The sequence below is a fragment of the Nocardioides sp. Soil774 genome, assembly GCF_001428125.1.
In the GTDB taxonomy this organism is placed as follows: Bacteria; Actinomycetota; Actinomycetes; order Propionibacteriales; family Nocardioidaceae; genus Nocardioides.
The window spans coordinates 782,453-838,336 of the sequence record NZ_LMSM01000006.1; the positions used below are offsets into that span (position 1 = coordinate 782,453).

Here is a 55,884-nt window from a genome sequence, read left to right on the forward strand (position 1 = left end):
AACCAGCTCCAGCTCGACCCGGCCGCTTTCCTCTGCGGCTTCGTGGGCCAGGTCGAGCGCTCGGGCCAGGTGTGTGACCAGATCACCAAGCTGCTCGACCGGCCCCGCGCCGGCGCGCTCGGACGTACGTCGACACTGCCGGCGCAGGACGTGTTCGACCCCAGCCTCGGCGGACTCGTGGAGGTGGAGCGATGAGGCGCACCAAGGCCCTCGCGACGGGCGTGCTCGCTGTCCTGGCCCTGTCGGCCTGCGACGCGAGCGTCTACTCCCTGCCGCTTCCCGGGGGACCGGACACCGGCGACAACCCGATGACGATCAAGGTCGAGTTCGCCGACGTGCTCGACCTCGTGCCTCAGTCGACGGTCAAGGTCAACGACATCAGCGTCGGCAAGGTGACCGACATCGACCTCGAGGGCTACCAGGCGCTCGTCACGATGGAGGTCCGCCGCGACGTCGACCTGCCCGGCAACGCTGTCGCCGAGCTGCGACAGACCAGCCTGCTCGGGGAGAAGTTCGTCGAGCTGAGCGCGCCCGACGAGGGCGCGATCGCCGACCGACTCGAGGACGGCGAGACCATCCCCATCGAGCGGGCCGGGCGCAACCCCGAGGTCGAGGAGGTGCTCGGCGCGCTGAGCCTGCTCCTCAACGGCGGCGGCGTGGCCCAGCTCAAGACGATCACCCAGGAGCTCAACCTCGCCCTCGACGGTCGGGAGGACTCGGCGAAGTCCGTGCTGCGCAACCTGCGGGTCTTCACCGGCCAGCTCGACGAGAACAAGGCCGACATCGTCGACGCGATCGAGTCGCTCAACCGGCTCGCCGTGGCTGCCGAGAAGCAGCTGCCCACGATCGACAAGGCGCTCGAGGAGCTGCCCAGCGCGCTGGACTCCATCGACCGCCAGCGTGACGACCTCGTGGAGATGCTCACCGCGCTCAACGACCTCTCCGACGTGGCCGTCGACGTGATCGCGCAGTCCAAGGACGCCACCATCACCTCGCTGAAGCGGCTCAACCCCGTGCTCACCCAGCTCGCGGCCTCGGGCGACGACTTCACCAACGCCTTCAACGTCTTCCTGACCTACCCCTTCGTCGACGAGGTCGTCGGACGCGACCCGCAGGTCGCGCGCAACCTGCACATGGGCGACTACACCAACCTGTCGATCACCCTCGACGTCGACCTCACCTCGGTCCCCACGACGATCCCCACGACCCTGCCGACCGAGGCGTGCATCCCGCTCAGCCAGTTGCCCCAGGACGGACCGCTGCCCGACAGCAGCCGGCTGTGCCAGGACGCGCTCGACGCGATCAACGACTGCCTCGCGGGCCTGCGCAAGGGTGACGTCACGGCCTGCCTGGGCCTGCCCGGCTCGGTGATCGCGGCGGTGTGCCAGCAGGCCCCGGTGCCCGGGCTGTGCGGGGCGTCCGGCACCCCGACCCTGCCGCTGCCGACCCCCACGCTCCCGACCGCGCCGGTCCCCAGCCTGCCCACGATCAGCCTGCCCGGCCTGCCCCGCCCAGCGGCGTACGACGACCCGCCCGACCCACGGCGCGGGCCCACCCTGGGGCAGCTGTCGGAGATCTACGACCCGGCCCTCGTCAGCCTGCTCGTGCCCGCGATGGTGGTGGAGCGATGATCACCCGCCGGACCAAGGTGCAGCTGCTCGTCTTCGCGCTCATCACGCTGCTCGGCGTGAGCTTCGTCGGCGCCCGCTATGCCCGCCTCGACCGCCTGCTCGTCGACCAGAGCTACACCGTGGTCGCCCACTTCGCCGACTCAGGAGGTGCGTTCCAGGGTGCGGAGGTGTCCTACCGCGGCGTCCGCGTGGGGCAGGTGAGCGAGCTGGTGCTCACCGACGACGGCGTCGACCTGGTGCTCGACATCGACGACGACTTCGACGACATCCCCGCCGACGCGCACGCGCTCGTGGGCAACCGCTCGGCGGTCGGCGAGCAGTACGTCGAGCTGCAACCGCAGAGCGACAAGGGCCCGTTCCTGGCCGACGGCTCCCAGATCGCGCAGGACCGCACCGCCACCCCGATCGCCACCGACACGCTCCTCACGCACCTCGACGAGACGGTCCGCAGCGTCGACCAGGACGACCTGCGCACGGTCACCTCCGAGCTCGGCCTGGCGTTCAACGGGTCGGGGCAGGACCTGCAGACCATCCTCGACAGCAGCAACGAGTTCATCACTGCCGCCGAGCAGAACTTCGACGTCACCGTCGACCTGATCCGCGACAGCAACACCGTCCTCAACGGGCAGATCGACTCCGAGAGGGCCTTCCGTCGCTTCGCCCGCGACCTGTCGAGCTTCAGCACCACGGTCGCGGCCCACGACAAGGACCTGCGCACCCTGATCGACGACGGGTCGCTCGGCGCCAACGAGCTGCGCACCTTCCTCGAGGACAACGAGGTCGAGCTCGGCGACCTCATCAACAACCTGGTGACCACCGGCGAGATCGTGGTCAAGCACCTCGACGGCATCGAGCAGCTGCTGGTGATCTACCCCTACGTCGTCGAGGGCGGTTTCACCGTCGTGTCCAAGTCGCCGGGCACCGGGCTCTACGACGCCCACTTCGGCATGGTGCTCACCGACAACCCCAAGGTGTGCCTGCAGGGCTACGAGGGCACCGACCGTCGCTCGCCGCTCGACGGCAGCAACCGTGCGATGAACGAGGACGCGCGCTGCACCGCGCCCGCCTCGCAGACCAACGCCCGCGGCGCGCAGAACATCCAGGCCCCCCGCGCGGCCACCGGGTGGGGCCAGCCCGACTTCGCCTACGACCCGGAGACGGGCTCGCTGACCTCCGACCCCGACGAGATCGCGCGTGTCCTGGGCCCGCGGGCCGCCACGCCGCGCACACTGGGCGAGGACTCGTGGAAGTGGCTCTACCTCGAGCCGCTGCTCGCCGGGGGCGTGACCTCCGGTGACCGCCTTCGTTGACCTGAGCAGGACCCCGGGAGGGGGTCCGCACGTTCCAGGGAGGGAACCATGTCCGTGCTGACCGAAGCCGTGCGCGGCGACGTCGAGCGGCCGCCCGCCGACGGCCCCGTCGCACCGCGGCGAGGCCCCCGGTGGCGCTGGGTCGTGGCGGGGCTGCTCGCCGCCGTCTCGCTCGCCTGCGTCGCCCTGATGGTGTGGATGACCCTCGACGGCCGCGACGCCGCCGACGGCGGCCTGAGCCTGCCCGACGAGCGCGAGCAGGTCATGGGCCTGACCAGCCAGTTCGTGAAGCGGCTGGGCACCTACAGTCCCGACATGGTCGACGACTCCGGCCAGATGCCCGACTACCGCGAGCAGGTGCGCGAGGTGATCACGCCCAAGTTCGCCGCGGACTTCGACAAGGAGGTCTCGGCGGCCGAGCAGCTGGTCGCCCAGGGCGGCATCACCCGATCCGCCGACGTCTTCGCCACCGCCGTGTCCACGATCGACGACGACTCCGCGCGGGTCCTCGTGGCCGGCGCGTTCACCGACAGCTACGAGCAGGGCAAGGGCGAGAAGGCGAGGGTCGTCGACCAGGAGCCGCTGCCCTTCCGCTTCACCGTCGACCTGGTGAAGATCGACGGCGAGTGGCTCGTCGACGACTTCTCGCCGGTGAGCTCGCAGGACGAGACGCCCGGCGCGGGCACCGACGCGGGGGAGGGGAGCACGCCGTGAGCGACTCGCCCACCTGGTACGACCTGCTCGACGTCCCCCGTCACGCCTCGGCCGACTCCGTGCGGGCGGCCTGGAAGCAGCAGATCGCCGACCTCGAGCCCGGCGACCGGCGTTTCGACGCGCTCAACCGCGCGGCCAAGGTGCTGCTCGACCCCGGTGCGCGGGCGGCGTACGACGCCGCGCTGGCGCCCGAGGAGCCGGAGGACCTGCCGCCGGTCGAGGGGGGCGCCCCGACCGGCGGACCGGACTCGACCAGCGGATCGCGAGGAGTGCCGTCGTGGCTCCTGGCCGGCCTCGGCGTCGTCGCGGCCGTGCTGCTGGCGGCCACGACCTGGATGTGGACCGGGCGTGACGACGGCGCCGGCGACCGGGCGGCACGTGATGCCCAGGTGGCGGCCGAGCGGGCGGTCGTGCCGGTGCTGTCCTACGACTACGAGCACCTCGACGCCGACCGGGCGGCAGCGACCGCGCTGATGACGGGGCACTACAAGTCGGAGTACGACAAGCTCTTCGCGGTGCTCCAGGACAACGCACCCCGGACCCGGACGAAGGTGAGCGCGTCGGTGATCGCCTCCGGGGTCGTGCGCGCCAGCGACGACCGGGTCCAGGTGCTGGTGTTCGTGGACCGGCCGACGACCAACAAGCTGAGCGCCGACCCGGTGGTCTACAAGGACCAGGTGACGCTCTCGATGCAGCGCGTCGACGACCAGTGGCTGGTCGACGACCTCATCACCTCACCCGTCCAGGGGTGACCCCTGGGGGTGTGCCCGGCGCGCCCTGCTTGACCCGGGGCGCTGCGGCGTTCACACTCATGGCCAACGCGTGGAGCTCTCCCGCCAGGACCTGGCCGGGACTTGACCCCGCGTTTGAGGCGTGTGTCGAAGTGCGCTATCGTGGGTCCTTGCGCCTGCCCTCAGATGCCCGACACCTTCCGGACGGTTGTTGTGGTGGTCGGCCGGCGCCGAGATCACTTGATCATTTGTGAGGACACCTCTTGGCCGCGCGCAGCACCGCTGGTAACCACCGTCGCACCTCTTTCGCAAAGATCACCGAACCTCTCGAGGTTCCCCCCCTCATCTCGCTCCAGACGAGCAGCTTCGACTGGCTGGTCGGCGGAGAGCGTTGGGAGGAGGAGGTGGCTGCCCGCAGGGCCGCCGGTGAGGACGTCTCCGAGAAGACCGGTCTGCAGGAGATCTTCGAGGAGATCTCCCCGATCGAGGACTTCTCCGAGACGATGATGCTCTCCTTCGACAACCCCGTCTTCCTCGACGAGAAGTACACAGAGGAGGAGTGCAAGGAGAAGGACTTCACCTACTCCCGCCCGCTCTACGTCTCGGCCGAGTTCATGAACCACGAGACCGGTGAGATCAAGGGCCAGACGGTCTTCATGGGCGACTTCCCCATGATGACCAAGAAGGGCACCTTCATCATCAACGGCACTGAGCGTGTCGTGGTCTCGCAGCTGGTGCGCTCGCCCGGTGTCTACTTCGAGTCGACCCCGGACAAGACCTCCGACAAGGACATCTTCACCGCCAAGCTCATCCCGAGCCGTGGCGCGTGGCTGGAGTTCGAGATCGACAAGCGCGACCTGGTCGGCGTGCGCCTGGACCGCAAGCGCAAGCAGAACGTCACCGTGCTGCTCAAGGCGCTCGGCTGGACCACCGAGCAGATCCGCGAGGAGTTCGGCCAGTACGAGTCGATGATGCTGACCCTCGAGAAGGACAGCGTCCGCTACGAGGTCGTCCACGAGGAGCTGCAGAAGAAGGCGCGGGGCGAGGCCCCGACCGCCGAGCAGGTCAACGACGAGGTCACCCGGCTCGCGCTGCTCGACATCTACCGCAAGCTGCGCCCCGGCGAGCCGCCGACGGCCGAGGCCGCGCAGACGCTGCTCAACAACTACTACTTCAACCCCAAGCGCTACGACCTGGCGAAGGTCGGCCGCTACAAGATCAACAAGAAGCTCGGCCTGCACGAGGCCTTCGACCAGCAGACGCTGACCATCGACGACGTCGTGGCCGCGATCCGCTACGTCGTGCAGCTGCACGCTGCCGGCATCCAGGTGGAGTCGCCCGACCTGGTCGACGCCGAGGGCAACGTCGTCGAGGGTCCCGACGGTGCTCCCGTCAAGGTCCAGGCCGACGACATCGACCACTTCGGCAACCGTCGCATGCGCACGGTCGGCGAGCTCATCCAGAACCAGCTCCGCACGGGCCTGGCCCGCATGGAGCGCGTGGTCCGCGAGCGGATGACGACCCAGGACGTCGAGGCCATCACGCCGCAGTCCCTGATCAACATCCGCCCCGTGGTCGCGGCGCTGAAGGAGTTCTTCGGCACCTCGCAGCTGAGCCAGTTCATGGACCAGACCAACCCGATCGCCGGCCTGACGCACAAGCGTCGCCTGTCGGCCCTCGGTCCCGGTGGTCTGTCCCGTGACCGCGCCGGCATGGAGGTCCGTGACGTCCACCCGTCGCACTACGGCCGCATGTGCCCGATCGAGACCCCGGAAGGCCCGAACATCGGCCTGATCGGCTCGCTCGCCTCCTACGGACGCATCAACCCGTTCGGCTTCGTCGAGACGCCCTACCGCAAGGTGGAGGCCGGTGTGGTCACCGACCAGATCGACTACCTCACCGCCGACGACGAGGACCGCTACGTCATCGCGCAGGCCAACGCGCCGCTCGACGCCAAGATGCGCTTCGTCGAGGAGCGCGTCCTGGTCCGCCAGAAGCACGGCGAGGTCGACGCGATCCTGCGTGACGAGGTCGACTACATGGACGTCTCGCCGCGCCAGATGGTGTCGGTCGCGACGGCCCTGATCCCCTTCCTCGAGCACGACGACGCCAACCGTGCGCTCATGGGCGCCAACATGCAGCGCCAGGCCGTCCCGCTGATCACCAGCGACAGCCCGCTGGTCGGCACCGGCATGGAGTACCGCGCCGCCGTCGACGCCGGCGACGTGGTCGTGGCCGACAACGCCGGTGTGGTGAAGGAGGTGTCCGCCGACGCCATCGAGACGATGAACGACGACGGCACCTACCAGACCTACCGCCTGGCCAAGTTCCGTCGCTCCAACCAGGGCACCTGCATCAACCAGCGCCCGCTGGTGAAGGCCGGTGACCGTCTCGAGGTCGGCACGCCGATCGCCGACGGTCCCTGCACCGACGACGCCGAGATGGCGCTGGGCACCAACCTGCTCGTCGCCTTCATGCCGTGGCAGGGCCACAACTACGAGGACGCGATCATCCTCAGCCAGCGCCTGGTGCAGGAGGACGTCCTCACCTCGATCCACATCGAGGAGCACGAGGTCGACGCCCGCGACACCAAGCTCGGCCCCGAGGAGATCACGCGGGACATCCCGAACATCTCCGAGGAGGGCCTGGCCGACCTCGACGAGCGCGGCATCATCCGCATCGGCGCCGAGGTCACCACCGGTGACATCCTGGTCGGCAAGGTCACGCCCAAGGGCGAGACCGAGCTCACCCCCGAGGAGCGCCTGCTCCGCGCGATCTTCGGCGAGAAGGCGCGCGAGGTGCGCGACACCTCGATGAAGGTGCCGCACGGCGAGTCCGGCACGGTCATCGGCGTGCGCGTCTTCGACCGCGAGGACGGCGACGACCTGCCCCCGGGCGTCAACCAGCTCGTCCGCGTCTACGTCGCCCAGAAGCGCAAGATCTCGGTCGGCGACAAGCTCGCCGGTCGTCACGGCAACAAGGGCGTCATCGCCAAGATCCTGCCTGTCGAGGACATGCCGTTCATGGAGGACGGCACGCCGGTCGACGTCGTGCTCAACCCGCTGGGTGTGCCGCGTCGTATGAACATCGGCCAGATCCTCGAGCTGCACCTGGGCTGGCTGGCCAAGCAGGGCTGGGACCTCAACCTGTCGGGCGAGAAGGGCGAGTCGGACTGGAAGAAGCGCCTCATCTCGATCGGCGCCGACAAGGCCGACCCCAACACCAAGGTCGCGACCCCGGTGTTCGACGGTGCGCGCGAGGACGAGATCACCGGCCTGCTGGGCTCGACCCTGCCCAACCGTGACGGTGAGCGGATGGTCAAGGAGGACGGCAAGGCCGCCCTCTTCGACGGTCGCTCGGGTGAGCCGTTCCCGGAGCCGGTGGCCGTGGGCTACATGTACATCCTCAAGCTCCACCACCTCGTCGACGACAAGATCCACGCTCGCTCGACCGGCCCCTACTCGATGATCACGCAGCAGCCCCTGGGCGGAAAGGCCCAGTTCGGCGGCCAGCGGTTCGGCGAGATGGAGGTCTGGGCGATGGAGGCCTACGGCGCTGCCTACGCCCTCCAGGAGCTGCTCACGATCAAGTCCGACGACGTGCCTGGTCGCGTGAAGGTCTACGAGGCGATCGTCAAGGGCGAGAACATCCCCGACTCCGGCATCCCCGAGTCGTTCAAGGTGCTCGTCAAGGAGATGCAGTCCCTCTGCCTCAACGTCGAGGTGCTGTCGCAGGACGGCAGCGCCATCTCGCTCAAGGACGCCGAGGAAGACGTCTTCCGTGCGGCCGAGGAGCTCGGCATCGACCTGTCGCGGCGCGAGCCCAGCAGCGTCGAAGAAGTCTGAGGTCGAGTCCCGGGCGGCCCGCCGCCGCCCGGGACCCCTCAGTCACCAGCCACCTGACTCAAACAGCAATCAAAGGAACACATCTTGCTGGACGTGAACTTCTTCGAGCAGATCCAGATCGGCCTGGCCACCGCGGACGACATCCGCACCTGGAGCCACGGCGAGGTCAAGAAGCCGGAGACCATCAACTACCGCACGCTCAAGCCCGAGCGTGACGGCCTCTTCTGCGAGAAGATCTTCGGTCCCACCCGGGACTGGGAGTGCTACTGCGGCAAGTACAAGCGCGTGCGCTTCAAGGGCATCATCTGCGAGCGCTGCGGCGTCGAGGTCACCCGCTCCAAGGTGCGTCGTGAGCGCATGGGCCACATCGAGCTCGCCGCGCCCGTGACCCACATCTGGTACTTCAAGGGCGTCCCGTCGCGCCTGGGCTACCTGCTCGACCTGGCCCCGAAGGACCTCGAGAAGGTCATCTACTTCGCCGCCTACATGATCACCTCGGTCGACGAGGACGCGCGCCACCGCGACTCCGAGTCGCTGGAGAACAAGGTCAGCCTGGAGCGCGAGCGCCTCGAGAAGCGTCGCGACACCTCGGTCGACGACCGCGCGAAGAAGCTCGAGGAGGACCTCGCCACCCTCGAGGCCGAGGGCGCCAAGGCCGACGCCAAGCGCAAGGTGCGCGACGGTGCCGACCGCGAGATGAACCAGCTCCGTGACCGTGCCAACCGCGAGATCGCGCGGCTGGAAGAGGTCTGGGACACGTTCAAGAACCTCAAGGTGCAGGACCTGCTCGGCGACGAGCTGCTCTACCGCGAGATGAAGAACTGGTTCGGCAAGTACTTCGAGGGCCACATGGGCGCCACGGCGATCCAGAAGCGCCTCCAGGACTTCGACATCGAGGCCGAGGTCGTGTCGCTGCGCGACACGATCGCCAACGGCAAGGGCCAGCGCAAGGTCCGCGCCCTCAAGCGCCTCAAGGTCGTCGACGCCTTCCGCAAGACCGGCAACCAGCCCATCGGCATGGTGCTCGACGCCGTCCCGGTGATCCCGCCGGACCTGCGTCCGATGGTCCAGCTCGACGGTGGCCGCTTCGCCACCTCCGACCTCAACGACCTCTACCGCCGCGTCATCAACCGCAACAACCGTCTCAAGCGGCTGCTCGACCTCGGCGCGCCCGAGATCATCGTCAACAACGAGAAGCGGATGCTGCAGGAGGCCGTCGACAGCCTCTTCGACAACGGTCGTCGCGGTCGTCCGGTGACCGGCCCGGGCAACCGGCCGCTCAAGTCGCTGTCCGACATGCTCAAGGGCAAGCAGGGGCGCTTCCGCCAGAACCTGCTCGGCAAGCGCGTGGACTACTCGGGCCGTTCGGTCATCGTGTCGGGTCCGCAGCTCAAGCTGCACCAGTGCGGCCTGCCCAAGCAGATGGCTCTCGAGCTCTTCAAGCCGTTCGTGATGAAGCGCCTGGTCGACCTGTCGCACGCGCAGAACATCAAGTCCGCCAAGCGGATGGTCGAGCGTGCGCGTCCGGTCGTGTGGGACGTCCTGGAAGAGGTCATCACCGAGCACCCCGTGCTGCTCAACCGTGCGCCCACCCTGCACCGCCTCGGCATCCAGGCCTTCGAGCCGCAGCTCATCGAGGGCAAGGCCATCCAGATCCACCCGCTCGTCTGCGGCGCGTTCAACGCCGACTTCGACGGTGACCAGATGGCCGTGCACCTCCCGCTGTCCGCGGAGGCGCAGGCCGAGGCCCGCATCCTGATGCTGTCGACCAACAACATCCTCAAGCCGTCGGACGGCCGTCCGGTGACCATGCCCTCGCAGGACATGATCATCGGCCTGTTCTGGCTCACCGCCGACCGTGACGGCGAGCGTGGCGAGGGTCGCGTGTTCTCGACCCCGGCCGAGGCGATCATGGCCTACGACCGTGGCGAGATCGGCATGCAGAGCAAGATCAGGATCCGCCTCGACGACATCGTCCCGCCGCTCGACCTCGAGCTCGGTGCCGACTGGGAGGAGCGGACCGCGATCCTGCTCGACACCACCCTGGGTCGCGTCCACTTCAACGACACGCTCCCGGCGGACTACCCGTTCGTCAACGAGGAGGTCGGCAAGAAGCGCCTCGGCGCGATCGTCAACGACCTGGCCGAGCGCTACACCAAGGTGCAGGTCGCTGCCTCGCTCGACGCCCTCAAGGACGCCGGCTTCCACTGGGCCACGCGCTCGGGTGTGACCGTCTCGATCGACGACGTCACCACGCCCGACAGCAAGGTCGAGATCCTGGGCCGCTACGAGGCGCAGGCCGAGAAGGTCCAGAAGAACTACGAGCGCGGTGTGATGACCGACGACGAGCGTCGTCAGGAGCTCATCGAGCTGTGGACCCAGGCTGCTGCCGAGGTCGGTCGTGCGATGGAGACCAACTTCGACCGCAAGAACCCGATCTACATGATGGTCGACTCGGGTGCGTCCGGAAACATGAACCAGATCCGCCAGGTCGCGGCCATGCGTGGCCTCGTGGCCAACCCGAAGGGCGAGATCATCCCGCGCCCGATCAAGGCCAACTTCCGTGAGGGCCTGTCGGTGCTCGAGTACTTCATCTCGACCCACGGTGCCCGCAAGGGCCTGGCCGACACCGCGCTGCGCACCGCCGACTCGGGCTACCTGACCCGTCGTCTGGTGGACGTCTCGCAGGACGTCATCATCCGTGAGGACGACTGCGGCACCGAGCGTGGCCTGCCCAAGCGGATCGACGACGAGCACGTGGAGACCTCGGCCTACGCCCGGGCCTCCGCCGTCGAGATCACCCACCCGGAGACCGGCGAGGTCCTCGCCGCCGCCGGTGAGGACCTGGGCGACGTCAAGATCGGCGAGCTCGTGGCGGCCGGCATCAGCGAGGTCAAGGTCCGCTCGGTCCTGACCTGCGACGCCCGCACCGGCACCTGCGCCAAGTGCTACGGCCGCTCGCTGGCCACCGGCCAGCTGGTCGACATCGGTGAGGCGGTCGGCATCATCGCCGCGCAGTCCATCGGTGAGCCCGGCACGCAGCTGACGATGCGCACCTTCCACACCGGTGGTGTGGCCTCGGCCGACGACATCACGCAGGGTCTGCCCCGTGTGGTCGAGCTCTTCGAGGCCCGCTCGCCCAAGGGTCGTACGCCGATCTCGGAGTCGGCCGGTCGCGTGAAGATCGAGGAGACCGACAAGGCCCGCATGGTCGTGGTCACCCCCGACGACGGCTCGGAGCCCCAGGAGATCCCGGTCTCCAAGCGCTCGCGCCTCAACGTCGAGGACGGCCAGCACATCGAGGTCGGTCACCACATCACGTCCGGTACGCCGGACCCGCAGGACGTGCTGCGCATCCTCGGTGTCCGCAAGGCCCAGGAGCACCTCGTGGACGAGGTCCAGGAGGTCTACCGGTCCCAGGGCGTGTCGATCCACGACAAGCACATCGAGATCATCATCCGGCAGATGCTGCGCCGCGTGACGGTCATCGAGTCCGGTGACACCAACCTGCTCCCGTCCGACCTGGTCGACCGGGTGCGGTTCGAGGAGGAGAACCGTCGCGTGGTCTCCGAGGGCGGCAAGCCGGCCTCGGGTCGCCCGGTGCTCATGGGCATCACGAAGGCCTCGCTCGCGACCGAGTCGTGGCTCTCGGCGGCCTCCTTCCAGGAGACCACCCGCGTGCTCACCGACGCCGCGATCAACGGCCGCTCCGACAGCCTGCGTGGTCTGAAGGAGAACGTGATCATCGGCAAGCTCATCCCGGCCGGCACCGGCCTGGAGCGTTACCGCAACATCCGGGTGGAGCCCACCGAGGAGGCGCGCGCCGCGGCCTACTCGGTCACCGGCTACGACTCCTACGACTACGACTTCGGTCCGTCGTCGCAGGCCGTCGCGCTCGACGACTTCGACTTCGGTTCCTACCAGAACTGATCGCGGTCCCACCGGGCCCCGGTCTCCCCTCGCGGGAGGCCGGGGCCCGGTCGCATTTCCTTGGCTCGCGTCGTGTCCCGGCGCAGACTTGGACCATGGTCCGATCCGCCTGGCACCGCACGCTCCTGGCCCTGCTCGGCGTCTGCGCCGTCGCGTTGGTGGGGACCCTGCACCAGGGCGTCGCGGCCGCACCCGCGCGGTCCGCGTCGGTGCCGGAGTGCCGCAACGCCGACCTGCACGCCGACTATCGCCCTCGTGACGCGGCCGCAGGCCACCGCTACGGCGTGGTCCGGCTGCGCAACACCAGCGACCGGTCCTGCGTGGTCCAGGGCTACGGCGGGCTGTCCTACGTCGGTGGTGGTGACGGCACGCAGGTCGGCGCAGCAGCCGACCGCGAGGTGCGCCCGGTGCGGCGGGTGGTGCTGGCGCCGGGGGACCGGGCGCGGAGCACGGTCGCCGAGACGTCCGCAGCGAGCTATCCCCGTTCGGTCTGCCGACCGACCCCCGTCGACGGGTTCCGGGTCTACGCCCCCGACGCGACGCGCTCCCAGCTCGTCGTCCATCCCACCACCGGGTGCCGCAACGCTGCGGTGCACCTGCTCTCGCACACGCCCTACCGCGCCCTGCGATGAGGGGAGGGTGGGGACGCTCTGGAAGAATCTGGGCGTGACCACCGCCTCCTCACGCCCCACCTCGCGCCCCGCCTCCACCGACGTCCTCGTCGTCGGTGCCGGCCCGTCGGGGTCCGCCGCGGCTGCCTGGGCAGCGCGCGCCGGCCTCGACGTCGTCCTGGTCGACGCCGCGACCTTCCCGCGCGACAAGACGTGCGGCGACGGGCTGACGCCGCGAGCGATCGGCGAGATGCAGAAGCTGGGCCTGGAGCCCTGGCTGCGCGCCCACACCGTCAACCACGGCCTGCGCGCGCACGGCTTCGGCCAGACGCTGCTGCTGCCCTGGCCGGGTGGGTCCCTGCCCGACTGGGGGTCGGCCGTGGCGCGCACCGAGCTCGACGACCACCTGCGCACGGTGGCCATCGACAGCGGGGCCCACGCGATCGACGGCGCCCGCGCGGTCGGCGTACGCCGTGAGGGGGAGCGGGTCGCGGCCGTCGAGCTGCGCGACGCCGAGGGCACCTTCGAGATCGCCTGCCGGTGGCTCGTGGTGGCCGACGGCGTGCGCTCGCCGCTCGGCAAGCTGCTGGGACGCGAGTGGCACCGCGACACCGTGTACGCCGTGGCGGGCCGCTCCTACGTCGACTCCGACTTCTCCGACGACCCGTGGATCAGCTCGCACCTCGAGCTGCGCGACGACCAGGGCGAGATCGTCCCCGGCTACGGCTGGATCTTCCCGCTCGGCGACGGCACGGTGAACCTCGGCGCCGGCACGCTGGCCACGAGCCGGCGCCCGGCCGAGGTGGCGATCAAGCCCCTGATGCAGACCTACGCCGACACCATCGGCAAGGACTTCGGGCTGTCCGGCGAGCTGCGCTCGCCCACCTCGGCGCTGCTGCCGATGGGTGGGGCGGTCAGCAACGTGGCCGGGCCCAACTGGGCACTCATCGGCGACGCGGCCGCCTGCGTCAACCCGCTCAACGGTGAGGGCATCGACTACGGCCTCGAGACCGGCCGCCTGGTCGCCGAGCACATCGCCTCGGGCACCGGGCTGGGCGAGGCGTGGCGTGCGACGCTCGTGGAGCACTACGGAGAGTCGTTCTCGATCGCGCGACGCCTGGCGGGCATCGCCACGCAGCCGCGCGTGGTCGCCGCGCTCGGCCCGGCGGGCATGCGCTCGGACTGGCTGATGACCCTGGCGCTGCGGTGGATGGGCAACCTCGTCGACGACGCCGACCGCGACCGCGCCGCGCGCGTGTGGCGGTGGGCCGGACGGCGCTCGATGGCCCGCGACGCCCGACCGCCCTTCTCGTGACCCGCCGCGACCGCGCCGCGGGGCCGATCCGCTCACCCCGCGGCACCGAACGACGGGCATGAGCGAGCACGTCTACCGCGCCACCAACGTGCTGGGGCGCGGGGTGCTGGGCCTGCTCGGCATCCGCACGACCTGGACCGGCATCGAGCACCTGCCGCGCAGCGGGCCGGCGCTGCTGGCCGCGACGCACGTGAGCTACCCCGACTTCCTGATGATCGGGCGCGCGGCCGCCGAGCGTGAGCGCTACGTGCGCTTCATGTGCCGCCACGACGTGTGGCACCTGCCGGTCGTGCGCACGGCCATGGACCGCATGCAGCACGTGCCGGTCGACCGGGAGGCACCGGCCGGCGCCTACCTCAGGGCGCGACGGCTGCTGCGCGCCGGCGAGGCGGTCGGTGCGTTCCCCGAGGCCGGGATCTCCTACTCCTACACCGTCCGCTCCCTCATGCGCGGCGTGGCCAGCCTGGCCCGCGAGACCGGCGCGCCCGTGGTGCCGGTGGCGCTGTGGGGCTCGCAGCGCGTGTGGTCGGTGGGGGTGCCGGACGAGCGCGGCCGCGAGCCGCGGCCCAGCCTGGCGCGCGGGCGGCGCATCGACGTCGACTTCGGCGAGCCGTTGACGATCGGCGCTGGCGACGACCTGACCGAGTGGACCTGCCGCCTCGGTGAGGTGCTCACCGCGCAGCTCGAGAGGCTGCAGGGGCTGACCCACCACCTCCCGGGCGAGGGTGAGCACGCGCCGTGGCACCCGGCCCACCTCGGCGGGCACGCGCCCACCCGGGCCGAGGCGGCCCACCTCGACGTCGTGCCCCGCTCGGCCGTCAGCCCGACGTGGGGGCCGTGCTCCTAGCCGCCTCGCGGCGCTCGCGGTGGGCGTCGCGGCGCTTCTCCAGCGTGCCGAGCGGGTTGGTCAGGGGCTCCAGCACGCGGCGTACGGGCGGGCTGGCGAGGAGCAGCGCGAGCGCGACCGCGCCGATGACCGTGACCACCAGCCCGAGGATCGGGTGGGCGGCGGTGAAGTCGGGCCACCCCAGGGCGAGGAACGTCTTGATGACGAAGCCGTGGAAGAGGTAGATCACCATCGTCGCGGTGCCCATCGTGGTGAACCAGCCGAGCGAGCGACGCGGGATCAGCGACATCGCCGCGAAGGCGCCCAGCAGGCCGACCATCATCACCGTGAGACGGGTCTGGAAGACGATCTCGTTGTCGATCGGGATGTCGGCGTAGCCCGTGTCGTACCAGAGCAGCGCGGTCTCGGCCCAGGTGTCGGTGTAGACCGCCATCACGCCGATGCCGACCAGCGCGGGCACTGCCGCGACCCGCACCCACACGTCGTCGAGGTGCGCGAGGTGACGCGGCTTGAGGTGCAGGCCCAGCACGAAGAACGGCAGCAGGCCCAGGAAGCGGGGGATCATCAGGGTGTCGTCGTTCCAGAGCCCGCCGAGCAGGCTGACGATCACCGAGAGCGGCAGGAAGAGCCAGTGGCGCTTGAGGATCGGCGTCACCAGCCGCCACATCAGCAGCACGATGAGGTACCACATGGTCCAGTGGGGGATGAGCCAGATCGGGCCCTCCACGCCCTCGTGGGCGACCTCGCGGCGGAAGTAGAACAGGGCCGGCTCGAAGAGCAGGTAGGGGATCGCCAGCGTGTAGAACAGGCTCTTCAGCCGGCGCCGGTCCCACTCGAACGACTTGGAGAGATAACCGCTGACGAAGACGAACGCCGGGATGTGCCACAGGTAGATGAAGTCGTAGACCCAGTGGCTGCCCGCGCTGGCCTCGACCAGCCCGATGGCGTGGCCGATCACGACGAGCGTGACCAGCACCATCTTGACGTTGTCGAGCCACGGGTCTCGGGACGCGGGGGACACGGCGCTAAACGTACTTCACTAGGTTGGGGCCATGGCATCCCTGCCGAGGCGACAGCGGGTGGCGGCGTACGCCGTCATCCTCCGCGAGCGCGCCGGCGTGGTCGAGGTCCTGCTGTGCCGGCTCGCGCCGCGGGTCTCGCGCGCGGAGATGTGGACCCTGCCCGGCGGCGGTGTCGACCACGGGGAGGACCCGCGCGCGGCCCTGGTGCGTGAGATCGAGGAGGAGACCGGCCTGACGGCGACCGTCGGGGAGACGGCCCACGTCTACAGCGCCCACATGCCGCGCGCGCCCCGTGACGGCCTGCTCGTCGACGCGCACGCGATCCGGATCGTCTACGACGCCTGGGTGTCCCCGGACGCCCCCGAGCCGCGGGTCGTCGAGGTCGACGGGTCCACCGTCGACGCGGCCTGGCACCGGCTCGCCGACGTCGACGGCGGCCTCGTCCCCGTGGCCGCCCACGTCCGCGACGCCCTCGCCGACCACCGCCCGCACCGCCTGCAGCGCGTCGCGGCGTACGCGCTCGTGCAGCGCGGCTCCGGGGTGCTGCTGACCCGGCTGTCGGCCCGCGCCGCGCACCCCGGCGCGTGGACGCTGCCCGGCGGAGGTGTCGACCACGGCGAGCGCCCGGCCGCCGCGCTGGCGCGCGAGGTGGAGGAGGAGTGCGGCCTGACGTGCGCGGTCGGCGAGCTGCTCGACGTGCACGACACCCACTTCTCCGGGCACGCGCCGTCGGGTCGCATCGAGGACTACCACGGCATCCACCTGCTCTTCTCGGCCTCGGTCGGCGACGGTGAGCCGCGGGTGCTGGAGGTCGACGGCACCACTGACGAGGTCGCCTGGGTCGACCGTGCCGACATCGCGTCGGGCCGGGTGCCGGTGCTCGACGTCGTCACGCACGCGCTGGCTCTCGGCGGGCGAGGACCCGCACCTAGGATGGAGCCATGAATCCCCGTCAGCGCCGACTCGTCATCCCGGTCGCGCTGGGGGCCCTCATCCTCATCGTCGTCCTCGCCGCGGTCCTGTGAGCGGCGAGCCGCGCGACGCCGAGGAGTGGGTGCGGCTTCGGGGCGCGGTGCTCGACGCCGACCGGCTGGTGCGGGCGCTCGCCAGCGGCCGGCGCAAGGGCCAGTCGGCTCCCGTCGTCGACGGTCGCGAGGTGCGACGCGTCGAGGCCCGCGTCGTCGACCTGCGCGCCGGACGCCACCTGCAGGTGACGTCGTACGACGCCACGCAGGCGCGCACCACCAACCACCTCCTCGGTGACGACGCCGCGGCCGCTGTCGATGCCCTCCTCGCGCAGCCCTTCGCCAACTGGCACGTCGACACCACCGGCGAGACCCTCCAGCTGCGGGTCACCAAGAAGGGCGTGCCGATGCTCCACGCCTCCGCCCGTGACGGGGAGGTCGAGGTCTCGCGCGAGCACGACCGGGCCAAGGCCCGGCTGCTGGCCGAGGACGACCCGGTGCTCGTGGCCCTCGGCATCAGCGACGCCCAGGGCCGGGTGAAGCCCACGCGCCAGGCGAAGTACCGCCAGGTGGAGGAGTTCGTGCGGCTGCTCGCCGCCAGCCTCGACGAGGCGCTCGCCCAGGGACACCTGCGCACGCCGACCGTCGACGACCCGCTGCGCATCGTCGACCTCGGCTGCGGCAACGCCTACCTCACCTTCGCTGCCCACCGCTTCCTCACCGCGCCCGTCGCCGAGGGCGGCCGGGGGCTGCCGGTGCGGATGACCGGCGTCGACGTCAAGCAGCAGTCGGCCGACCACAACGCGCAGGTGGCGGCGTCCCTGGGCATCGACGCCGACTTCGTCGTCGGCTCGATCGCCGACGCCGCGCTCGAGCGCGCGCCCGACGTGGTGCTCGCCCTCCACGCCTGCGACACCGCCACCGACGACGCCCTCGCGCGCGCCGTGGGCTGGGGTGCGGCGCTGGTGCTCGCCGCGCCGTGCTGCCACCACGACATCGCCGCCCAGCTGCGCACCGCGCCGGCTCCGGCGCCCTACTCGATGCTCACCCGTCACGGCATCCTGCGCGAGCGCTTCGCCGACACCCTCACCGACGCGCTGCGCGCCTCCCTGCTGCGGCGCGAGGGCTACCGCGTCGACGTGGTGGAGTTCGTGGAGAGCGCACACACCCCGCGCAACACGCTCCTGCGGGCCGTGCGCACCGGCACCGCCGCCGACGACCCGGCCCGTGACTACGACGACCTCATCGACGCGTGGGGCGTACGTCCCCGCCTCGGCGAGCTGCTGCAGCCGGGGCGCTGAGCCTTGCGGGCACGTCGGTGGGGACTCGCAGCGGTGATCGCGCTGCCGTTCCTGCTCGGCGCCGCGGCCGACCGGCCCGACGGATCCGGCACGGCGTTCGCCCTCACCGATCCCGACATCGTCGAGTCGAGCGGGCTGGCCGTGGTCGACGGGCTGGTGGTCACCACCAACGACTCGGGTGACTCCGGTCGTGTCTTCGTCGTGGACCCACGCACCGGTGGCACGGTCGGCGTGACGAGCTGGGCCGCCGACCCCGAGGACGTGGAGGCGCTCGCTCCCGCGGGGCCGGGCCACGTCTGGGTCGCGGACACCGGGGACAACCGCCGGGCCCGCACGGGCGTGCAGGTGCTGCGCGTCCCGGTCGGCCGGGGGGACCGGACGGTGACGCCGGAGGTCTTCGACCTCGTCTACCCCGACGGTGCCCGCGACGCCGAGGCGCTGCTGGTCCACCCGGTCACCGGGCAGCTGTTCGTCGTCACCAAGGGCGTCTTCGCCGGCACGGTGTACGCCGCCCCCGCCCCGCTGCGCGCCGACCGGCCCGACCGCCTCGTGGAGGTGGGCGTCGCGCCGGGCATCGTCACCGACGCCACGTTCCTGCCGGGCGGCGGCGCCGCGGTGCTGCGCACCTACTCCCAGGCGCACCTCGTGGCCTACCCGTCGTGGCAGGACGTCGCCGCCTGGGACCTGCCGTCGCAGGACCAGGGGGAGGGCATCGCCCTGGACGGGCGCCGGCTGCTGCTCAGCACCGAAGGAGCCCGCTCGCGGGTGCTCGCGGTCGACCTCCCGCCGCTGGCCGGCGCGAGCGACCTGCGCTCACCGGCGTGGACGGCCCTGCGCTGGCTCGCGACCGCCCGCGGCGTGCCGCTCCCCGCTGGGTGAGGAGGTCGCGCAGCGACCGTCACGAGACCCTTCAGGCGAGAGCCGCGTCGAGCGCGGCCTGGACGTGCAGCGTCGTGCAGGGGAAGACCGGGAGCTCGACGTCGGCCTGCTTGACCAGCAGCTCGAGCTCGGTGCAGCCGAGCAGCACGCCACCGGCGCCGGCGTCCCACAGCTCCTCGATGACCTGCACCACCCGGCTGCGCGTGCGCGGCAGCACCACGCCGTGCACGAGCTCCTCGTAGATCGCGTCGTTGAGGAAGTCGTGGTGGGCGGCGTCGGGCACGATCACCGACAGGCCGTGCTGGGCGAGCCGGTCGACGAAGAAGGACTCCGACATCGCGACCTTGGTGCCGATGAGGCCGACCGTCTCGACACCCGAGGCCTTCACGGCCTCCGCGACGACGTCGCCGAGGTGGAGCAGCGGGATGTCGACCGCCTCCTGCACCTGGTCGGCGACCTTGTGGAAGGTCGTGGTGCACAGCAGCAGGAAGTCGGCCCCGGCCCGCTCGACGGCGCGCGCGGCGTCGGCCAGCAGCGCGCCGACCTGGTCCCAGCGCTCGTCGTCCTCGAGGTGGGTCACCTCGGCGAAGTCGACCGTGGTCAGCGCCAGCCTGGGCGACGACAGGCCGCCCAGCCGCTCCCGCATCCCGAGGTTGAGGTCGCGGTAGTAGACCGCGCTGCTCTCCCAGCTCATGCCGCCCACGAGTCCGATGGTCTTCACGCGCGGCAGTCTTCCACGTCTCAGCCGCGGTGCACCTTGTGTGCCGCTGCTTGGGCGCGGGGCTTGATCACGAGCTCGTCGATGTCGACGTGGGAGGGCCGGGTCGCGACCCAGGAGATGGCGTCGGCGACGTCCTCGGCGAGCAACGGCGCCTCGACGCCGGCGTACACCGCGTCGGCCTTCTCCTGGTCGCCGCCGAAGCGCTTGAGGGAGAACTCGTCGGTGCGCACCATGCCCGGCGCCACCTCGCAGACGCGGATCGGCTCGCCGTTGAGCTCGAGGCGCAGGGTCTCCGAGACCACCTTCACCCCGTGCTTGGCCGCGGTGTAGCCGCCGCCGCCCTCGTAGGCCCAGCGCCCGGCGGTCGAGCCGACGTTGACGATGACGCCGTCGCCGCTCGCACGCAGCGCGGGCAGCAGGGCGCGGGTCACGCGCACCAGGCCGAGCACGTTGACGTCGTACATCCAGCGCCACGCGTCGAGGTCGGCGCCGTCGACGCGGTCGGTGCCGATGGCCCCGCCGGCGTTGTTGACCAGCACGTGGCACTCCGGGACCGCGGCGGCGAGCGCCTCGACCGAGGCGTCGTCGGTGATGTCGCAGGTGACGGCCACGCCGCCGATCTCGGCGGCCAGCTCCTCGATCCGGTCGCTGCGCCGCGCCGCGCACACGACGCGGAAGCCCTGCGCGGCGAGGGCGCGGGCGGTCGCAGCGCCGATGCCGCTGGAGGCGCCGGTGACGACGGCGGTGCGGGGCTGGGTCTGGTCGGTGTCCATGCGACCATCCTGCCAAGATGGCCCGATGATCATCGCGGCGGCCGACGGTTCGGCACTCGGCAACCCCGGTCCGGCAGGGTGGGCGTGGTACGTCGACGACACCTGCTGGGCCTCCGGCGGCTGGCCCCACGGCACCAACAACATGGGCGAGCTGATGGCCGTCCTCGACCTCCTCCAGCAGACCGCGCACCTCGACGAGGAGCTGCACGTCTACTGCGACAGCAAGTACGTCATCGACTCGATCACCAAGTGGATGAAGGGCTGGAAGCGCAAGGGCTGGAAGAAGAGCGACGGCAAGCCGGTGATGAACGTCGAGCTGATGAAGGCGCTCGACGAGGCGATGCAGGGCCGTCGCGTGGTCTTCGAGTGGGTCAAGGGCCACGCCGGCCACGAGCTCAACGAGGCCGCCGACAAGCGCGCCAACGCCGCAGCCGTGGCCTACCGCGACGGCCGCGTGCCTGAGGCCGGCCCCGGCTTCGCGCACAGCACGACCGCCCACCCGGCCGCGCGAGTGGGCCAGGTCGAGGAGGAGCCCGACCTGTTCTCCGGTCTGCTCGACGAGCCCGAGCAGCGCGAGGAGGACCTCGTGGTCGAGCTCGAGCGCTCCCTGCTGCGCGACGACGTACGCTCCGACCCGGCCGCGGTGGCCGCACTGCTGCACCCGGACTGGAGCGAGATCGGGCAGTCCGGACGGCTCTGGAGCCGCGCCGACGTCCTCGAGGACATCGGTCCGATCCCGGCGGTGCGCGTCGAGGTGCTCTCGTCCGAGCGCGTGGCCGACGACGCGATCCTGCTGCTGTGGCGCGCGGTGTCGCAGGAGCGCTCGACCCTGCGCAGCACCCTGTGGGTGCGCACCGGGGGCCGCTGGCAGGCGCGCTTCCACCAGGGCACCACCGAGCCGTGACCCACGCGGCGCCGACGCCGGTCTGGCACACTCACCGGATGCTTCCCGCCAAGCTCGCCGCGCCCCTGGCCCTCGCCGGGGGCGTGCTCTGGATCCTGCACGCGGTGATCGGCGGGGGCGACGACCCCGTCGCGTCCGTCCTCCACCTCGTCGGCCTGGCCTGCGTCCTCGCCGCTGCCGGCCTCTTCGGCTCCGGGCTCGTGAAGAGCGACGCCGTCGGGATGCGGGTCGTCGTGGGCCTGGCGTCCGCGCTGCTGGCGCTCTCGCTCGTCGAGGCGTTCCGTCCCCACGACAGTGAGTGGTACGACGGCTTGTGGGGCGTGGTCGTGGCGCTCCTCGGCGGGGCCGCCCTGCTCCGTCGCCGCGCGCACGGCCGGCCGGCCGCGGGGGCGCACTCGCGCTGAATCCGCCCCGTCCCGGGAATCCCCGGGCCGCACCCGTGGTTGCACCGGAGGTGCCCGCGACCGGGTACGGCACGAACGGGGTCGGGACGAGCCTCACGAGGAGGAGACAGCGTGGGCCAGCGCGTGGCGATGATCAGCCTGCACACCTCACCCCTGGACCAGCCGGGCACGGGTGACGCGGGCGGGATGAACGTCTACGTCATCGAGCTCTCGCGGCGCCTCGCCGCCCAGGGGATCGACGTCGACGTCTTCACCCGGGCCACCTCCTCCGCGCTGCCCCAGGTGGTCGAGGCCGCCGACGGCGTCCTCGTGCGCCACGTCGCGGCCGGCCCCTTCGAGGGGCTCACCAAGGGCGAGCTGCCCGGCCAGCTGTGCACCTTCGCTCGCGAGGTGCTGCGCACCGAGGCGATGCAGCCGCTCGGCCACTACGACGCCGTGCACTCGCACTACTGGCTCTCCGGCCAGGTCGGCGCGCTCGCCCGCGACCGGTGGAACGTGCCGCTCGTGCACTCCATGCACACCATGGCCAAGGTCAAGAACGCCGCGCTCGCCGAGGGCGACAGCCCCGAGCCGTTGTCGCGCCTGATCGGGGAGGAGCAGGTGGTCGAGGCGGCCGACCTGCTCGTCGCCAACACCGACACCGAGGCCCGCCAGCTCATCGACCTCTACGACGCCCACCCCGGCGCGGTGGAGGTCATCCACCCCGGCGTCGACCTCTCGGTCTTCGCCCCCCGCGGCCGGGCTGAGGCCCGCCGCGAGCTCGGGCTGCCCGAGGACGCCGTGGTCCTGCTGTTCGCCGGGCGCATCCAGCCCCTCAAGGCGCCCGACGTGCTGCTGCGCGCGGTCGGCGTGCTGCTCGAGCAGGACCCGTCGCTGCGCCACCGGCTCGTCGTGCCCGTCGTCGGCGGCCCGTCGGGCTCGGGCCTCGAGCACCCGACCGCGCTGGCCGACCTGGCCGCAGACCTCGGCATCGACGACGTCGTGCGGTTCGTCCCGCCGGTGACCCAGCGCGAGCTCGCGGTGTGGTCGTCGGCGGCCACGGCGGTCGCGGTGCCGTCCTACAACGAGTCGTTCGGCCTGGTGGCCGTCGAGGCGCAGGCGACCGGCACGCCGGTGGTCGCAGCCGCGGTCGGCGGCCTCACCACCGTCGTGCGCGACGGCGTCAGCGGCCTGCTCGTCGACACCCACGAGCCGCGCGACTGGGCCGCGAGCCTGCGCCGGCTCATCGACGACCCCGCGCTGGTCGAGCGCCTCGGCCGGGGAGCCGTCGCGCACGCCCAGGAGTTCTCCTGGGATCACACGGCCGAGCGCACCCTGGCGGCGTACGAGCGGGCGGGGAGCCGCATGCGTGCTGAGATGGCGTCATGAACGCCGCCGCGAGTGCCGTCGAGACCGTCCGCAGCTATCTCGCCGCCAACGACATCGAGCACGAGGAGCGCACCCGTGAGGGCGTGGAGGGGGCCAGCTTCTCCCTGACGCTGCCGGGGGAGAAGAAGCTGCAGACGCCGGTGCGCCTCGACGTCGGCGCGCACGCGCTGGGGGTGCACGCCTTCGTGTGCCGCAACCCCGACGAGAACCACCACCGGGTCTACCGCTGGCTGCTCGAGCGCAACCTCAAGATGTACGCCGTCTCCTTCGCGGTCGACCGCACCGGCGACATCTATCTCGAGGCGCGGCTGCCGCTCGCCGCGGTCGAGCCCGACGAGCTCGACCGCATCCTGGGCTCGGTGCTCGCCAACGCCGACGAGTCGTTCAACGCGATCCTCGAGCTCGGCTTCGCCTCCTCCATCCGCAAGGAGTGGGAGTGGCGCATCTTGCGGGGCGAGTCGACCCGCAACCTCGAAGCCTTCCGCGGGTGGCTCGAGGCCTGAGCCTGCTCGGACGCCGCTATCGAGCGCCCACCACCGCGCGGCCGGACAGGAGGCCGATCTCGGCATTGGCAGACGCACCACAGAGAGCACCGGCAGACCAGTGCGTTCGACCGTGCAAGGACGACACCGTCTGAGCTGCGCACCATCCTTGCTCGCACACCGTGCACGGACGGTCGTCGAGTCCAGCGCCTAGACCACCCGCGGCTTGCGCCGCGTCATCAGCACGCCGACGATCGCCAGCGCGCCGCCCACGAAGGTGAGCGAGGGCGGCACCTCGTCGATGGTCAGCCACGCCACCAGGGTGGCGATCCCGGGCACCAGGAACGTCGTGAGCGACAGCTTGCCCGCGTCGGTGTGGGTGAGGGCGTAGGCCCACGTCGTGAACGCCACCGCGGTCGGCAGCACGCCGAGGTAGACGATCCACCACAGCTCCGAGCCGCCGTCGGCGACGATGGAGGGCAGGTCGCCGGCGAAGGGCAGGCAGGTCACCGCGCCCAGGAGGAACGACACGAAGACCACCTGCACCGACGGGATGCGGCGCAGGAGCACCTTCTGGGTCAGCACGCCGACGGCGTACATCGCGGCTGCGACCAGCACCAGGAGCACGCCCACCAGGCTCGCGTCGGCGTCGGACGAGGAGCCGCGCGCGATGACCGCGACGCCGGCGAAGCCGACCACCATCCCGGCCAGCAGCCAGCCGTGCAGCCGCTCGCCGAACAGCGGCACCGCGAGCAGAGCCACGATGATCGGCCCGATCTGGATGATCATCGCCGCGGTGCCGGCGTCGACGTGCCGCTCACCGGCGTTGAGCGCGAGGTTGTAGACGCCGAACCAGCCGACCCCGCCGAGCGCCAGCAGCGCCCACTCGCGACGGTCGGGGCGCACCCAGCCGCGGCGCAGCACCAGCGGGAGCACCACGAGCGCGGCCACCAGGAGCCGGCCGGCCCCGATCGCACCCGGGCTCACGTCGTGCGCCACGTGGCGGATCACGACGAAGGCCGAGGCCCACATCACGAGCGTGACGGCACCGGCGGCGACCGGCAGCCAGGGCGCGGGCGTCGTGGTCGCGTCCGGCGGGGTGGCGGTCGTCTGTGTTGTCACGACCCAAGGCTAGGGACGGTCATGACAAGAGGCCAGCGCATTTCGGACGGCGTACGCCGACATCCCGCCGACCGAACCTCAGAGATCGAGCTTGTAGCCCAGCCCGCGGACCGTGACGAGGTACTTCGGCTCGCCGGGGTCGGGCTCGAGCTTGGCGCGCAGGCGCTTCACGTGGACGTCGAGGGTCTTGGTGTCGCCGACGTAGTCGGAGCCCCAGACGCGGTCGATCAGCTGGCCGCGGGTGAGCACCCGGCCGGGGTTGCGCAGGAACATCTCGAGCAGCTCGAACTCCTTGAGCGGCAGCCTCTGCTCGGACCCGTCGACGGTCACGACGTGGCGCTCGACGTCCATGCGGACCGGGCCGGCCTCCAGGGTGTCGGGCATCAGCTCGGGCTCCTGGCCGCGCCGCAGGACGGCGCGGATGCGGGCGACGAGCTCGCGGGGGGAGTAGGGCTTGGTGACGTAGTCGTCGGCGCCGAGCTCGAGCCCGACGACCTTGTCGACCTCGTCGTCCTTGGCGCTGACCATGATCACCGGCACCGAGGAGGTCTGGCGGATCTGGCGGCACACCTCGGTGCCGGGGATGCCGGGGAGCATCAGGTCGAGGAGCACGATGTCGGGGCCGAAGCGGTCGAACTCGGTGAGGGCGGCGTTGCCGTCGGCGGCGATCGCCACCTCGTAGCCCTCCTTGCGGAGCATGTAGGCGAGCGCGTCGCTGTAGCTCTCTTCGTCCTCGACGACGAGTACCCGGGTCATGCGGGGTCCCTCCGGTGGTGGCTGGCAGTGGTGGTTGCGGGCGTGCTTGCAGTGGTGGCGGCTGGCGTGGGGGACGAGGAGCGCTCGGGGGCGACGACCTCGACCGGGGGAGTGGTGCGGCCGGACGACTGCGACGGCTCGGCGTTGCGGGGCAGGGTCAGGGTGAACGTCGAGCCCTGCCCCTCGACCGACCACACCGAGATGTCGCCGCCGTGGGTGGCGGCGACGTGCTTGACGATGGACAGCCCGAGGCCGGTGCCGCCGGTGGAGCGGTGCCGGGCCGGGTCGACGCGGTAGAAGCGCTCGAAGATGCGGTCGATGTCCTCGGCCGGGATGCCGATGCCCTGGTCGACCACCGAGATCTGCACCTTCTCGCCCTCGGACCGGGTGGTGACCACGACCCGGGAGCCGCTGTTGGAGTAGGCGACGGCGTTAGCCACGAGGTTGCTGATGGCGGCCCCGATCTGCTCCTGGGAGCCGAAGACCTGCAGCCCGTGCTGGCCGCGGGACTCCACGGCGATCTCCTTCGCGGCGGCCTCCGTCGCGCTGGTGTCGACCGCCGTGGCCACCGCCGCGTCGAGGTCCACCATCACGGGCATCTCGAGCGGGTCGTGGCCCTGGAGGCGGGAGAGCTCGATGATCTGCTGCACCAGCTTGGCGAGGCGGTCGCTCTCGGTCAGCATCCGGTTGGCGAAGCGCTGCACGGCCTCGGGGTCGTCGGAGGCGTCGGTCACGGCCTCGGCCAGCAGCCGGATCGCACCGACCGGGGTCTTGAGCTCGTGGCTGACGTTGGCCACGAAGTCGCGGCGCACCGCCTCCACCCGCTTCTCGCGCGTCCGGTCCTCCACGAGCGCCAGCACGAGGCGCGCACCGAGCGGGGCCACGCGGGCGGTGAGGGTGCGGGTGAAGCCGCCGTCGGCCGCGGGGAGGTCGATGTCGTTCTCGCGGATCTGCCCGTCGCGGCGCACCTGGGCGATGATCTCGAGCAGCTCGGGCACCAGGACGGTGTTGCCGCGCACCAGCCCGAAGGCGTACGCCGGCGCAGACGCCTTGAGCACGTGGTCGGACTCGTCGACGACCACCGCGCTCGAGCGCAGGATGCTGAGCACCGCGGCCACGCCGGCCTGCACGACCGGCTCCTCGACCTGCGGCAGCGTGTGGCGCTGGCGGTCGCTGATGTGCCACGCGAGCACCGCACCGCCTGCCATGATGGCCCCGACGATCGCGGCCAGACCAGCCTGCATCGTCGGATCCACGCTCACATCGTACGCATCGTGCACCCGCTCGACGCCGTGCCGGACGGCGGGCGCCGAGTGTTCACACGCCGTTCATCGAGCACGCACGACTGTTCGCTTTGTCTGCCTAGGGTGGGACCATGCGTGAGGCTTTCCATGACCAGCTCGACGGCATCTTCGCCGACCTCTCCGACATCTGCGGCCAGGTCGAGGTGGCGGTGCGCGAGGCGACCAAGGCCCTGATGACCGGTGACGTCCACACCGCGGACGCGGTGATCAGCGGCGACAAGGCGATCGACGCCGCCCGCGAGCGCGTCGACGACACGGCCTTCCAGCTGCTGTCGCTGCAGCAGCCCGTCGCCGGCGACCTGCGGATGATCGTCTCCGCGCTGCGGATGGTGAGCGAGCTCGAGCGGATGGGCGACCTGTCGGTCCACGTCGCGAAGATCGCGCGGCTGCGGGTCCCGTCGGTGGCGGTGCCCGAGGAGCTGCGGCCCACGATGGAGCGGATGGCCGAGACGGCCGAGGACATGGTGCGGCGCGTGCGCGGGATCATCGTCGACCGCGACGTCGACGCCGCGATCGAGCTCGGTCGCGACGACGAGGTGATGGACCAGCTGCGCCGCCGCAGCTTCACCGAGCTGCTCTCGACCGACTGGAAGCACGGCGTCGAGGCCGCGGTCGACATCGCCCTGCTGGGGCGCTACTACGAGCGCATCGCCGACCACTCGGTGTCGGTGGCCAACCGGGTGGTCTTCGTGGTCACCGGCGAGCGCCCCGCGCGCGACTGACGTACGCCACGCAGGCGGTACGCCGCTCAGCGACCCTGGTTGGCGACGGCCGCGGCAGCGGCGGCGGCGGCCTCGGGGTCGAGGTACTCCCCGCCGGCGACGGTGGGACGCAGGTCGTCGTCGAGGCAGTAGAGCAGCGGCATGCCGGTCGGGATGTTGAGCGCGGCGATGTCCTCGTCGCTGATCTGGTCGAGATGCTTGACCAGCGCGCGCAGGCTGTTGCCGTGGGCCGCGACCAGCACCGTCTTCCCGCCGCGGAGGTCGGGCACGATCTCGGCCTCCCAGTAGGGCAGGAAACGGGCGATGACGTCCTTGAGGCACTCGGTGCGCGGCAGCTCGTCGCCGAGGTCGGCGTAGCGCGGGTCGCCGGCCTGGGAGAACTCGTCGGAGTCGTCGAGCGGCGGCGGGGGCGTGTCGAAGGAGCGGCGCCAGAGCATGAACTGCCCCTCGCCGTACTCCTCGAGGGTCTGCTTCTTGTCCTTGCCCTGCAGCGCGCCGTAGTGGCGCTCGTTGAGGCGCCAGCTGCGCTTCACCGGGATCCAGTGGCGGTCCGCGGCGTCGAGGGCGAGCGCGGCGGTGTTGATCGCGCGGCGCTGCAGCGAGGTGTGCACGACGTCGGGGAGCACGCCCGACTCGCGCAGCAGGCGGCCGCCGTGGACGGCTTCTCCCTCGCCCTTCTCGGTGAGGGCCACGTCGACCCACCCGGTGAAGAGGTTCTTGGCGTTCCACTCGCTCTCGCCGTGGCGGAGCAGGACGAGGGTGTAGGTCATGACGCGTCGAGCCCTTCCCAGTAGCCGCTGTCGTTGGAGACCACGGGGACGTTGAGCATGACCCGGTCGCCGTTGCCGAAGTCGATCGTGAGGGGGAGCACCTGCCCGGCGGCGAAGTCGCCGGTCAGCACGATGTCGGTCGCGGGCTCGGCGAGGTTGACCAGGCCGCCGGCGGGGATGGTGACGGGCTCGAAGTCCGACACCTCGACCGTGACGCCGTCGTCGCCGGACACGGCGGTGAAGGTCTGCTCGTCCTCGCTGTCGTTGTTGGACAGCGAGGCCACGAACGTGCCCGACCCCTCGGCGGCCGAGACGACCACCGCGTTGAGGACGTCGACGTCGGCGTCACGGTTCTCGGCGGCGCTGTTGACGGCGTACTCGCGGTCGGTCGCGTAGTCGAAGCCGCAGGAGGAGAGGGGAGCGGCGAGCGCGACGACCGCGGCGGCGGTCACGAGGGATCGGAGCTGCATGGCGCACAGCCTAGCGTCGGCTCAGGTCAGGCCGACGGTGCGTCCTGCGATCAGGATGCCGACCACGACGGCGGCGGTGCACACGCCCGCGAGGAGCAGCAGCCGGGGGGTGCCGGTGCGCAGCGCGAGCAGCATCGGGAGTGACCTCTCGCCCTCCTCGTGGTCGTCCACCAGGCCGGGCAGCGCGAGCAGCAGGTGCACCCCCAGCCCGAGGGCGCCGGCGAGGGCGACCATCACGGGCGTGGGCGGCGCCGTGGCCCCCACGCCGTTCCAGCCGCCGTAGGCGAGGAACGCCGGGTAGAGCGCGAAGCCCACCACCCACGGCACGAACGACAGCACCCGCGCGTGCAGGAAGTGATCGCCGATCGCCGCGACGAGCAGGATCGCGAGGTACGTCGCCCCGGCGCGGCGGCCGTTGGCCACGGCGAGCGGCACGACGAGCAGCACGGCGCACGTCAGCGCGAACCAGACGGTGCCCGGCTCGAGGCGGCCGGTGGCGAGGGGCTTGTCGGGCCGTCGGCGCCGGTCGCGCTCGCGGTCGGTGAGGTCGTCGGCCCAGCCCAGGACCGACTGCCCGACCAGCACCGTGGCCGCGACCAGCGCGACCTCGCGCAGCGGCCGCCCGGCCACTGCGGCCGCGCCGGCGAGGGCCACCGAGGTCGCCACCGCCCGGCGTGGGTGGGCTGCCCGCACGAGGAGCAGCGCAGGCGTCAGCGACAGGTCCCCGGGCATGCGCCGAAGTATGGCCCAGGACCGCCGCCAGAGGCAGGCGCACCACAAGAACCGCTGATCTGTCAAGCCCGGAAGTGGCCTCTGACCTGCGGAAACGCGGCAGGAGCACGTTCGAACCCGTGTTAGAATGCTCACCTAGGAAGGGGAACCGAACATATGACTTTCACCGTTGGCGAAACGGTCGTCTATCCCAATCACGGGGCCGCAGTGATCGAGGACATCGAGATGCGGACGATCAAGGGGGAGGACCGCCAGTACCTCGTCCTCCGGATCGTCGCACAGCAGGACCTGGTCGTTCGCGTGCCGGCTTGCAACCTCGACCTCGTCGGCGTCCGTGACGTCGTCGACAAGGAGGGCCTGGACCGCGTGTTCGACGTGCTGCGTGCCGCGCACGTCGAGGAGCCGACCAACTGGTCGCGTCGCTACAAGGCCAACCTCGAGAAGCTGCACTCCGGTGACGTGATGAAGGTGTCGGAGGTCGTGCGCGACCTGTGGCGCCGCGAGCGTGACCGCGGGCTGTCGGCCGGCGAGAAGCGGATGCTGGCCAAGGCGCGCCAGATCCTGGTCTCCGAGCTCGCGCTCGCGGAGAAGACCAACGAGGACAAGGCAGAGGCCATGCTCGACGAGGTGCTCGCCTCCTGAGCAGCACCGAGCCCGACCGAGGCCCCTGGGACGACGTTCCCAGGGGCCTCGGTCTCGTCCTGGACGAGGACCGGGGCTCGCTGCCCTACGCCCTCGTCCACGGCGAGGCGCTCGTGGCCTGTGCTGCCTGGGCCGTCGGGGAGGCCGGGATCGACCTGGTCGACGCCAGCGTCCCGTGGGCGGGCATCGCCGAGGCGGGCGAGGACCTCGTGCTGCACGACTCGCTCTGCCCGATGACGCCACCGGCCTTCATCGCCGAGTGCCTCGAGCTGGCCCGCAGCACCGGGCGGGCCGTGGTCGGCACCCGACCCGTCACCGACACGATCAAGGTCGTCGACGACGGCCGGCTGGGTCCGACGCTCGACCGCGACGCCCTCGTGGCGATCGCCTCGCCCCTGGTGCTGCCGGCGTCGCTCGTCGCCGCGCTGCCCGTCCGTCCGGCCACCGACCTGGCCCGTGCCGTCGCCGACCTGGCGGCGTCGGGTCACGACGTGGAGACGCTGCTCGCGCCCCCCGAGGCGCGACGGGTGTCGTCGACCGACGACGTCCGGCTGCTCGACGCGCTCACGACCTCGCGCTGAGCCCCTCGGCCAGCGCGACGTCCTCGGGGAAGGTGATCTTGAGGTTGAGCGACGTGCTCGGCACGGCCGCCACGTCGAGGTCGCAGTAGGCCGAGAAGCACCCCGCGGTGTCGGTGGCCTCGAAGCCGTCGCGCGCCGCCGCCGCGTAGGCCGCCAGCAGGTCGCGGGCGCGGAACGCCTGGGGCGTCTGCACGCCGCCGACGTCCTCGGTGAGCGGTGAGAGGTCGGCGTGGAGCAGCGCGGTCACCGGCACCACCGGCACCGCGCCCCCGACCTCGCGCGCCGCCCGGGCCACGGCCCGCCAGAGGTCGGCGTCGGCCAGCGGACGGGCGCCGTCGTGCACGACCACCACGTCGACCTCGCCCGACGCGACGTCGCCGGCCAGCACCTGCAGCGCCGCCCACTCCGAGGCGTGCCGGGTCGCGCCGCCGTCGACCACCAGCACCTCGCGGTCGCCGAGGTGCGGCGCGACGGCCGCGGCGACCTGGTCACGGTCCTCGGGGCGCACGACGAGCACGAGTCGGCGTACGTCGGTGAGCGCGAGCGCGGCGCGCACCGACCAGGCCAGGACAGGTGCGTCGCGCAGCGGTAGCAGCACCTTGTTGACCTCCGCGCCGACGCGGGTGCCGGAGCCGGCGGCCAGGAGGACGACCGCGATGCCGGGCGCCTGCGTCATCAGCGGTTGACCAGCGCGGTGGCGATCGCGGCCACGCCCTCGCCGCGCCCGGTGAGGCCGAGCCCGTCGGTGGTGGTGGCCGAGACGCTCACCGACGCACCGATCGCGGCGGACATCGCGGCGGCGGCCTCCTCGCGACGCGTGCCGAGGCGCGGCACGTTGCCCACGACCTGCACGGCGACGTTGCCGATCTCCCACCCGGCGGCGCGCACGCGGCGGGCGGTCTCGGCCAGGAGGGTGGCGCCCGAGGCGCCGGCCCACTCGGGCTCGGAGGTGCCGAAGTGGGTGCCGAGGTCGCCGAGGCCGGCGGCGGAGAAGAGCGCGTCGCAGGCCGCGTGTGCGGCCACGTCGGCGTCGGAGTGCCCCTCGAGCCCGGCCGGCTCGTCGGGCCAGGCGAGCCCGGCGAGGTGCATCGGGACGCCCGCGACGAGGCGGTGGACGTCGGTGCCGATGCCGATGCGCATGTCGTAAGGGGGCTGTAAGGACGTCACGTCGGCATCATGCCCGAGCGCCCGTCACAATGGCCCGGTGACCACACGTCGTCCGCCCTGGGTGCTGGCCGGAGTCCTCGCCGGGCTCGCCGGACTGGCGACCAGCTATGCCACCGCGATGGTGCTGACCATCCGCGAGTCGCCGGTCGTCGCCGTCGCCGAGCTGGTCATCCGGCTCGCGCCCGGGGCCTTCGCCGAGCGTGCGATCGCCGTGCTCGGCCACCTCGACAAGCCGGCGCTCGTGGTGGGCATCCTGGTGTTCCTCCTGGCCTGCTTCGCGTGGGCGGGGTCGCTCGCCCGGCGCTCGTGGTGGCGCCCCCTCGTGGTGTGGTCGGTCCTCGCCGCCCTGGGCCTCGGCGCGGTGCTGGCGCAGCGCAACGCAGGCATGGTCGACGCGCTGCCGGTGCTGGTCGGGCTGCTGACGTGGGTCGCGGTCCACTCCGCGCTCGTCGACGCCCTGCGCCGCGAGCAGCGGCGCCCCGAGCTGGAGTCGCGCGAGCGCCGCGTCTTCGTGATGGTCGCCGGTGTGGTGGCGGTCGCCTCGCTCGGCATCGCCGTGGCCGGACGCTTCGTCGGCGCCGGGCGGCGCCACGTGGAGGTGAGCCGCCGGCTGCTGCGGATCCCCGGCGTCACGCGGCGCCAGCCGCCCGTGGCGACGTCGCTCGGCGTGGCAGGCGTCGCGCCGTGGCAGACGCCCAACGAGGACTTCTACCAGATCGACACCGCCATCGCGCTGCCCGCGATCGAGCCCGACGAGTGGTCGCTGCGCATCCACGGCATGGTCGAGCGCGAGCTCACCCTGACCTACGCCGACCTCGTCGCGCGTGACGTCACCGAGTCGTGGATCACCCTCAACTGCGTCAGCAACGAGGTGGGGGGCGGCCTGGTGGGCAACGCCCGCTGGAGCGGCGTACGGATCGCCGACCTGCTCGCCGACCTCGGCGTCGACGCGGCCGCCGACTGCGTGCTGCAGACCTCGCGCGACGGGTGGACGTGCGCGACGCCCATCGAGGCGCTGACCGACGACCGCGACGCCATGCTCGCGGTCGCGATGAACGGGCGGCCGCTGCCGATCGAGCACGGCTTCCCGGTGCGCACCGTGGTGCCCGGTCTCTACGGCTACGTCTCGGCGACGAAGTGGGTGGTGGACCTCGAGGTGGGCACGTTCGCCGAGTCGCAGGGCTACTGGACCGACAAGGGGTGGTCGGCGCTCGGCCCGGTCAAGATCGCCTCGCGCATCGACGTGCCCCGCTCCGGCGACGACGTGGCTGCCGGCGACGTGCGGTTCGGCGGCGTCGCCTGGCACCAGCACACTGGGATCGAGTCGGTCGAGGTGCAGCTCGACGGTGGCGCCTGGCAACGCGCCGAGCTCGGCGAGGTGCCGTCGGTCGACACGTGGGTGCAGTGGGCGGTGACGCTCGAGGTGCCCGAGGGCGACCACGAGGTGCGGGTGCGGGCCACCGGCCGCGACGGTCAGACCCAGACCAGCGTCGTGCGCGCCCCCGACCCCGACGGCGCGACCGGTCTGCACACGATCGAGGTCAGCGCCGGCTGAGCAGCCCGCTCACCCGTTGCGGATGACGTACGCCGTCCCGCCGGAGGCCGCGATCCAGACCCGCTCGAGCTGCGCACGGTCGTAGACGCGGCGCACCTCGCCGTTGCTCGCGCCCGCGGAGTCGTTGACCACGACGTCGCCGTCGGCCTCGAAGCCGACGACCACCAGCAGGTGTCCGTTGCTCGCCGAGATGGGCGCGCCGGTGAGCTGGTTGCGCCCGAAGGCGACGGAGATGACGAGCGGCACCCCGGCCGCGACGTAGTCCTCGGCCTCGCGCAGGTCGCGCATCCGGGTGACGTAGGAGTCGCCGCCGACCAGCGTGGCGGCGTAGGCGGTGTTGAACGCCCAGTTGCCGGTGCCGCGGTAGCCGTGGTCGTAGACCATCTTGGCGGTGTGGTCGACCACGGCGTCGACGTGGCCAGGGGTGATGCCGGTGGGGGCGGGGGCGACGCCGTAGTAGGCCAGCACCATCGCCGTCGACGTGGCCGAGCACCACGCCTCGCCGCCGCCGCCCCACTGCGGGTAGTGGCCGGCGTGGACCATCTGGCTGTAGGTCGGCACGTCGAGCACCGTGCCCGCGGCGGGCCCGGGGCGTGAGGTCGGCCGCGGCGCGCTGGCGTCGACCGAGGCCACGGCCCCGACCCGCTCGAGGCTGACCGGCAGGCTCGAGCCGCGGGGCCGCATCAGCGTGACCCGCACCTGCCAGGCTGTGACCGCGTCGGCGGCGTACCACGTGTCGGCGCTGACCCGGCCGAGGTCGTCGGTCTGCCCGGAGTACGTCGTGCGCGGCACCGGACGCGTGCGCAGCGACCAGTCGGCCATGGTGTCCCAGCTGCCGGTGCGACCGTCGGCGGCGCGGGCGCGCACCTCGACGCGGACCAGGCTGCGCCCGGGCGTGGTCGCCTCCCACGTCGGGACCAGCGCCGTCGCGCCGAAGGCGGTGGTGGCCCAGGGGGAGGTCCAGGTGCCCGCCTCGTAGGCCTTGCCTGCCACGGTGCGCGGCGTGGGCGCGAGCAGGGAGACCTGTCCGCGTCCGAGCTTGGCGCCGCGCCGCGTGCCCGACTTGAGCTCGGCATAGCTGCTCCACGACGTGAGCTGCACCTGTGCCGACGCCCGGCGGGCGGTCTCGGCGTGCGCGGTCGCGGCCGGGGACAGGGTCGCCGGGAGCAGGGCGCCCAGGGCCAGCGGGAGGGCGAGCAGCAGGGCGGCAGGGCGTCGGAGCACGCTCGACGATAACCCGATCTGCCCCACCCGTCACAGGAGTCACAGGACTGGTGCCAGCGGGCGGGGAGCGTCCGCCGAGGCGGGGGATCGCGTCCGCCCACCCTAGACTCGGACGGTGACCCTGAGGCTCCACGACACCGCTGCACGCGAGACCCGCGACTTCGCCCCGCTCGTCCCGGGCCGGGCGGGGATCTACGTCTGTGGTCTCACCGTGCAGTCCGAGCCCCACGTGGGGCACGTGCGCTCGGCGGTCAACTTCGACGTGCTGCGCCGGTGGCTGGCCGCGAGCGGCTACGAGGTCGACTTCATCCGCAACGTCACCGACATCGACGACAAGATCCTCGCCAAGTCGGCGGAGCAGGGCGTGCACTGGTATGCCCTCGCGGCCGCGATGAAGCGCGAGCTCGACAAGGCCCTGGCAGCGATCAACGTGCTCCCGCCGACCTACGAGCCCGGCGCGACCGGCCACGTCCCGGAGATCGTCGAGCTCATCGAGCAGCTCGTCGCCCGGGGCCACGCCTACGCCGCCGAGGACGGCAGCGGCGACGTCTACTTCGACGTGCGCAGCTGGGCGGCCTACGGCGAGCTGACGCGGCAGAAGGTCGAGGACATGGAGCCCGCCGGCGACGCCGACCCGCGCGGCAAGCGCGACCCGCGCGACTTCGCGCTGTGGAAGGGACACAAGAAGGAGAGCGAGCCCGCGACCGCCGCGTGGCCGTCCCCGTGGGGTCCCGGTCGCCCCGGCTGGCACATCGAGTGCTCGGCGATGGCCGGCAAGTACCTCGGCCCCGCCTTCGACATCCACGGCGGCGGCGTCGACCTCCGCTTCCCCCACCACGAGAACGAGCAGGCCCAGTCGCGCGCGGCCGGCCGGCCGTTCGCGTCGTACTGGCTGCACAACGCCTGGATCACCACGGCGGGCGAGAAGATGAGCAAGTCGCTCGGCAACTCGATGCTCATCCCGTCGGTGCTCGAGCGCGTGCGCGGCATCGAGCTGCGCTACTACATCGTCGCCGCGCACTACCGCTCGCACGTCGAGTTCAGCTTCGAGGCGCTCGACGAGGCCGCCAAGGGCTTCCGCCGCATCGAGGACTTCCTGGAGCGCGCCGGTGGGGTGCTGGGCGGTGCGGTGCCGGCAGACGGCATCTGGTGCGCCGACTTCGTCGCCGCCATGGACGACGACCTCGGCACGCCCGCCGCAGTGGCGGCCATCCACGACGTCGTGCGCGAGGGCAACAAGCTGCTCGCCGAGGGCGGCGACGAGCGGGCCCTGAGGGGAAACGCCGCATCGGTGCGCGCGATGCTCGATGTGCTCGGGCTCGACCCGGCCGACGAGGCCTGGGCCGCGGCTGCGTCCGACGACCGGCTGACCGACGTCGTGGACGTGCTCGTGAGGGGCCTGCTCGCCGAGCGTGCGGCCGCCCGCGAGGCGAAGGACTGGGCGCGCGCGGACGCCATCCGAGACCAGATCAAGAGCGCCGGGTTGGAGGTCGAGGACACCTCGACCGGCCCCCGGTGGACCATCATCCAGGGAAGCGTGTGACCCGTCATGGCAGGTAATTCCAAGCGCAAGGGCGCCATCAAGAAGACCGGCAAGGGCAACCCCACGGCCGGCTCCGGGGGGCGCGTGCGACGCGGCCTCGAGGGCCGGGGGCCGACCCCCAAGGCCAAGGACCGCCCCTACCACCAGGCGCACAAGGCGGCGAAGCGCGCCGAGAAGGCCAAGGACACGCGGCCGAAGCGGCGTACGTCGTCCGACGCCGAGTGGGCGGCGGGTCGCAACTCGGTCGTCGAGCTGCTCCAGGCCGGCGTGCCGGTCTCGGCGATCTACGTCGCCGAGGGCGCCGAGCGCGACGGCCGGATGCGCGAGGCCTTCAAGCTCGCCGCCGACCGCGGCCTGACCCTGCTCGAGGTCACCCGCAACGAGATGGACCGGATGACCAGCGGCGCGGTGCACCAGGGCCTCGCCGTCCGGCTGCCGAGCTATGACTACGCCCACGCCGACGACCTCCTCGAGCGCGCCGCCGAGCTCAAGGAGCCCGCGCTCGTCATCGCCCTCGACCAGGTGACCGACCCGCGCAACCTCGGAGCGGTGATCCGCTCGGCTGCCGGCTTCGGCGCCCACGGGGTGCTCATCCCCGAGCGGCGTGCCGCCGGGATGACTGCGTCGGCGTGGAAGACCAGCGCCGGCGCCGCGGCCCGGATCCCGGTCGCGCAGACGGTCAACCTGACCCGCCAGCTCAAGGCCTACCAGGAGGCGGGCTGCATGGTCGTCGGCCTCGCCGCCGACGGTGACCTCTCGCTTCCCGAGCTCGTCGCCCCCGGCGGCCTCGCCGAGGGCCCGCTCGTGGTGGTCGTCGGCTCCGAGGGCAAGGGCCTCGGGCGCCTGGTCGCCGAGACGTGCGACGCGATCGTGTCGATCCCGATGGCCGGGCAGCTCGAGTCGCTCAACGCAGGCGTGGCCGCCTCGGTGGCCCTCTACTCGATCTCGCAGGCCCGCCTGGCATGAGACGGCTGCTGGTCGGCCTCGCGCTGGTGTGCCTGAGCACCGCGCTGGGGCTGGCCGTCGCCGTCTCGCTCTTCCTCACCAGCAGCCGGACGGTCGTGCTGGTCGGCCACGACACCGTCGTACGCCCCACGCTGGCGCGCGACGCGATCGTGCAGACCGGTCCCCTCCTGCCCGACCTGCGCTTCCGTGACGTCGGTCCGGTCGGGGTCACGCTGGCCCTCGGCAAGACCGAGGTGGGCTCCATCGAGGAGCTCGTCCAGCGCTACGCCCTCATCGCGGGCGACCCGAGCGCTTCCATCGACAAGGTGCAGTCGGTCGTGCTGGACATGGCGGTCGCCGCCGCGATCCGCGGGGCCGCCGTCGGCCTGCTCCCGGTCGTCGTGTTCCTCATGCTCGGCCGGCACCGCCGTGGCGAGCTGTTCCGCGGGCTGCGCACCCGCCAGGGCGCGGTCGCCGGCGTGCTCCTCGTGGCCCTGCCGGTGCTGTTGTGGCAACCGTGGGAGACCCCGGAGGAGACCCTGGAGGGGCAGGGCACCTGGCAGACGTTGGCCGCGTTCGCCGGGCCCGACGTCGAGCTGCCCGCCGAGGTGCGCGACATCGAGGTGCGCACCGGACCCGTCACCACGCAGTCCAAGCGACTGGTGCTCAGCGCGATCGACACCTACGACAAGAGCAAGGCTTTCTACTCCACCGCCGCCGAGCAGGCCGCCGACCTCGACATCCGGGAGCCCGAGGAGGGCGAGACGGTGGCCCTGCTGGTCAGCGACCGCCACGACAACATCGGCATGGACCGCGTGGCCCGCGCGATCGGCGAGCGGGCCGGTGCGAGCGTCCTGCTCGACGCGGGCGACGACACCTCGACCGGCTCACCGTGGGAGGCGTTCAGCCTGGACTCGGTCACCGGGGCCTTCGAGGGCTGGGAGCGCTTCGGTGTCGCCGGCAACCACGACCACGGCAGCTTCGTCAGCAGCTACCTCGGCGAGCAGGGCTGGACGATGCTCGCCGGCGAGGTCGTCGACGCCCCCTGGGACGGCTCGCTGCTCGGGGTCGACGACCCGCGCAGCAGCGGCCTGGGCAGCTGGCGCGACGAGTCGGGCCTGAGCTTCACCGAGGTGGGTGAGCGCCTCGCCGACGCGGCGTGCGCCGCGGCCGAGGACGGCGAGCGGGTCAGCACGGTGCTCGTCCACGACGCCAACCTCGGCCGCGAGGCGCTCGACCGCGGGTGCGTCGACCTGGTCCTCGGGGGCCACACCCACGTGCAGGCCGGGCCCGAGGCCGTCACGGGCGAGGGCGGTGGCGCCGGCTACACCTGGACCAACGGCACCACCGGCGGGGCGGCGTACGCCTTCGCGCTGGGCAGCAAGCCGCGGCGCGACGCCGACGTGAGCCTGGTGACCTACGCCGACGGGCGCCCGGTCGGGCTGCAGTGGGTGCGGCTGCGCACCGACGGCTCGTGGCGTGTCGGCGACTGGAGCCCGATCGAGCCGGGCTGAGGTCCCCCCGCGCCAGGGTGCCGACCCCGGCACCGTGTGCGGCTCACTCCTCGACGGTGATCGCCTCGTCCGGCTTGCGGGTGAGGAAGCGGTCGATGTAGTCGCGGGCGGTCTCGTGGATGTCGACCTCGGCGCCCGCCCGCTCCGAGAGGTACCAACGGTGCTCGAGGATCTCGTGGAAGATCTCTGCCGGCTCCAGCTTGCGCGTGGCGTCGGGCGGGATCATCGCCATGATCGGCTCGAAGATCTCGTGCACCCACTTGCTCGCCACCAGGTGCCGGTCCTCTCGGCCGAGGTCGTGGTGGGCGGTGAACGACGCGATGTCGTTGAGCATCCGTCGCGCCTGGTTGTCCTCCACCGTCATGCCCGTCAGCGACTGGATCTCGCGGGTGTGGTGGCCGAGGTCGACGACCTTGGGCTGGATGCGGATGGTGTCGCCGCCGAGGTCGGTGACGATGTCGAGCTCGTCGACGTCGAAGCCGAGGTCGTTGAGCCGCTCGACGCGACGCTCGATGCGCCACATCTCGTCGGCGCCGAACTCCTCGAGCCCGGTGAGCTCGCCCCACAGGGCCTCGTAGCGGGTGCGGAGGTGCTCGATGATGCCGAATCCGTCGATGGGCTGCTGCACCGCACCGCTGGCGCTCAGGTCCATCAGCTCGGCGAAGATGTTCTCGCAGCCCACCGTGATGTCGTAGTCGCGCATGCGGTCGCTGACCTCGTCGTGCAGCTCGCCGGTCTCGGCGTCGACGAGGTAGGCGGCGAACTCGCCGGCATTGCGCCGGAACAGCACGTTGGACAGCGACACGTCGCCCCAGTAGAAGCCGGCCAAGTGCAGGCGCACCAGCAGCACGACGATCGCGTCGATCAGGGTGGGCACGTGCTCCGCGGTCATGCCCCGGCTGAAGAGGCTGCGGTAGGGCAGGGAGAATTGGAGGTGCTTGGTGACCAGCGCCGCCGGCAGCTCCTCGCCGTCGGCGTCCTCGCGACCGGTGACGACCCCTTGCGGCACGACGGCCGGCAGCCCGATCCGCTGCAGGTCGCGCAGCATCCGGTACTCCCGGAACGCGATGTCGTCCTGGGTCTCCTTGACGGCGTAGACGTTGGCGCCGAGCCGCACGATCCGCACGACGTGGCGCGACAGTCCGCGCGGCAACGGCACGACGAAGTCGTCGGGCCACTCCTCGAGGGGGGTGTCCCACGGCAGGCCGAGGATGGCCGGGTCCGGCCGGCTGGCGACGATCCGCATGGCCATGAGCGGACCCTACTCCGCGGCGACCTGCCACACGTCGCAGCGCGGACCGTCGGAGGCCGGCACTTGGACCCCGTCGGGCGCGGGGGCCAGGTCGCCGCCACCGGGCTCGGAGCCGAAGAGGTGGCGCGAAGCCGCGACCCCGACCGAGAACGCCTCGCCCGCGGCTCGCCGGGCCACCACCAGCACGGTGCCCTCCGGGTGTTCGCGGAGGTAGGCGATGGTGTCGTCGTCGACGTGGGCCCACCGCAGGCCGCCGCGCCGCAGCGCCGGGTGGGTGCGTCGCAGCCGCGCCAGGTCGGCGTACGTCGCGAGGGTGCGGGTGTCCCACTCCTCGCGCCGGTGCCACGGCATCGGGCGCCGCGCGTCCTCGCCGTTGACGCCCTCGAGGCCGATCTCGTCGCCGGCGAAGACCATCGGCACGCCCGGCATCGTGAACTGGAGGCCGGCGGCCACGCGGTGCACGGCGGCGTCCCCGCCCACGACCGTGCGGATCCGGGCGGAGTCGTGGGAGCCGAGGATGTTCCAGCTCGCCGCGGTGGCCCGCCAGCCGAGGGTGCCCTGCCACGCGCGGAAGGTGTCCACGACCGCTCGTCCGTCGCGTCGCGGCACCGCCACGGGCCGGCCGAACGGGCGCGCCGGCGAGGAGGTCTCGCGCAGCCAGGACCAGACCGGCCAGGAGAAGCCGGAGTAGTTCATGGTGCCGTGCCAGCCGTCGCCGTCCACGTCGCCGGTCGCGTCGTGGTTGTGCTCGCCGATCACCCACGGGTCCTCACGCAGCGCCGCCGCGGTCCTGCGCACCGCCCGGGCGACCTCGTGGGCGACGTCGATGTCGGCGAGCCGGCCCGTCATGTTGGCCACGTCGATGCGCCAGCCGTCCACGTCGTAGGGCGGCTGCAGCCAGCGACCGACCACCGAGTCGGGGCCCTCCACCATGGCGTGGCGCACGTCGTGGTTGGCGTGGTTGATCTTCGGCAGCGTGCCGTGGCCCATCCAGCAGGCATAGGTGCCGTCGTCGTCGAAGTAGTAGAACGCGCGGTGCGGGTCGTCCGGGTCGTCGACCGCGGACAGGAACCACTCGTGGGTGTCGCCGGTGTGGTTGGTGGTGAGGTCGCCGAGGATGCGCCAGCCCCGCGCGTGGACCGCGGCGCTCAGCCGGGCGTACGCCGCGCTGCCGCCAAGCAGCGGGTCGACCTCGGTGAAGGTCGTCGCGTTGTAGCGGTGGTTGCTCTCACCGGGGAAGACGGGCGTGGTGTAGATGATGTCGGCGCCGACGTCGGCGACGTGGTCGAGGTGCTCGGTGATGCCGTCGAGGTCGCCGCCGAAGAGCTGCATGGGTGTGCGGGGGTCGCTGCCCTCGAACACCACCTCGTCGTCCCACTCGGCCGGCAGAGCCCAGTCGGGCACCTCGCGGGCGTCGGCGGCGGCTGAGCGGGCGAAGCGGTCGGGGAAGACCTGGTAGACGACGCCGTCGCGACCCCAGCCAGGTGCCTCGGGGTACGCCGCGAGGCGGAAGTCGGCGGCGTCGGGGGCGTCGTGCCCGACGAGCCCGGCACCGGTGAGCCAGACCTGCTCGCCCTCGGGCGCGCCGTCTGCGGCGGTGCGGACGAGGAGGAAGCGGTAGTGGGTGACGGGGTTGTGCACCGGTAGCCGGGCCGTCCACCACACCACGTCGCCCTCGGTGGTCGAGGTCGTCGGGTGGAAGACCGGCTCGGCGTCGTACGTCGTGCGCAGCCAGACCTCGGCCACCGCGTCGTGCGCGCTCGTCCGCGCCCGCACCGTGACGGTGTCACCCAACATCGGCGCCTCGTCGGAGACGTAGAGCGGGGAGCCGTCGTGGTGGGGGAGGTCGAGGAGGCTCACGGGGGTCATCCTGTCAGCCGGGGCGCCTGACTAGGATTGCCGCCGCGTCCCCGGACGCACGCCGCGTTAGCTCAGGGGTAGAGCACCAATCTTGTAAATTGGGTTGCGAGAGTTCGAATCTCTCACGCGGCTCCGCTGTCGGTGGCTACGCCTAGCGTCGTCGCATGAGCTGCCTCGGGTGCGGCGCCACTCTCACCAAGCGTCATCAGAAGCTCTTCTGCAGCAATCGGTGCCAGCGCGCGGCGGAGCGAGAACGCAACGTCGCTCTCTGGCTCGAGACCGGAGTCGCCAGGCCCGGAAGCGGCGTCGGCCACTACGTCCGTCTGCACCTCCTCGAGGACCAGGGCCACGCCTGCGCCCTGTGCGCGTGCCCGGTGCTGTGGAACGGCATGGAGCTCCGGCTCGTCCTCGACCACGTCGACGGGGATGCGACCAACAACCGCCGTGAGAACCTCCGGCTCGTGTGTCCCAACTGCGACTCGCAGCTGCCCACCTTCAAGGCCCGCAACCGGGGCAAGGGGCGAGCCTGGCGCCGCCAGCGCTACGCCGACGGCAAGTCCTACTAGCGAACCTGCGTGACCTCGAACTCGCACGCCGGTGCGGCGATGGCGTCCTGGGCAGCGATCAGCCGCAGCTCGCGCTCACCCGAGTCGAGCGTCTCCTTGAGCACCGCGAAGACCGACGAGGCGGTGCGGGCGAGCGCGTCGGCGGGGGAGCCGGTGCCGGCCAGGTGCGCGGTGAAGAGCGCGGCGGTGATGTCGCCCGAGCCGTTGGCCTTCATCGGCAGGCGCGGGGTGGCCACCAGCCACGCGCCGTCCTCGGTCACGGCGAGCATCTCGATGGTGTCCTCGGCAGCACCCTCGCGGTCCACCGAGGTGACCAGGACGGTGGACGGGCCGAGGTCGCGCACCTCGTCGACCGCGGCCAGCACGTCGTCGAGGGAGGACGGGCCGCTCAGCGCGTCGCGGTCGGTGATGAAGCCGAGCTCGAACTGGTTGGGCGTCAGCACGTCGGCGATGGGGATGACGGTGGAGCGGTACTTCGGCGGGATCGCGGGGTTGACGAAGCAGCCCGACGTCGCGTTGCCCATGACCGGGTCGCAGGTGTACGTCGCGGCCGGGTTGGCCGCCTTCACCTGGGCCACCGCGTCGGCGATGACGTCGGCGATCTCCGGAGAGCCCTGGTAGCCCGAGAGGATCGCGTCGCACGTCTCGAACGCCCCGCGCTCGCCGATGCCGGTGATCACCGCGGCGACGTCGTCGGCGGCGATGAGCGGGCCGCGCCAGGCGCCGTACCCGGTGTGGTTGGAGAAGTTCACCGTGAGCACCGGCCACACCTCGTGGCCGAGGCGCTGGAGCGGGAAGACGGCTGCGGAGTTGCCGACGTGGCCGTAGGCGACGTGGGACTGGATCGAGAGGACGCGCACGATCTCGAGACTAGCCGCGGAGGCTCAGGCGACCTGCAACGACCGCTTCGACAGCCCCATCCAGTAGCCGTCGATCACCTGGATGCCCGGGGCGTCCGCAGCGGTCGCGGCGCCCAGCGTCACGAACAGCGGCGTGTAGTGCTCGACGGTCGGGTGGGCGTACGGCATCCCGGGGGCCTTGGCCTTGTAGTCGGAGAGCAGGTCGACGTCGCCGCGGGTGAGCGCGTCGGCGGCCCACAGGTCGAAGTCCTTGCTCCAGCCCGGCGCGGCCGCGTCGATGCTCCAGTCCTCGAGGAACGGCAGGCCGTGGGTCAGGAAGCCCGAGCCGATGATGAGCACGCCCTCCTCGCGCAGCGGGCGCAGGCGCTCGCCGAGCTTCATCAGCCGGTGCGGGTCGTCGGTCGGGAGCGACATCTGCAGCACCGGGATGTCGGCCTCCGGGAACATGATCTTCAGCGGCACCCACGCGCCGTGGTCGAGCCCGCGCGACACGTGCTGGTGGACCGGCTCGCCCGACGGCATCATCGCGGCGACCCGCTCGGCGAGCGCCGTCGCGTCGGGGGTCTCGTAGGTCATCTGGTAGTACTTCGGCGCGAAACCGCCGAAGTCGTAGACCAGCGGCGCACCGCTGGCGGTCAGGCTGACCGGGGCCGACTCCCAGTGCGCGGAGACGATGAGGATCGCCTTCGGCCGCGGCAGGTCCTTCGCCCACGCGGACAGCTGCCCGGACCACACCGGGTCGTCGAGGAGCGGCGGGGCGCCGTGTCCGATGTACAGGGCGGGCATGGGAGCAGTCATGACATCCTCAATAGTACAGACTTCAACTATATTCCGGAAGGGTCCAGTCGACCGGCTCCGCGCCCTGCTGCTCGAGCAGCCGGTTGACCGCGCTGAAGGGGCGGGACCCGAAGAACCCGCGGTGCGCGCTGAGCGGCGACGGGTGCACCGACCCCACCCACGGGACCGGGCCGAGCAGGGGCGCCACCCGCTGGGCCGGGTTGCCCCAGAGGATGGCCGCGCACGGGCCACCGCGCTCGCCCAGCGCGGTGATCGCGCGCTCCGTGACCGCCTCCCAGCCCTTGCGCTGGTGGGAGTTGGAGTCCCCGGGCCGCACGGTCAGGACGCGGTTGAGCAGCATGACCCCCTGGTCGGCCCAGGCGGAGAGGTCGCCGTGGGACGGCGGCTCGATGCCGAGGTCGTCGCGCAGCTCGGCGTAGATGTTGCGCAGGCTGGGAGGCAGCGGCTGCACGTGCCGCTCGACCGCGAAGCTCAGCCCGATCGGGTGCTTGGGGTTGGGGTAGGGGTCCTGTCCCACGACCAGCACCCGTACGTCGGCGAGCGGGCGCCGGAACGCCCGGAACACCAGGTCGCCGGCGGGCTGGTACCCCCGCCCGGCCGCCACCTCGTCGCGCAGGAAGCGGCCCATGGCCGCGACCTGCTCGTCCACGGGGGCGAGGGCCTCGGCCCAGTCGGGGGCCATGAGCCCCTTCTCGACCAGCCCGGCGAGGGCGCTCACCCGCGCTGCCCCAGGGCGCGTGAGCTCGCGGAGCCGTAGCGCCGCGAAGGGTTGGACCCGATGGTGGCAGCCGATGCCTTCTTGGCCGGGACCTTCTTGGCCGGGACCTTCTTCGCCGGAGCCTTCTTGGCAGTGGCCTTCTTCGCAGCCGCCTTCCTGGCCGGGGCCTTCTTCGCAGAGGTCTTCCTCGCGGGAGCCGGCACCTGACCCGACCACTGCGCGACCCACTCGTCGAGCACCTGCCAGGTGGTGCCGCGCGCGGCGCGTCCGGTGAGCATGCCGAGGTGGCCGCCGGGCACGACCTCGAAGCGCACCTCGCGCGACCCGGTCAGCAGCGGCACCACGGCGCGTACGGCAGGCAGCGGCGCGATGCCGTCGGTGTTGCCTCCGAAGACGAGTGTCGGGACCGAGATCGCCCCCAGGTCGATCGTCCGGTCACCCACCTCCATCGTGCCGCCGGCGAGGGAGTTGCCCTTGACGAAGCGGTGGTAGAGCTGGCCGAAGGTGCGGCCGGGGTAGGCGATCATGTTGGCCCGGAAGCGGTCGACCGCCTCGAGCTGCGCGAGGTAGTCGGTGTCGTCGAGGTGGGTCAGCACCGCGAGCGGCTTGGTGACGATCTTCTGCGCGGACGCGGCGGTGAAGGCCCAGTTGACCAACGGCTGGGGGATGCCCCCGAGCGCGCGGTAGGCCCGCGTGATCGCTCCCCGTCCCTGGGTCAGGTTGAGCAGCGGACGGACGGGTGCGACGAGCGGGACCTTGGTCACGTCGACGGGGGAGCCCACGACGGTCAGCGACGCGATGGGCAGGTCCTGGCGGTCCGCGGCGACGAGGAGGCCGAAGATGCCGCCCAGGCTCCACCCGACGAGGTGCACGCCCCGCCCGCCCGAGTGCTCGTGCACGGTGCGGATCGCCTCGGGCAGCACCTCGTCGACCCAGTGCTCCACGCCGAGGGCGCGGTTCTTGAACGACACCTGCCCGTACTCCACGAGGTAGGTCGGTCGGCCCTGCGAGACGAGGTGCTCGACCAGCGAGCAGCCGCGGCGCAGGTCGAAGCAGAGCGCCGGGGCGGCGAGGGGGGTGACCAGCAGGACGGGGTCGCCGGTCTCGGGCACGTCCTTGGCGGGCCGGTAGTGGTAGACCTCGCGCAGCTCGCCGTCGTCGATCAGGGTGCGCGGCATGGGGCGCAGGTCGGCGAGGCCGCCGTAGAGGACGGTGTGCGCGACGTTTCCGGCCGCCGCGACCACCTGGTCGGGCGTGGGGATCAGGTCCATGGGAGGAAATCTACGGCCCGGGTGCATCCAGACCCGTGCGTCGCGCCGAGAAGCAGTCGACGGGCGCGATACGGCGCCCCCGACGGAAGGACCCCCCATGAAGCGACGCGTCTCCGCAGTCCTCGCCGCCTCGGCCCTCGCGCTCACCGCAGTGCAGGCCACGGCCCCCGCCGCCAACGCCAAGGCGATCGGGGAGGACAGCCTCGCCGCCCTGCTGACCTCCGACGGCAACAAGTTCGACAACGACAAGTCCGACTTCGACATCGTGACCGAGGCCGCCCTCGCGGTCGTCGCCGCGAAGCCGGACTCGCCCGTCGCCCTGCTGGCCGACGGCACGCAGCGCCTCACCGTCTTCGCCCCGACCGACCAGGCCTTCCGCCTGCTCGTCAAGGACCTGACCGGCCAGACCATCAAGAGCGAGAAGAAGATCTTCACCTCGCTGGTCGACCTGGCCGGCGTGGACACCATCGAGCAGGTCCTGCTCTACCACGTGGTGCCGGGCAAGACCCTCACGAGCAACAAGGTCCTCAAGGCCGACGGCGCCAGGCTCACCACCGCCCAGGGCGGCAAGGTCAAGGTCGACATCCGGAAGAAGCCCTCGCTGCGCATCACCCTCAAGGACCGCGACAAGAACGACCGCGACCCGCGCGTCGTGCTGACCGCGCTCGACCTCAACAAGGGCAACAAGCAGGTCGCGCACGGCATCGACCGCGTCCTGCGCCCGATGGACCTCTGAGGGGTCCCGGCGAGCTGCTGAGCACGAGACAGCCGTGACGCGCAGGCCGGGCGGGGAGGACCGATGACAGTCGTGCGCCTCCCCGCCCGGCCGCGCCCCCGCTACGGTGGAGCAGTGGTGGGAGGAACAGCGGTCCTGGAGGAGGCCCCCGAGGACTCGGTGGAGGCCCTCGCGGTGCGCTTCCGGGCCGGTCACGAGGAGGCCCTCGGCGAGGTCTACGACCGCTGGTCGGCGCTCGTGCACACCTACGCCCTGCGAGCCCTCGCCGACACGCACGACGCCGAGGACGTGACGCAGCAGGTCTTCGTCGCCGCGTGGCGCAGCCGCGAGACGATGACGCCGAGCCCCAGCACGTTCCCGGCCTGGCTCCTGGGCATCGCGCGCCACAAGATCGCCGACGCCCGCGCGGCCCGCGCCCGCGACGTACGCCGCATCGAGGCCGTGGTGGCGGCGACCCCATCCGACGAGGGGGTCGGCGCCGAAGACGTCATGGAGCCCGACCGGATCGTCGTCCGCCAGGCAGTCGACGAGATGGCGGAGCCCCGCCGCACCATTATGCTCCTGGCCTTCTGGCAGGACCTCACCCACGCCGACATCGCCGCGTCCACCGGACTCCCGCTCGGGACGGTGAAGAGCCACCTCCGACGCGGTCTCACCCAGCTCCACCGCACGCTCGAGGAGGTGCGCCATGGCTCACGCTGACATCGACGACCTCGCAGCCCTCGTCCTCGAGCCCGGCGACGTCCCCGCAGACGTGCAGCAGCACGTCCACGCGTGCCCCACCTGTGCGCAGACGCTCGAGGCCCTCGCCGCCACCCGCCGCGCCGCCGGAGCGGACGCGCTGGTCGCGCCCCCGTCCGGCCTGCGGACCCGCGTCATGGCCGAGGCGCTCGGACGACCGGCGGGAGTGGTCGCCGACACGCCGGCGGCCATCGCTCCGGACGCCCCCGCCGGGACCGGAGAGCCCGTGCCGCTGGCGGGCCGTCGCCGCTCCGGCGTACCGCTCTGGCTGGCGTCGGTGGCCGCGGTGACCGCCCTGGTCGCCGGTCTGGGGTTCGGGCGCATGTCGGTCGGCACCCCCGAGGCCACACCCGTCGAGCCCGAGCCAACCGGCTCCGTGCTCGCGAGCACCGCCCTCACCGCCCTCGACAGCGACGCTCCGCGCGGCAATGCCGAGGCGGTGCGCCACGACGACATCGTCACGGTGTCGGTCGAGGCATCCTCGCTCGGCGACGAGCAGGGCTTCCACGAGGTCTGGCTGATCAACGTCGACGGCAAGCGGATGGTCGCGCTCGGCATCCTGGCGCGCGGCGACGACGGCACGTTCGACGTGCCGCGAGGGCTCATCGACGAGGGCTACCGCATCGTCGACATCTCGGTCGAGCCCGACGACGGCGACCCCACCCACTCGGGTGTGAGCCTGGCGCGGGGCCAGCTGGCCTGAGCGCCCGCGCGCGCCAGGTCCTCGACTTCTCCACCCGGGACGACTAGGAACGACCCATGAGGTGGAGGTACGCGATCCTGGGCGGCACCGCTGCGGCTGCCGCCGTGACGACCGCGCACGACCTGACGCAGTCCAAGCACGCCATCGTGCGCAACTTCCCGATCATCGGGCACGCGCGCTTCTTCCTCGAGCGGTTCGGTCCCGAGCTGCGCCAGTACATCGTGACCAGCAACGACGAGGAGCGCCCCTTCAGCCGCGACCAGCGCCGCTGGGTCTACGCCAGCTCCAAGCTGGAGAACAACTACTTCGGCTTCGGCACCGACAACGACGTCGAGCGCGTCGAGGGCTACCCGATCATCAAGCACCGCACGTTCACCGGCCCCGGGGCGGCGACCACGCCGCACGCGCAGGAGGAGATCGTCCTGCCCTGCGCCAAGGTCATGGGCGCGGCGCGCGGTCGTACGCACGCCTTCCGCCCGCAGTCGGTGGTCAACATCTCCGGGATGAGCTTCGGCTCGCTGTCGGGCAAGGCCGTGGAGGCGCTCAACAAGGGCGCGGCGCTGGCCGGCTGCCTGCAGAACACCGGTGAGGGCGCGCTGTCGCCCCACCACCGCCACGGCGGTGACGTCGTGTTCCAGATCGGCACGTCCTACTTCGGGTGCCGCGACGAGCACGGCCGCTTCGACCTGGACCGGTTGGTCGACCTCGTGCATTCCGCCCCGGTCCGCGCGATCGAGGTCAAGCTCAGCCAGGGCGCCAAGCCCGGCCTCGGCGGGATGCTGCCGGGGGAGAAGGTCAGCCGCGAGATCGCCGAGATCCGCGGCATCCCGGAGGGCAAGGACTGCGCATCCCCCAGCCGCCACGCGGTCTTCGACGACGTCGACTCGATGCTCGACTTCGTCGAGCGCGTCGCGGACGCGACCGGGCTGCCGGTGGGCATCAAGTCGGCCGTGGGCAACCTGACGATGTGGGACGAGCTCGTCGAGGCGATGGCGCAGGGCGACCGGGGGGTCGACTTCGTCAACATCGACGGCGGTGAGGGTGGCACCGGTGCTGCGCCGATGATCTTCGCCGACTCGGTCGCCTACCCGTTCCGCATCGGCTTCGCCGAGGTCTACCGCCGGTTCGCCGCGGCCGGCCTCAGCGACGACGTGGTCTTCATCGGCGCGGGCAAGCTCGGCATCCCGGAGAACGCGGTCGTCGCCTTCGCCCTCGGTGCCGACATGGTCAACGCCGGGCGCGAGGCGATGATGGCCATCGGCTGCATCCAGGCGCAGAAGTGCCACACCGACCACTGCCCCGTGGGGGTGGCGACGCAGAACCCCCGCTACACCCGCGGCCTCGACGTCACCCTCAAGAGCGAGCGAGCGGCCAACTACGTACGCTCGCTGCGGCGCGACCTGCTCAAGGTGTCCGAGGCCGTCGGCGTGGTGCACCCCGGCCTGATCGGGCCCGGCGACATCGACATCCTCGACGGCACCCGGGCCGCGACGGGTCTCGGCGAGACCTACGGCTACGACCCGTCGTGGCCCCGGCTGGGACCCCACCTGGCCGAGCAGATCGAGGCGATCATGGTCGCCCAGGACGCCACCCACCGCGGCGCCCAGGAGACCCCGGCCTGAGAGCGCGTCAGCGCGCGTGCGAGCGGCGCACGCTCTTGTCGTGGTGGTCGGGCAGCGCGTCCAGCGCGCTGAGGAAGTCGGCGGCCCACTTCGAGACGTCGTTGGCCACGACCGTCCTGCGCATGGCGCGCATGCGTCGCGACTTCTCCTTGTCGTCGGCGGCGAAGGCCTCGAGCAGCGAGGCCTTCATCCCGTCGATGTCGTAGGGGTTGACCAGCCACGCCTGGCGCAGCTCCTGCGCGGCGCCGGCGAACTCCGAGAGCACCAGCGCGCCACCGTTGTCGAAGCGGCAGGCGACGTACTCCTTGGCGACGAGGTTCATGCCGTCGCGGAAGGGCGTGACCACCATGACGTCGGCGGCACGGTAGAGCGCCGCCATCTCCTCGCGCGGCTGCGAGGAGTGCATGTAGGAGATGGCCGGTCGCCCGATCCGGCCGTGGTCGCCGTTGATCCGGCCCACGAGCCTCTCGATCTCGTCGCGCAGGATGCGGTACTGCTCGACCCGCTCGCGCGAGGGGGTCGCGACCTGCACGAACACGGCGTCCTCGACGTCGAGCTTGCCGTCGCGCACCAGCTCGCCGAAGGCGCGCAGGCGGGAGTAGATGCCCTTGGTGTAGTCGAGGCGGTCGACTCCCAGGAAGATCTTGCGCGGGTTGCCGAGGGCCTCGCGGATCTCCGCGGCCCGCCTGGCCACGCCCTCGGACCGTGCCAGCTCCTCGAAGCCGGCGGTGTCGATCGAGATCGGGAAGGCGGTCGCCTTCACCGGCCGGCCGTCGGGGAGGTAGATGGTGTCGCGGTGGGTCTTGTGCCCGACGCGGCTGCGGACGAGCCGTACGAAGTTGGCCGCCGCCCCCGGCAGCTGGAAGCCGATGAGGTCGGCTCCCAGCAGGCCCTCGAGCAGCTGCCGGCGCCACGGGAGCTGCGAGAAGAGCTCGGCGGGCGGGAAGGGGATGTGGAGGTAGAAGCCGATGCGCAGGTCGGGCCGCTGCTCGCGCAGCATCTGCGGCACGAGCTGGAGCTGGTAGTCCTGCACCCACACGGTGGCGCCCTCCGAGGCGACCTCGGCGGCCTTGTCCGCGAAGCGGCGGTTGACCCTGACGTAGGACTCCCACCACTCGCGGTGGAACTCCGGCTTGGCGATCACGTCGTGGTAGAGCGGCCAGAGGGTGCCGTTGGAGAAGCCCTCGTAGAACTCCTCGACCTCCTGGGAGCTCATCGAGACCGGCACCAGCGACAGGCCGTCCTCCACGAAGGGCTCGAAGTCCTCGTCGTCGGCCGAGCCCGGCCACCCGATCCAGGCGCCGTCGTTGGCCCGGAGCACCGGCTCGAGGGCCGTGACGAGGCCGCCGGGGGAGGTGCGCCACGACTCGGAGCCGTCGGGGTGGCGCACGCGGTCCACCGGCAGGCGGTTGGCCACGATCACGAGGTCTGCCTTCGGCGATGGGCTCACCCGGCAACCCTAACGACGACGGACGACCTGCAGGTCACCCCACGGTGTCCCCGGGACGACGAGGGCGGTGGTCGCACCGTCGTGGTTTGTCCAGACGACTCGCCGGGAGCGAATGACATCGTTGTCGTTCGTCGCCTAGACTCATGCCCAGTCCGCCCGGCACGGGTGGGCGTGGGGTCGAGGAGGAGATGGCATGGACGCCGCCAAGCACGTCGCAGCCGAGCAGGAGTCTGCGGCCGCACTGAGCCAGCGCGACCGCGACATCCTCGAGTTCGAGCGCCACTGGTGGAAGTACGCCGGCGCCAAGGAGCAGGCGGTCCGCGAGAAGTTCGACATGTCCTCCACCCGCTACTACCAGGTCCTCAACGCCCTCATCGACCGTCCCGAGGCGCTCGAGGCCGACCCCCTCCTCGTACGCCGCCTCCGCCGGCTGCGTGCCTCCCGCCAGCGCCAGCGCTCCGCGCGACGCCTCGGCTTCGAGATCTGACCAACCACTCACGATCGGCTTCCTTCCCCATGGCCATCTTCCCCGGCTCCACCGGCTTCCCCAGCACTGGCCGCACCCACTCCCGACGTCGGCGTGACGAGCGCGGCGTGGCCTTCCCGTCCCCCCTCGTGATGCTCTCGGTCCTCGCGGTCGCGATGGCCTCGATCACCTTCGTCGCCACCCGCGACCAGGCGCCGACCGAGCGCCGCGTCGAGACCGCCACCATCGCCAGCGCCGACCAGACGCCGAGTCCCGAGCCCACCGCGACGCCGACGCCGACCAAGGAGCCGAAGCCCGAGCCCCGCGTCAAGCGGGGCGAGGTCTACGTCGAGGTCTACAACAACTCCGGCATCAAGGGCCTCGCGGCCAGCACCGCCGCGAAGGCGACCGGGGTCGGCTGGGCGGTCGTCGGCGAGGACAACTGGCAGGGCCTGATCCCGACCAGCACGGTCTACTTCCCGCCCCGGCTCAAGGCCGCCGGCAAGCAGCTGGCCCTCGACCTCGGCATCCGGCGCACCGCGCCGGCCGTGGGTGTGATGAAGCGCGACCGACTGACGGTGATCCTCACCGCCGACGCGCCCCAGTGACCTCCTGGCAGATCGCCCACCGGATCGCCTGACGCGGGACGGTTGGCCGCGCGCCGACGCCGCGTGGTTGGCTTGAGCCATGGAGTTCACCTCCGACGAAGCGCGCGCCCACTACGACGCCGTACGCGACGTCCTCGCCGGCACGGTGGTCGGGCTCGACTTCGACGGCACCCTGTCGCCGGTCGTCGACGACCCCGAGGCCGCCCGCCTGCACCCGGGTGCGCCGGGCGCGCTGCTGGAGCTGGCCGAGGCGGTCCGCGCGGTCGCGGTCATCACCGGCCGGCCCGCGCGGCAGGCGATCGCGATGGGCGACCTCGACGCCCTCGGCGACGCGATGCTCGACCGCGGTGCGGAGCTCTTCGTCTTCGGCCAGTACGGCAACGAGCGGTGGTCGGCCACCGAGCAGCGGATCCGCTCACCGCGCCCGCCGGCGGGCCTGGCGAGCTTCGAGCGCGAGCTGCCCGCGGTGCTGCGCCGCGCCGACGCCGCCGACGCCTTCATCGAGCAGAAGGGCCTCGCGGTCGCCGTGCACACGCGCCGGATGGCCGACCCGGCCGGGGCCTTCGAGCGTCTGGCGGTGCCCATCGCCGAGCTCGCCGAGCGCCACCACCTCGCGGTGGAGCCCGGGCGCAACGTCATCGAGATCCGGTCCAGCGAGATGCACAAGGGCCACGCCGTGCGCACGTTCGTGGCCGAGCAGGAGGCCACCGGGGTGATCTTTGGCGGCGACGACCTCGGCGACGTCGAGGCCTTCGAGGCCGTCCGTGACCTGCGCGCCCACGGCCTGCCGGGCCTCGTGGTCTGCTCCGCCTCCACCGAGCAGCCCGACCTGGTCGAGTTGGCCGACCTCGTCGTCGACGGTCCGTCCGGGGTCGTCGAGCTGCTCGGCGACGTGCTCCTCCGGCCCTGACCGCAGGGCGGACGCCGCCCATCCACATGGTGGACTCGATGTGCACATCGTGAGACGCCCTGCCTACTCTGGGACTTCGCTCATCACGAGGGACTGAGGGAACGGCCCGACGAAGTCCCGGCAACCACCCATGAGCCTCCTGCCCTCCGCGGCAGTCATGGGAGCAGGTGCCAAATCCGGCCCACGCGAGAGCCGCGCGGGACAGATGAGAAGGAGGACTTCATGAGCACCCTGCTGGACGAGACCACGAGCACGACGCCGGGCACCACCAAGGGCACGGGACCGCGCGACGGCGCCTTCGGCAACGCCCGCGCCCTGGCGTGCCGCGAGTGCGGGCACGAGGTCGCCCTCGGGCCGTCGTACGCCTGTCCGGAGTGCTTCGGCCCCCTCGAGGTGGCCTACGACTTCCCGGCCGTGACCCGCGAGGAGATCGCCGCCGGCCCGGCCAACATCTGGCGCTACAAGGCCCTGCTGCCGGTCCCCACCGACATCGAGCAGAGCCCCAACATGGAGCCGGGCTTCACCCGCCTGTTGAAGGCCCACAACCTCGGCCGCGAGCTCGGCATCGACAACCTCTGGGTGAAGGACGACTCCACCAACCCGACCAACTCCTTCAAGGACCGCGTCGTCGCCTGCGCGCTCAGCGCCGCCCGCGAGCTCGACGCCAAGGTCTTCGCCTGCCCCTCGACGGGCAACCTGGCCAACGCCGTCGCCGCGGCGGGGGCCCGGGCCGGGATCCCGACGGTGGTGTTCATCCCCAGCAACCTCGAGACGCCGAAGAAGGTCAACTCGGCCGTCTTCACCGAGAAGCTGGTCGCGGTCGAGGGCAACTACGACGACGTCAACAAGCTCGCCTCGGAGATCGCCGGCGAGGAGGAGGGCTGGGCGTTCGTCAACGTCAACGTGCGCCCCTTCTACGCCGAGGGCTCCAAGACCCTGGGCTACGAGATCGCCGAGCAGCTCGGCTGGCGCCTGCCCGACCAGATCGTCATCCCGGTGGCGTCCGGCTCGCAGCTGACCAAGGTCGACAAGGCGTTCCAGGAGCTGATCAAGCTCGGGCTCGTCGAGGACAAGCCCTACAAGGTGTTCGGTGCCCAGGCGACCGGCTGCTCGCCGGTGTCGGTGGCCTACAAGGCCGAGACCGACGCCATCCGCCCGGTGAAGCCCGACACGATCGCCAAGAGCCTGGCCATCGGCAACCCGGCCGACGGGATCTACGTCCTCGACGTCTGCCGGCGCACCGGCGGTGCGGTGGAGGACATCAGCGACGACGAGGTCCGCGACGCCATCGTGCTGCTCGCCCGCACCGAGGGGATCTTCACCGAGACCGCGGGCGGCACCACGGTCGGCGTGCTCAAGAAGCTCGTCGAGACCGGCCAGCTCGACACCTCACTCGAGACCGTGGTGATCAACACCGGCCACGGCCTGAAGACCCTCGACGCGGTGTCCGACCGCGTCGGCCCCGCCGCCACCATCGCCCCGTCCTACGACGCCTTCGTGGCCGCTCAGGTCCTCTGAGCGCGCACACGCCACCTGAGCTAAGGAAGTCCTGATGACCGTCTCCGTCCGGATCCCCACCATCCTGCGCACCTACACCGGCGGCGAGTCCGAGGTGAGCGCCCAGGGCGACACGCTGGCCGCGGTGCTCGACGACCTCGACAACAGCTATGCCGGGATCAAAGGGCGCATCCTCGACGAGTCGGGCACGCTGCGTCGCTTCGTCAACGTCTACGTCGGCAACGACGACGTGCGCTTCCTCGACGAGCTCGCCACCCCCACGCCGGACGGCGTGCAGATCTCGGTGATCCCGGCGGTCGCGGGCGGCTGAGCGCCGCTCAGGGGGCTCGTACGTCGATCACGGCGGCGTTGCCGCGACCGTCGATCCGCACCTCGGCGACGGCGCCGTCTCGCAGGAGGGCCTCGGTCTCGCGGGCGGTGTCCTGCGGCTGGAAGAGGCTCTCGATGCCGCACCGGATCTGCCACGACCGGTCGTCGCAGGCCAGGTAAGTGCCGCCGTCGGGGCGGTCGCGCACCCAGGTGTCCGCGACCCAGACGCCGTCCTGCTCGACGAGCGTGATGTAGACGTCGCCGTGGGTGTCGTCGTCCATCGACCCCAGGCCGGGCGGCCGGGTGAAGCCCCCGGCGTGGTTCAGGTCGGGGTAGTCGAGTGCGACGTAGGCGCCCCGGAACGGGTCGATGGGGTCGAGCGGCGCGACCCGCATCAGGTAGGTGTCGCCGGTGAGCCGGGCGGACAGCTGGGGGGCGACGGCCACGCCGGCCAGCGCGAGCTGGGTGACGGCGACGGCCGCGGTGACGAGGACGCGCTTCATCGGAGGCCTCCTGGGTTCGAGGTGGGGGTCAAGGTGGCGGGGCCGCCGGGCTGGTCGGTGTCGAGCGCGTGGGCGAGGCCGCGGCGGGCCCGGTCGACGAGGAAGCCGGTGCCGAGGAAGACGGTGCCGAGCACCACGAAGAGCCAGGCGCCGGTGACGATGGGCGCGAAGACCGCGAAGCTCTGGAAGGTCG

At 71.8% G+C, this 55,884-nt stretch carries 55 protein-coding genes, 1 tRNA gene and 1 riboswitch (2 of these 57 only partly in view); of the genes, 35 read left to right on the plus strand and 21 right to left on the minus strand.

Going from position 1 to position 55,884, the window contains the following annotated elements:
• The 10 genes from ASG76_RS09380 to ASG76_RS09425 form a co-directional block, all read left to right on the plus strand.
• A protein-coding gene (locus ASG76_RS09380) for an MCE family protein (protein ID WP_056602176.1) crosses the window boundary here: on the plus strand, nt 1-195 show its final stretch. 951 nt of this gene lie to the left of the window's left edge; only the last 195 of its 1,146 coding nucleotides appear in the window; the start codon falls outside the window, past its left edge; it ends in the stop codon at nt 193-195.
• Nucleotides 192-1,631 (plus strand): MCE family protein, encoded by a 1,440-nt coding sequence (locus ASG76_RS09385; RefSeq protein WP_056602177.1) that lies wholly within the window; start codon nt 192-194, stop codon nt 1,629-1,631. The genes ASG76_RS09380 and ASG76_RS09385 overlap by 4 nt, the downstream gene beginning before the upstream one ends.
• Nucleotides 1,628-2,941: an MCE family protein gene (locus ASG76_RS09390; protein ID WP_056602178.1), complete on the plus strand. Its 1,314-nt coding sequence runs from the start codon at nt 1,628-1,630 to the stop codon at nt 2,939-2,941. Before ASG76_RS09385 ends, ASG76_RS09390 begins: the two co-directional genes overlap by 4 nt.
• Before the next feature lie 48 nt (nt 2,942-2,989).
• Nucleotides 2,990-3,655 carry a hypothetical protein gene (locus tag ASG76_RS09395; RefSeq protein ID WP_056602179.1) on the plus strand — a complete coding sequence of 222 codons (666 nt, stop codon included), beginning with the start codon at nt 2,990-2,992 and terminating at the stop codon, nt 3,653-3,655.
• Nucleotides 3,652-4,407, plus strand: coding sequence for a J domain-containing protein (locus ASG76_RS09400; protein ID WP_056602180.1), 756 nt, complete (start codon nt 3,652-3,654; stop codon nt 4,405-4,407). The genes ASG76_RS09395 and ASG76_RS09400 overlap by 4 nt, the downstream gene beginning before the upstream one ends.
• Nucleotides 4,408-4,649: 242 nt before the next feature.
• Nucleotides 4,650-8,231 carry a DNA-directed RNA polymerase subunit beta gene (locus ASG76_RS09405; RefSeq protein WP_056602181.1) on the plus strand — a complete coding sequence of 1,194 codons (3,582 nt, stop codon included), beginning with the start codon at nt 4,650-4,652 and terminating at the stop codon, nt 8,229-8,231.
• Between the two features lie 84 nt (nt 8,232-8,315).
• Entirely contained in the window at nt 8,316-12,161 is a 3,846-nt protein-coding gene (locus ASG76_RS09410; RefSeq protein ID WP_056602182.1) for a DNA-directed RNA polymerase subunit beta', read from the plus strand.
• A gap of 95 nt (nt 12,162-12,256) precedes the next feature.
• The gene (locus ASG76_RS09415) at nt 12,257-12,793 is read left to right on the plus strand and encodes a DUF4232 domain-containing protein (RefSeq protein WP_056602183.1); all 537 of its coding nucleotides are present in this window, start codon (nt 12,257-12,259) and stop codon (nt 12,791-12,793) included.
• 34 nt (nt 12,794-12,827) lie between these two features.
• A complete protein-coding gene (locus ASG76_RS09420) occupies nt 12,828-14,087 on the plus strand; it encodes a geranylgeranyl reductase family protein (RefSeq protein WP_056602184.1) in 1,260 nt (419 codons plus the stop codon).
• 58 nt (nt 14,088-14,145) lie between these two features.
• Complete coding sequence (locus ASG76_RS09425; RefSeq protein WP_056602185.1) at nt 14,146-14,934, plus strand: lysophospholipid acyltransferase family protein; 789 nt, start codon at nt 14,146-14,148, stop codon at nt 14,932-14,934.
• Here the strand turns inward: ASG76_RS09425 and ASG76_RS09430 are convergent.
• A complete protein-coding gene (locus ASG76_RS09430; RefSeq protein ID WP_056602186.1) occupies nt 14,906-15,955 on the minus strand; it encodes an acyltransferase family protein in 1,050 nt (349 codons plus the stop codon). The genes ASG76_RS09425 and ASG76_RS09430 overlap by 29 nt on opposite strands.
• 31 nt (nt 15,956-15,986) lie before the next feature.
• Here ASG76_RS09430 and ASG76_RS09435 point away from each other — a divergent pair, with 31 nt between their 5' ends.
• The 3 genes from ASG76_RS09435 to ASG76_RS09445 all read left to right on the plus strand — a co-directional run bounded on the left by ASG76_RS09435 (nt 15,987) and on the right by ASG76_RS09445 (nt 19,101).
• Entirely contained in the window at nt 15,987-16,901 is a 915-nt protein-coding gene (locus ASG76_RS09435) for an NUDIX domain-containing protein (protein WP_056602187.1), read from the plus strand.
• Nucleotides 16,902-16,977: 76 nt separating this feature from the next.
• Nucleotides 16,978-18,222 (plus strand): class I SAM-dependent methyltransferase, encoded by a 1,245-nt coding sequence (locus tag ASG76_RS09440; protein WP_082587378.1) that lies wholly within the window; start codon nt 16,978-16,980, stop codon nt 18,220-18,222.
• A gap of 33 nt (nt 18,223-18,255) precedes the next feature.
• Nucleotides 18,256-19,101, plus strand: a complete 846-nt coding sequence (locus ASG76_RS09445; protein ID WP_056602188.1) for a hypothetical protein — start codon at nt 18,256-18,258, stop codon at nt 19,099-19,101.
• Nucleotides 19,102-19,132: 31 nt separating this feature from the next.
• On the opposite strand, the gene ASG76_RS09450 is transcribed toward ASG76_RS09445, so the two are convergent.
• Nucleotides 19,133-19,822, minus strand: coding sequence for an aspartate/glutamate racemase family protein (locus ASG76_RS09450; RefSeq protein ID WP_056602189.1), 690 nt, complete (start codon nt 19,820-19,822; stop codon nt 19,133-19,135).
• Nucleotides 19,823-19,842: 20 nt separating this feature from the next.
• Nucleotides 19,843-20,595 (minus strand): SDR family NAD(P)-dependent oxidoreductase, encoded by a 753-nt coding sequence (locus ASG76_RS09455; protein ID WP_056602190.1) that lies wholly within the window; start codon nt 20,593-20,595, stop codon nt 19,843-19,845.
• Nucleotides 20,596-20,620: 25 nt separating this feature from the next.
• Between ASG76_RS09455 and ASG76_RS09460 the strand changes: the two genes are divergently transcribed.
• The 4 genes from ASG76_RS09460 to ASG76_RS09475 all read left to right on the plus strand — a co-directional run bounded on the left by ASG76_RS09460 (nt 20,621) and on the right by ASG76_RS09475 (nt 23,774).
• Nucleotides 20,621-21,499 carry a ribonuclease HI family protein gene (locus tag ASG76_RS09460; RefSeq protein ID WP_056602191.1) on the plus strand — a complete coding sequence of 293 codons (879 nt, stop codon included), beginning with the start codon at nt 20,621-20,623 and terminating at the stop codon, nt 21,497-21,499.
• 38 nt (nt 21,500-21,537) lie between these two features.
• Nucleotides 21,538-21,903, plus strand: coding sequence for a hypothetical protein (locus ASG76_RS09465; RefSeq protein WP_157559034.1), 366 nt, complete (start codon nt 21,538-21,540; stop codon nt 21,901-21,903).
• 111 nt (nt 21,904-22,014) lie between these two features.
• Nucleotides 22,015-23,271: a D-inositol-3-phosphate glycosyltransferase gene (gene mshA, locus ASG76_RS09470; protein ID WP_235529461.1), complete on the plus strand. Its 1,257-nt coding sequence runs from the start codon at nt 22,015-22,017 to the stop codon at nt 23,269-23,271.
• On the plus strand, nt 23,268-23,774 hold the full coding sequence (locus ASG76_RS09475; RefSeq protein ID WP_056602193.1) for a YbjN domain-containing protein: 507 nt from the start codon (nt 23,268-23,270) through the stop codon (nt 23,772-23,774). Before mshA ends, ASG76_RS09475 begins: the two co-directional genes overlap by 4 nt.
• A gap of 189 nt (nt 23,775-23,963) precedes the next feature.
• Here ASG76_RS09475 and ASG76_RS09480 read toward each other — a convergent pair whose 3' ends face one another.
• From ASG76_RS09480 to ASG76_RS09490, 3 genes are all read right to left on the minus strand, one after another.
• Nucleotides 23,964-24,875, minus strand: coding sequence for a DMT family transporter (locus ASG76_RS09480; RefSeq protein ID WP_235529462.1), 912 nt, complete (start codon nt 24,873-24,875; stop codon nt 23,964-23,966).
• A gap of 78 nt (nt 24,876-24,953) precedes the next feature.
• The gene (locus tag ASG76_RS09485) at nt 24,954-25,631 is read right to left on the minus strand and encodes a response regulator transcription factor (protein ID WP_056602194.1); all 678 of its coding nucleotides are present in this window, start codon (nt 25,629-25,631) and stop codon (nt 24,954-24,956) included.
• Complete coding sequence (locus tag ASG76_RS09490) at nt 25,628-26,887, minus strand: sensor histidine kinase (protein ID WP_082587379.1); 1,260 nt, start codon at nt 26,885-26,887, stop codon at nt 25,628-25,630. Before ASG76_RS09490 ends, ASG76_RS09485 begins: the two co-directional genes overlap by 4 nt.
• Before the next feature lie 119 nt (nt 26,888-27,006).
• Here ASG76_RS09490 and phoU point away from each other — a divergent pair, with 119 nt between their 5' ends.
• Nucleotides 27,007-27,657 (plus strand): phosphate signaling complex protein PhoU, encoded by a 651-nt coding sequence (gene phoU, locus ASG76_RS09495; RefSeq protein ID WP_056602196.1) that lies wholly within the window; start codon nt 27,007-27,009, stop codon nt 27,655-27,657.
• Nucleotides 27,658-27,683: 26 nt separating this feature from the next.
• On the opposite strand, the gene ASG76_RS09500 is transcribed toward phoU, so the two are convergent.
• The 3 genes from ASG76_RS09500 to ASG76_RS09510 are packed head-to-tail and all read right to left on the minus strand — an operon-like array spanning nt 27,684 to nt 29,629.
• Entirely contained in the window at nt 27,684-28,427 is a 744-nt protein-coding gene (locus ASG76_RS09500) for a phosphoglyceromutase (protein ID WP_056602197.1), read from the minus strand.
• A complete protein-coding gene (locus ASG76_RS09505) occupies nt 28,424-28,897 on the minus strand; it encodes a hypothetical protein (protein WP_056602198.1) in 474 nt (157 codons plus the stop codon). The genes ASG76_RS09500 and ASG76_RS09505 overlap by 4 nt, the downstream gene beginning before the upstream one ends.
• 21 nt (nt 28,898-28,918) lie before the next feature.
• Entirely contained in the window at nt 28,919-29,629 is a 711-nt protein-coding gene (locus ASG76_RS09510) for a UbiA family prenyltransferase (protein WP_056602199.1), read from the minus strand.
• Between the two features lie 156 nt (nt 29,630-29,785).
• Here ASG76_RS09510 and ASG76_RS09515 point away from each other — a divergent pair, with 156 nt between their 5' ends.
• Nucleotides 29,786-30,271 carry a CarD family transcriptional regulator gene (locus tag ASG76_RS09515; protein WP_056602200.1) on the plus strand — a complete coding sequence of 162 codons (486 nt, stop codon included), beginning with the start codon at nt 29,786-29,788 and terminating at the stop codon, nt 30,269-30,271.
• Between the two features lie 113 nt (nt 30,272-30,384).
• Nucleotides 30,385-30,852 carry a 2-C-methyl-D-erythritol 4-phosphate cytidylyltransferase gene (locus tag ASG76_RS09520; protein ID WP_235529463.1) on the plus strand — a complete coding sequence of 156 codons (468 nt, stop codon included), beginning with the start codon at nt 30,385-30,387 and terminating at the stop codon, nt 30,850-30,852.
• Here ASG76_RS09520 and ASG76_RS09525 read toward each other — a convergent pair.
• Together ASG76_RS09525 and ispF are read right to left on the minus strand one after the other, a co-directional pair.
• Complete coding sequence (locus ASG76_RS09525) at nt 30,836-31,528, minus strand: IspD/TarI family cytidylyltransferase (RefSeq protein ID WP_056602202.1); 693 nt, start codon at nt 31,526-31,528, stop codon at nt 30,836-30,838. The genes ASG76_RS09520 and ASG76_RS09525 overlap by 17 nt on opposite strands.
• Nucleotides 31,528-31,992: a 2-C-methyl-D-erythritol 2,4-cyclodiphosphate synthase gene (gene ispF / locus ASG76_RS09530; RefSeq protein ID WP_056602203.1), complete on the minus strand. Its 465-nt coding sequence runs from the start codon at nt 31,990-31,992 to the stop codon at nt 31,528-31,530. The genes ASG76_RS09525 and ispF overlap by 1 nt, the downstream gene beginning before the upstream one ends.
• Before the next feature lie 64 nt (nt 31,993-32,056).
• On the opposite strand from ispF, the gene ASG76_RS09535 reads away from it, so the two are divergent.
• Complete coding sequence (locus ASG76_RS09535) at nt 32,057-33,574, plus strand: molybdopterin-dependent oxidoreductase (protein ID WP_056602204.1); 1,518 nt, start codon at nt 32,057-32,059, stop codon at nt 33,572-33,574.
• Nucleotides 33,575-33,583: 9 nt separating this feature from the next.
• On the opposite strand, the gene ASG76_RS09540 is transcribed toward ASG76_RS09535, so the two are convergent.
• The gene (locus ASG76_RS09540) at nt 33,584-34,798 is read right to left on the minus strand and encodes a C39 family peptidase (RefSeq protein WP_056602205.1); all 1,215 of its coding nucleotides are present in this window, start codon (nt 34,796-34,798) and stop codon (nt 33,584-33,586) included.
• A 115-nt stretch (nt 34,799-34,913) separates the two neighbouring features.
• Between ASG76_RS09540 and cysS the strand changes: the two genes are divergently transcribed.
• From cysS to ASG76_RS09555, 3 genes are read left to right on the plus strand one after another with little or no spacing between them, the layout of a single operon-like run.
• Nucleotides 34,914-36,341: a cysteine--tRNA ligase gene (gene cysS / locus ASG76_RS09545; protein ID WP_056602206.1), complete on the plus strand. Its 1,428-nt coding sequence runs from the start codon at nt 34,914-34,916 to the stop codon at nt 36,339-36,341.
• 6 nt (nt 36,342-36,347) lie between these two features.
• Nucleotides 36,348-37,307, plus strand: a complete 960-nt coding sequence (gene rlmB, locus ASG76_RS09550; RefSeq protein ID WP_056602207.1) for a 23S rRNA (guanosine(2251)-2'-O)-methyltransferase RlmB — start codon at nt 36,348-36,350, stop codon at nt 37,305-37,307.
• Nucleotides 37,304-38,800, plus strand: coding sequence for a metallophosphoesterase (locus ASG76_RS09555; protein WP_056602208.1), 1,497 nt, complete (start codon nt 37,304-37,306; stop codon nt 38,798-38,800). Before rlmB ends, ASG76_RS09555 begins: the two co-directional genes overlap by 4 nt.
• 43 nt (nt 38,801-38,843) lie before the next feature.
• Here ASG76_RS09555 and ASG76_RS09560 read toward each other — a convergent pair whose 3' ends face one another.
• Both ASG76_RS09560 and ASG76_RS09565 read right to left on the minus strand, forming a co-directional pair.
• Nucleotides 38,844-40,052 (minus strand): DUF4032 domain-containing protein, encoded by a 1,209-nt coding sequence (locus tag ASG76_RS09560; RefSeq protein WP_056602209.1) that lies wholly within the window; start codon nt 40,050-40,052, stop codon nt 38,844-38,846.
• A 9-nt stretch (nt 40,053-40,061) separates the two neighbouring features.
• Nucleotides 40,062-41,912 carry a glycoside hydrolase family 13 protein gene (locus tag ASG76_RS09565; RefSeq protein WP_056602210.1) on the minus strand — a complete coding sequence of 617 codons (1,851 nt, stop codon included), beginning with the start codon at nt 41,910-41,912 and terminating at the stop codon, nt 40,062-40,064.
• Between the two features lie 60 nt (nt 41,913-41,972).
• On the opposite strand from ASG76_RS09565, the gene ASG76_RS09570 reads away from it, so the two are divergent.
• Nucleotides 41,973-42,044, plus strand: a tRNA-Thr gene (locus ASG76_RS09570).
• A gap of 32 nt (nt 42,045-42,076) precedes the next feature.
• A complete protein-coding gene (locus ASG76_RS09575) occupies nt 42,077-42,478 on the plus strand; it encodes an HNH endonuclease (RefSeq protein ID WP_056602211.1) in 402 nt (133 codons plus the stop codon).
• Here ASG76_RS09575 and pdxY read toward each other — a convergent pair.
• Genes pdxY through ASG76_RS09595 form a run of 4 tightly spaced genes read right to left on the minus strand, consistent with a single transcriptional unit; the run spans nt 42,475 to nt 46,125 of the window.
• On the minus strand, nt 42,475-43,338 hold the full coding sequence (gene pdxY / locus ASG76_RS09580) for a pyridoxal kinase PdxY (RefSeq protein WP_056602212.1): 864 nt from the start codon (nt 43,336-43,338) through the stop codon (nt 42,475-42,477). The two genes, ASG76_RS09575 and pdxY, sit on opposite strands and share 4 nt — an antisense overlap.
• A 24-nt stretch (nt 43,339-43,362) precedes the next feature.
• Nucleotides 43,363-44,136, minus strand: coding sequence for a dioxygenase (locus ASG76_RS09585; RefSeq protein ID WP_056602213.1), 774 nt, complete (start codon nt 44,134-44,136; stop codon nt 43,363-43,365).
• Between the two features lie 22 nt (nt 44,137-44,158).
• A complete protein-coding gene (locus ASG76_RS09590) occupies nt 44,159-44,854 on the minus strand; it encodes a uracil-DNA glycosylase (RefSeq protein WP_056602214.1) in 696 nt (231 codons plus the stop codon).
• A complete protein-coding gene (locus ASG76_RS09595) occupies nt 44,851-46,125 on the minus strand; it encodes an alpha/beta fold hydrolase (protein WP_056602215.1) in 1,275 nt (424 codons plus the stop codon). The genes ASG76_RS09590 and ASG76_RS09595 overlap by 4 nt, the downstream gene beginning before the upstream one ends.
• 97 nt (nt 46,126-46,222) lie before the next feature.
• Here ASG76_RS09595 and ASG76_RS09600 point away from each other — a divergent pair, with 97 nt between their 5' ends.
• The 4 genes from ASG76_RS09600 (at nt 46,223) to ASG76_RS09615 (ending at nt 49,927) form a co-directional block, all read left to right on the plus strand.
• Nucleotides 46,223-46,861 carry a fasciclin domain-containing protein gene (locus tag ASG76_RS09600; RefSeq protein WP_056602216.1) on the plus strand — a complete coding sequence of 213 codons (639 nt, stop codon included), beginning with the start codon at nt 46,223-46,225 and terminating at the stop codon, nt 46,859-46,861.
• Nucleotides 46,862-46,975: 114 nt separating this feature from the next.
• Nucleotides 46,976-47,563, plus strand: a complete 588-nt coding sequence (locus tag ASG76_RS09605; protein ID WP_200948113.1) for an RNA polymerase sigma factor — start codon at nt 46,976-46,978, stop codon at nt 47,561-47,563.
• Nucleotides 47,550-48,305 carry an anti-sigma factor gene (locus ASG76_RS09610; RefSeq protein ID WP_056602218.1) on the plus strand — a complete coding sequence of 252 codons (756 nt, stop codon included), beginning with the start codon at nt 47,550-47,552 and terminating at the stop codon, nt 48,303-48,305. Before ASG76_RS09605 ends, ASG76_RS09610 begins: the two co-directional genes overlap by 14 nt.
• 56 nt (nt 48,306-48,361) lie before the next feature.
• A complete protein-coding gene (locus ASG76_RS09615) occupies nt 48,362-49,927 on the plus strand; it encodes an FMN-binding glutamate synthase family protein (protein ID WP_056602219.1) in 1,566 nt (521 codons plus the stop codon).
• Nucleotides 49,928-49,934: 7 nt separating this feature from the next.
• Here the strand turns inward: ASG76_RS09615 and ASG76_RS09620 are convergent, their stop codons facing one another.
• Nucleotides 49,935-51,377, minus strand: coding sequence for an alpha,alpha-trehalose-phosphate synthase (UDP-forming) (locus ASG76_RS09620; RefSeq protein ID WP_056602220.1), 1,443 nt, complete (start codon nt 51,375-51,377; stop codon nt 49,935-49,937).
• 193 nt (nt 51,378-51,570) lie between these two features.
• On the opposite strand from ASG76_RS09620, the gene ASG76_RS09625 reads away from it, so the two are divergent.
• From ASG76_RS09625 to ASG76_RS09645, 5 genes are all read left to right on the plus strand, one after another.
• Nucleotides 51,571-51,864: a DUF3263 domain-containing protein gene (locus ASG76_RS09625; protein WP_056602221.1), complete on the plus strand. Its 294-nt coding sequence runs from the start codon at nt 51,571-51,573 to the stop codon at nt 51,862-51,864.
• Between the two features lie 29 nt (nt 51,865-51,893).
• Nucleotides 51,894-52,451 (plus strand): LytR C-terminal domain-containing protein, encoded by a 558-nt coding sequence (locus tag ASG76_RS09630; RefSeq protein WP_056602222.1) that lies wholly within the window; start codon nt 51,894-51,896, stop codon nt 52,449-52,451.
• Between the two features lie 79 nt (nt 52,452-52,530).
• The gene (gene otsB / locus ASG76_RS09635) at nt 52,531-53,361 is read left to right on the plus strand and encodes a trehalose-phosphatase (protein ID WP_056602223.1); all 831 of its coding nucleotides are present in this window, start codon (nt 52,531-52,533) and stop codon (nt 53,359-53,361) included.
• 77 nt (nt 53,362-53,438) lie between these two features.
• A riboswitch (SAM riboswitch) is annotated at nt 53,439-53,573 on the plus strand.
• A 10-nt stretch (nt 53,574-53,583) separates the two neighbouring features.
• A complete protein-coding gene (gene thrC / locus ASG76_RS09640) occupies nt 53,584-54,879 on the plus strand; it encodes a threonine synthase (RefSeq protein ID WP_056602224.1) in 1,296 nt (431 codons plus the stop codon).
• Between the two features lie 34 nt (nt 54,880-54,913).
• Entirely contained in the window at nt 54,914-55,189 is a 276-nt protein-coding gene (locus tag ASG76_RS09645) for a MoaD/ThiS family protein (RefSeq protein ID WP_056602225.1), read from the plus strand.
• A gap of 7 nt (nt 55,190-55,196) precedes the next feature.
• Here ASG76_RS09645 and ASG76_RS09650 read toward each other — a convergent pair whose 3' ends face one another.
• Complete coding sequence (locus tag ASG76_RS09650; RefSeq protein WP_056602226.1) at nt 55,197-55,691, minus strand: GDYXXLXY domain-containing protein; 495 nt, start codon at nt 55,689-55,691, stop codon at nt 55,197-55,199.
• On the minus strand, nt 55,688-55,884 hold the 3' end of the coding sequence (locus ASG76_RS09655) for a DUF2157 domain-containing protein (RefSeq protein ID WP_056602227.1). The gene runs 1,045 nt beyond the window's last position; the window shows 197 of its 1,242 coding nt (coding positions 1,046-1,242); its start codon lies off the right edge, out of view; its stop codon occupies nt 55,688-55,690. Before ASG76_RS09655 ends, ASG76_RS09650 begins: the two co-directional genes overlap by 4 nt.

Bases quoted from the DNA above. Each gene is read 5' to 3' on its own strand.
- ASG76_RS09425 (WP_056602185.1), top strand. From the start codon at position 14,146: ATGAGCGAGCACGTCTACCGCGCCACCAACGTGCTGGGGCGCGGGGTG.
- ASG76_RS09555 (WP_056602208.1), top strand. From the start codon at position 37,304: ATGAGACGGCTGCTGGTCGGCCTCGCGCTGGTGTGCCTGAGCACCGCG.
- ASG76_RS09630 (WP_056602222.1), top strand. From the start codon at position 51,894: ATGGCCATCTTCCCCGGCTCCACCGGCTTCCCCAGCACTGGCCGCACC.
- ASG76_RS09455 (WP_056602190.1), bottom strand. From the start codon at position 20,595: ATGGACACCGACCAGACCCAGCCCCGCACCGCCGTCGTCACCGGCGCC.
- ispF (WP_056602203.1), bottom strand. From the start codon at position 31,992: ATGCGCATCGGCATCGGCACCGACGTCCACCGCCTCGTCGCGGGCGTC.
- ASG76_RS09600 (WP_056602216.1), top strand. From the start codon at position 46,223: ATGAAGCGACGCGTCTCCGCAGTCCTCGCCGCCTCGGCCCTCGCGCTC.
- ASG76_RS09395 (WP_056602179.1), top strand. From the start codon at position 2,990: ATGTCCGTGCTGACCGAAGCCGTGCGCGGCGACGTCGAGCGGCCGCCC.
- ASG76_RS09585 (WP_056602213.1), bottom strand. From the start codon at position 44,136: ATGACTGCTCCCATGCCCGCCCTGTACATCGGACACGGCGCCCCGCCG.
- ASG76_RS09390 (WP_056602178.1), top strand. From the start codon at position 1,628: ATGATCACCCGCCGGACCAAGGTGCAGCTGCTCGTCTTCGCGCTCATC.
- ASG76_RS09645 (WP_056602225.1), top strand. From the start codon at position 54,914: ATGACCGTCTCCGTCCGGATCCCCACCATCCTGCGCACCTACACCGGC.
- ASG76_RS09610 (WP_056602218.1), top strand. From the start codon at position 47,550: ATGGCTCACGCTGACATCGACGACCTCGCAGCCCTCGTCCTCGAGCCC.
- ASG76_RS09625 (WP_056602221.1), top strand. From the start codon at position 51,571: ATGGACGCCGCCAAGCACGTCGCAGCCGAGCAGGAGTCTGCGGCCGCA.
- ASG76_RS09415 (WP_056602183.1), top strand. From the start codon at position 12,257: ATGGTCCGATCCGCCTGGCACCGCACGCTCCTGGCCCTGCTCGGCGTC.
- ASG76_RS09650 (WP_056602226.1), bottom strand. From the start codon at position 55,691: ATGAAGCGCGTCCTCGTCACCGCGGCCGTCGCCGTCACCCAGCTCGCG.
- ASG76_RS09525 (WP_056602202.1), bottom strand. From the start codon at position 31,528: ATGACGCAGGCGCCCGGCATCGCGGTCGTCCTCCTGGCCGCCGGCTCC.
- ASG76_RS09500 (WP_056602197.1), bottom strand. From the start codon at position 28,427: ATGACCTACACCCTCGTCCTGCTCCGCCACGGCGAGAGCGAGTGGAAC.
- ASG76_RS09485 (WP_056602194.1), bottom strand. From the start codon at position 25,631: ATGACCCGGGTACTCGTCGTCGAGGACGAAGAGAGCTACAGCGACGCG.
- rlmB (WP_056602207.1), top strand. From the start codon at position 36,348: ATGGCAGGTAATTCCAAGCGCAAGGGCGCCATCAAGAAGACCGGCAAG.
- ASG76_RS09385 (WP_056602177.1), top strand. From the start codon at position 192: ATGAGGCGCACCAAGGCCCTCGCGACGGGCGTGCTCGCTGTCCTGGCC.
- ASG76_RS09505 (WP_056602198.1), bottom strand. From the start codon at position 28,897: ATGCAGCTCCGATCCCTCGTGACCGCCGCCGCGGTCGTCGCGCTCGCC.
- ASG76_RS09575 (WP_056602211.1), top strand. From the start codon at position 42,077: ATGAGCTGCCTCGGGTGCGGCGCCACTCTCACCAAGCGTCATCAGAAG.
- otsB (WP_056602223.1), top strand. From the start codon at position 52,531: ATGGAGTTCACCTCCGACGAAGCGCGCGCCCACTACGACGCCGTACGC.
- ASG76_RS09460 (WP_056602191.1), top strand. From the start codon at position 20,621: ATGATCATCGCGGCGGCCGACGGTTCGGCACTCGGCAACCCCGGTCCG.
- ASG76_RS09435 (WP_056602187.1), top strand. From the start codon at position 15,987: ATGGCATCCCTGCCGAGGCGACAGCGGGTGGCGGCGTACGCCGTCATC.
- ASG76_RS09510 (WP_056602199.1), bottom strand. From the start codon at position 29,629: ATGCCCGGGGACCTGTCGCTGACGCCTGCGCTGCTCCTCGTGCGGGCA.
- ASG76_RS09515 (WP_056602200.1), top strand. From the start codon at position 29,786: ATGACTTTCACCGTTGGCGAAACGGTCGTCTATCCCAATCACGGGGCC.
- ASG76_RS09615 (WP_056602219.1), top strand. From the start codon at position 48,362: ATGAGGTGGAGGTACGCGATCCTGGGCGGCACCGCTGCGGCTGCCGCC.
- phoU (WP_056602196.1), top strand. From the start codon at position 27,007: ATGCGTGAGGCTTTCCATGACCAGCTCGACGGCATCTTCGCCGACCTC.
- ASG76_RS09475 (WP_056602193.1), top strand. From the start codon at position 23,268: ATGAACGCCGCCGCGAGTGCCGTCGAGACCGTCCGCAGCTATCTCGCC.
- ASG76_RS09560 (WP_056602209.1), bottom strand. From the start codon at position 40,052: ATGGCCATGCGGATCGTCGCCAGCCGGCCGGACCCGGCCATCCTCGGC.
- ASG76_RS09595 (WP_056602215.1), bottom strand. From the start codon at position 46,125: ATGGACCTGATCCCCACGCCCGACCAGGTGGTCGCGGCGGCCGGAAAC.
- ASG76_RS09465 (WP_157559034.1), top strand. From the start codon at position 21,538: ATGCTTCCCGCCAAGCTCGCCGCGCCCCTGGCCCTCGCCGGGGGCGTG.
- thrC (WP_056602224.1), top strand. From the start codon at position 53,584: ATGAGCACCCTGCTGGACGAGACCACGAGCACGACGCCGGGCACCACC.